This is a genomic window from Streptomyces sp. NPDC015032, from assembly GCF_043080425.1.
Classification (GTDB): Bacteria; Actinomycetota; Actinomycetes; order Streptomycetales; family Streptomycetaceae; genus Streptomyces.
On record NZ_JBIBVN010000006.1, the window covers coordinates 1 to 55,853 of the forward strand.

52 protein-coding genes and 2 pseudogenes are annotated in these 55,853 nt (G+C 70.5%); 28 read left to right on the forward strand and 26 right to left on the reverse strand.

Features of this window, described 5'->3' with window-relative positions; translation table 11 throughout:
• From ACF08M_RS11735 to ACF08M_RS11745, 3 genes are all read right to left on the reverse strand, one after another.
• A partial coding sequence (locus ACF08M_RS11735) for an electron transfer flavoprotein subunit beta/FixA family protein (protein ID WP_392185073.1) occupies nucleotides 1–260 on the reverse strand: 260 nt, incomplete at its 3' end.
• A 201-nt stretch (nucleotides 261–461) separates the two neighbouring features.
• Nucleotides 462–968, reverse strand: a complete 507-nt coding sequence (locus tag ACF08M_RS11740; protein WP_392185074.1) for a flavin reductase family protein — start codon at nucleotides 966–968, stop codon at nucleotides 462–464.
• A gap of 197 nt (nucleotides 969–1,165) precedes the next feature.
• Entirely contained in the window at nucleotides 1,166–1,492 is a 327-nt protein-coding gene (locus ACF08M_RS11745; protein ID WP_392185075.1) for a TlpA family protein disulfide reductase, read from the reverse strand.
• 219 nt (nucleotides 1,493–1,711) lie between these two features.
• Here ACF08M_RS11745 and ACF08M_RS11750 point away from each other — a divergent pair, with 219 nt between their 5' ends.
• Nucleotides 1,712–2,434 carry a lysophospholipid acyltransferase family protein gene (locus tag ACF08M_RS11750; protein ID WP_392185076.1) on the forward strand — a complete coding sequence of 241 codons (723 nt, stop codon included), beginning with the start codon at nucleotides 1,712–1,714 and terminating at the stop codon, nucleotides 2,432–2,434.
• 148 nt (nucleotides 2,435–2,582) lie between these two features.
• Here the strand turns inward: ACF08M_RS11750 and ACF08M_RS11755 are convergent, their stop codons facing one another.
• The 4 genes from ACF08M_RS11755 to ACF08M_RS11770 all read right to left on the reverse strand — a co-directional run bounded on the left by ACF08M_RS11755 (nucleotide 2,583) and on the right by ACF08M_RS11770 (nucleotide 6,520).
• A complete protein-coding gene (locus ACF08M_RS11755; protein WP_392185077.1) occupies nucleotides 2,583–3,185 on the reverse strand; it encodes a transglutaminase domain-containing protein in 603 nt (200 codons plus the stop codon).
• Between the two features lie 85 nt (nucleotides 3,186–3,270).
• Nucleotides 3,271–4,350 (reverse strand): threonine aldolase family protein, encoded by a 1,080-nt coding sequence (locus ACF08M_RS11760; protein WP_392185078.1) that lies wholly within the window; start codon nucleotides 4,348–4,350, stop codon nucleotides 3,271–3,273.
• Nucleotides 4,329–5,096 (reverse strand): SDR family NAD(P)-dependent oxidoreductase, encoded by a 768-nt coding sequence (locus ACF08M_RS11765; RefSeq protein ID WP_392185079.1) that lies wholly within the window; start codon nucleotides 5,094–5,096, stop codon nucleotides 4,329–4,331. Before ACF08M_RS11765 ends, ACF08M_RS11760 begins: the two co-directional genes overlap by 22 nt.
• A 26-nt stretch (nucleotides 5,097–5,122) precedes the next feature.
• On the reverse strand, nucleotides 5,123–6,520 hold the full coding sequence (locus ACF08M_RS11770; protein WP_392185080.1) for a DUF6421 family protein: 1,398 nt from the start codon (nucleotides 6,518–6,520) through the stop codon (nucleotides 5,123–5,125).
• 310 nt (nucleotides 6,521–6,830) lie between these two features.
• Between ACF08M_RS11770 and ACF08M_RS11775 the strand changes: the two genes are divergently transcribed.
• Nucleotides 6,831–7,481: a glycerophosphodiester phosphodiesterase gene (locus ACF08M_RS11775; protein ID WP_392185292.1), complete on the forward strand. Its 651-nt coding sequence runs from the start codon at nucleotides 6,831–6,833 to the stop codon at nucleotides 7,479–7,481.
• A gap of 75 nt (nucleotides 7,482–7,556) precedes the next feature.
• Here ACF08M_RS11775 and ACF08M_RS11780 read toward each other — a convergent pair whose 3' ends face one another.
• Complete coding sequence (locus ACF08M_RS11780; protein ID WP_392185081.1) at nucleotides 7,557–8,108, reverse strand: GNAT family N-acetyltransferase; 552 nt, start codon at nucleotides 8,106–8,108, stop codon at nucleotides 7,557–7,559.
• 78 nt (nucleotides 8,109–8,186) lie between these two features.
• Here ACF08M_RS11780 and ACF08M_RS11785 point away from each other — a divergent pair, with 78 nt between their 5' ends.
• Nucleotides 8,187–8,573 (forward strand): VOC family protein, encoded by a 387-nt coding sequence (locus tag ACF08M_RS11785; RefSeq protein WP_392185082.1) that lies wholly within the window; start codon nucleotides 8,187–8,189, stop codon nucleotides 8,571–8,573.
• 90 nt (nucleotides 8,574–8,663) lie between these two features.
• Here the strand turns inward: ACF08M_RS11785 and ACF08M_RS11790 are convergent, their stop codons facing one another.
• Entirely contained in the window at nucleotides 8,664–10,082 is a 1,419-nt protein-coding gene (locus ACF08M_RS11790) for a PLP-dependent aminotransferase family protein (RefSeq protein ID WP_392185083.1), read from the reverse strand.
• A gap of 105 nt (nucleotides 10,083–10,187) precedes the next feature.
• On the opposite strand from ACF08M_RS11790, the gene ACF08M_RS11795 reads away from it, so the two are divergent.
• The 7 genes from ACF08M_RS11795 (at nucleotide 10,188) to ACF08M_RS11825 (ending at nucleotide 15,899) form a co-directional block, all read left to right on the forward strand.
• Nucleotides 10,188–11,456, forward strand: a complete 1,269-nt coding sequence (locus ACF08M_RS11795) for a Tm-1-like ATP-binding domain-containing protein (protein ID WP_392185084.1) — start codon at nucleotides 10,188–10,190, stop codon at nucleotides 11,454–11,456.
• A 110-nt stretch (nucleotides 11,457–11,566) separates the two neighbouring features.
• Nucleotides 11,567–12,391 (forward strand): phosphoenolpyruvate hydrolase family protein, encoded by an 825-nt coding sequence (locus ACF08M_RS11800; protein ID WP_392185085.1) that lies wholly within the window; start codon nucleotides 11,567–11,569, stop codon nucleotides 12,389–12,391.
• A 168-nt stretch (nucleotides 12,392–12,559) separates the two neighbouring features.
• Complete coding sequence (locus ACF08M_RS11805) at nucleotides 12,560–13,177, forward strand: DUF5134 domain-containing protein (protein WP_392185086.1); 618 nt, start codon at nucleotides 12,560–12,562, stop codon at nucleotides 13,175–13,177.
• Between the two features lie 86 nt (nucleotides 13,178–13,263).
• Nucleotides 13,264–14,199, forward strand: coding sequence for a M56 family metallopeptidase (locus ACF08M_RS11810; protein WP_392185087.1), 936 nt, complete (start codon nucleotides 13,264–13,266; stop codon nucleotides 14,197–14,199).
• Between the two features lie 33 nt (nucleotides 14,200–14,232).
• A complete protein-coding gene (locus ACF08M_RS11815) occupies nucleotides 14,233–14,949 on the forward strand; it encodes a phosphatase PAP2 family protein (protein ID WP_392185088.1) in 717 nt (238 codons plus the stop codon).
• Entirely contained in the window at nucleotides 14,949–15,650 is a 702-nt protein-coding gene (locus ACF08M_RS11820) for an HAD family hydrolase (protein ID WP_392185089.1), read from the forward strand. The genes ACF08M_RS11815 and ACF08M_RS11820 overlap by 1 nt, the downstream gene beginning before the upstream one ends.
• Nucleotides 15,651–15,719: 69 nt before the next feature.
• Complete coding sequence (locus ACF08M_RS11825; RefSeq protein ID WP_392185090.1) at nucleotides 15,720–15,899, forward strand: hypothetical protein; 180 nt, start codon at nucleotides 15,720–15,722, stop codon at nucleotides 15,897–15,899.
• 174 nt (nucleotides 15,900–16,073) lie between these two features.
• Here the strand turns inward: ACF08M_RS11825 and ACF08M_RS11830 are convergent, their stop codons facing one another.
• Nucleotides 16,074–17,573, reverse strand: coding sequence for an LVIVD repeat-containing protein (locus ACF08M_RS11830; RefSeq protein ID WP_392185091.1), 1,500 nt, complete (start codon nucleotides 17,571–17,573; stop codon nucleotides 16,074–16,076).
• 185 nt (nucleotides 17,574–17,758) lie between these two features.
• Here ACF08M_RS11830 and ACF08M_RS11835 point away from each other — a divergent pair, with 185 nt between their 5' ends.
• A complete protein-coding gene (locus ACF08M_RS11835) occupies nucleotides 17,759–18,406 on the forward strand; it encodes a DUF305 domain-containing protein (RefSeq protein WP_392185293.1) in 648 nt (215 codons plus the stop codon).
• Between the two features lie 222 nt (nucleotides 18,407–18,628).
• Here the strand turns inward: ACF08M_RS11835 and ACF08M_RS11840 are convergent, their stop codons facing one another.
• Nucleotides 18,629–19,009, reverse strand: coding sequence for an ArsR/SmtB family transcription factor (locus ACF08M_RS11840; protein ID WP_392185092.1), 381 nt, complete (start codon nucleotides 19,007–19,009; stop codon nucleotides 18,629–18,631).
• A 646-nt stretch (nucleotides 19,010–19,655) separates the two neighbouring features.
• On the opposite strand from ACF08M_RS11840, the gene ACF08M_RS11845 reads away from it, so the two are divergent.
• Nucleotides 19,656–20,087: a peptidase inhibitor family I36 protein gene (locus ACF08M_RS11845; protein WP_392185093.1), complete on the forward strand. Its 432-nt coding sequence runs from the start codon at nucleotides 19,656–19,658 to the stop codon at nucleotides 20,085–20,087.
• Nucleotides 20,088–20,189: 102 nt separating this feature from the next.
• Here the strand turns inward: ACF08M_RS11845 and ACF08M_RS11850 are convergent, their stop codons facing one another.
• Together ACF08M_RS11850 and ACF08M_RS11855 are read right to left on the reverse strand one after the other, a co-directional pair.
• Nucleotides 20,190–21,287 (reverse strand): NADH:flavin oxidoreductase/NADH oxidase, encoded by a 1,098-nt coding sequence (locus ACF08M_RS11850; RefSeq protein WP_392185094.1) that lies wholly within the window; start codon nucleotides 21,285–21,287, stop codon nucleotides 20,190–20,192.
• Between the two features lie 110 nt (nucleotides 21,288–21,397).
• Entirely contained in the window at nucleotides 21,398–21,778 is a 381-nt protein-coding gene (locus ACF08M_RS11855) for a hypothetical protein (RefSeq protein WP_392185095.1), read from the reverse strand.
• A gap of 239 nt (nucleotides 21,779–22,017) precedes the next feature.
• Here ACF08M_RS11855 and ACF08M_RS11860 point away from each other — a divergent pair, with 239 nt between their 5' ends.
• A complete protein-coding gene (locus tag ACF08M_RS11860) occupies nucleotides 22,018–22,560 on the forward strand; it encodes a GNAT family N-acetyltransferase (protein ID WP_392185096.1) in 543 nt (180 codons plus the stop codon).
• Here ACF08M_RS11860 and ACF08M_RS11865 read toward each other — a convergent pair.
• Complete coding sequence (locus tag ACF08M_RS11865) at nucleotides 22,548–23,264, reverse strand: cupin domain-containing protein (protein WP_392185097.1); 717 nt, start codon at nucleotides 23,262–23,264, stop codon at nucleotides 22,548–22,550. The genes ACF08M_RS11860 and ACF08M_RS11865 overlap by 13 nt on opposite strands.
• A 182-nt stretch (nucleotides 23,265–23,446) precedes the next feature.
• Between ACF08M_RS11865 and ACF08M_RS11870 the strand changes: the two genes are divergently transcribed.
• Nucleotides 23,447–24,535, forward strand: a complete 1,089-nt coding sequence (locus ACF08M_RS11870; RefSeq protein WP_392185098.1) for a WD40/YVTN/BNR-like repeat-containing protein — start codon at nucleotides 23,447–23,449, stop codon at nucleotides 24,533–24,535.
• A 215-nt stretch (nucleotides 24,536–24,750) separates the two neighbouring features.
• On the opposite strand, the gene ACF08M_RS11875 is transcribed toward ACF08M_RS11870, so the two are convergent.
• Nucleotides 24,751–25,428 (reverse strand): uracil-DNA glycosylase, encoded by a 678-nt coding sequence (locus ACF08M_RS11875; RefSeq protein ID WP_093894247.1) that lies wholly within the window; start codon nucleotides 25,426–25,428, stop codon nucleotides 24,751–24,753.
• 342 nt (nucleotides 25,429–25,770) lie between these two features.
• Here ACF08M_RS11875 and ACF08M_RS11880 point away from each other — a divergent pair, with 342 nt between their 5' ends.
• Nucleotides 25,771–26,877: an N-acetylglucosamine kinase gene (locus tag ACF08M_RS11880; protein ID WP_392185099.1), complete on the forward strand. Its 1,107-nt coding sequence runs from the start codon at nucleotides 25,771–25,773 to the stop codon at nucleotides 26,875–26,877.
• Between the two features lie 119 nt (nucleotides 26,878–26,996).
• Nucleotides 26,997–27,920 (forward strand): sirohydrochlorin chelatase, encoded by a 924-nt coding sequence (locus tag ACF08M_RS11885; protein ID WP_392185100.1) that lies wholly within the window; start codon nucleotides 26,997–26,999, stop codon nucleotides 27,918–27,920.
• Between the two features lie 135 nt (nucleotides 27,921–28,055).
• Here ACF08M_RS11885 and ACF08M_RS11890 read toward each other — a convergent pair whose 3' ends face one another.
• The 4 genes from ACF08M_RS11890 to ACF08M_RS11905 all read right to left on the reverse strand — a co-directional run bounded on the left by ACF08M_RS11890 (nucleotide 28,056) and on the right by ACF08M_RS11905 (nucleotide 32,782).
• Entirely contained in the window at nucleotides 28,056–29,126 is a 1,071-nt protein-coding gene (locus ACF08M_RS11890) for a lactonase family protein (protein ID WP_392185294.1), read from the reverse strand.
• A 144-nt stretch (nucleotides 29,127–29,270) separates the two neighbouring features.
• Nucleotides 29,271–30,779, reverse strand: coding sequence for an FUSC family protein (locus ACF08M_RS11895; RefSeq protein WP_392185101.1), 1,509 nt, complete (start codon nucleotides 30,777–30,779; stop codon nucleotides 29,271–29,273).
• 373 nt (nucleotides 30,780–31,152) lie between these two features.
• A complete protein-coding gene (locus tag ACF08M_RS11900) occupies nucleotides 31,153–32,316 on the reverse strand; it encodes an acyltransferase (protein ID WP_392185102.1) in 1,164 nt (387 codons plus the stop codon).
• The gene (locus tag ACF08M_RS11905) at nucleotides 32,309–32,782 is read right to left on the reverse strand and encodes a hypothetical protein (RefSeq protein WP_392185103.1); all 474 of its coding nucleotides are present in this window, start codon (nucleotides 32,780–32,782) and stop codon (nucleotides 32,309–32,311) included. The genes ACF08M_RS11900 and ACF08M_RS11905 overlap by 8 nt, the downstream gene beginning before the upstream one ends.
• 231 nt (nucleotides 32,783–33,013) lie before the next feature.
• On the opposite strand from ACF08M_RS11905, the gene ACF08M_RS11910 reads away from it, so the two are divergent.
• The 5 genes from ACF08M_RS11910 (at nucleotide 33,014) to ACF08M_RS11930 (ending at nucleotide 39,759) form a co-directional block, all read left to right on the forward strand.
• On the forward strand, nucleotides 33,014–33,499 hold the full coding sequence (locus ACF08M_RS11910) for an Lrp/AsnC family transcriptional regulator (RefSeq protein ID WP_392185104.1): 486 nt from the start codon (nucleotides 33,014–33,016) through the stop codon (nucleotides 33,497–33,499).
• A gap of 33 nt (nucleotides 33,500–33,532) precedes the next feature.
• The gene (locus ACF08M_RS11915) at nucleotides 33,533–33,871 is read left to right on the forward strand and encodes a hypothetical protein (protein WP_392185105.1); all 339 of its coding nucleotides are present in this window, start codon (nucleotides 33,533–33,535) and stop codon (nucleotides 33,869–33,871) included.
• A gap of 141 nt (nucleotides 33,872–34,012) precedes the next feature.
• Entirely contained in the window at nucleotides 34,013–35,305 is a 1,293-nt protein-coding gene (locus tag ACF08M_RS11920; protein WP_392185295.1) for a serine/threonine-protein kinase, read from the forward strand.
• Between the two features lie 165 nt (nucleotides 35,306–35,470).
• Nucleotides 35,471–36,034: a hypothetical protein gene (locus ACF08M_RS11925; RefSeq protein ID WP_392185106.1), complete on the forward strand. Its 564-nt coding sequence runs from the start codon at nucleotides 35,471–35,473 to the stop codon at nucleotides 36,032–36,034.
• A 242-nt stretch (nucleotides 36,035–36,276) separates the two neighbouring features.
• A complete protein-coding gene (locus tag ACF08M_RS11930; RefSeq protein WP_392185296.1) occupies nucleotides 36,277–39,759 on the forward strand; it encodes a M28 family peptidase in 3,483 nt (1,160 codons plus the stop codon).
• Nucleotides 39,760–39,819: 60 nt separating this feature from the next.
• Here ACF08M_RS11930 and ACF08M_RS11935 read toward each other — a convergent pair whose 3' ends face one another.
• Nucleotides 39,820–41,265 carry a helix-turn-helix domain-containing protein gene (locus tag ACF08M_RS11935; protein WP_392185107.1) on the reverse strand — a complete coding sequence of 482 codons (1,446 nt, stop codon included), beginning with the start codon at nucleotides 41,263–41,265 and terminating at the stop codon, nucleotides 39,820–39,822.
• 684 nt (nucleotides 41,266–41,949) lie between these two features.
• Here ACF08M_RS11935 and ACF08M_RS11940 point away from each other — a divergent pair.
• The 4 genes from ACF08M_RS11940 (at nucleotide 41,950) to ACF08M_RS11955 (ending at nucleotide 46,395) form a co-directional block, all read left to right on the forward strand.
• Nucleotides 41,950–42,648, forward strand: coding sequence for a DedA family protein (locus ACF08M_RS11940; RefSeq protein ID WP_392185108.1), 699 nt, complete (start codon nucleotides 41,950–41,952; stop codon nucleotides 42,646–42,648).
• 174 nt (nucleotides 42,649–42,822) lie between these two features.
• Nucleotides 42,823–43,959: a sensor histidine kinase gene (locus ACF08M_RS11945; RefSeq protein ID WP_392185109.1), complete on the forward strand. Its 1,137-nt coding sequence runs from the start codon at nucleotides 42,823–42,825 to the stop codon at nucleotides 43,957–43,959.
• Complete coding sequence (locus tag ACF08M_RS11950) at nucleotides 43,959–44,594, forward strand: response regulator (protein ID WP_392185297.1); 636 nt, start codon at nucleotides 43,959–43,961, stop codon at nucleotides 44,592–44,594. The genes ACF08M_RS11945 and ACF08M_RS11950 overlap by 1 nt, the downstream gene beginning before the upstream one ends.
• Before the next feature lie 472 nt (nucleotides 44,595–45,066).
• On the forward strand, nucleotides 45,067–46,395 hold the full coding sequence (locus ACF08M_RS11955) for a geranylgeranyl reductase family protein (protein ID WP_392185110.1): 1,329 nt from the start codon (nucleotides 45,067–45,069) through the stop codon (nucleotides 46,393–46,395).
• 205 nt (nucleotides 46,396–46,600) lie between these two features.
• On the opposite strand, the gene ACF08M_RS11960 is transcribed toward ACF08M_RS11955, so the two are convergent.
• Nucleotides 46,601–47,392: a LysR family substrate-binding domain-containing protein gene (locus tag ACF08M_RS11960; protein WP_392185111.1), complete on the reverse strand. Its 792-nt coding sequence runs from the start codon at nucleotides 47,390–47,392 to the stop codon at nucleotides 46,601–46,603.
• A gap of 58 nt (nucleotides 47,393–47,450) precedes the next feature.
• On the opposite strand from ACF08M_RS11960, the gene ACF08M_RS11965 reads away from it, so the two are divergent.
• On the forward strand, nucleotides 47,451–47,873 hold the full coding sequence (locus tag ACF08M_RS11965; RefSeq protein ID WP_392185112.1) for a DUF5997 family protein: 423 nt from the start codon (nucleotides 47,451–47,453) through the stop codon (nucleotides 47,871–47,873).
• A gap of 543 nt (nucleotides 47,874–48,416) precedes the next feature.
• Here ACF08M_RS11965 and ACF08M_RS11970 read toward each other — a convergent pair.
• From ACF08M_RS11970 to ACF08M_RS11990, 5 genes and pseudogenes are all read right to left on the reverse strand, one after another.
• On the reverse strand, nucleotides 48,417–49,571 hold the full coding sequence (locus tag ACF08M_RS11970; RefSeq protein WP_392185113.1) for a glycosyltransferase family 4 protein: 1,155 nt from the start codon (nucleotides 49,569–49,571) through the stop codon (nucleotides 48,417–48,419).
• Nucleotides 49,572–49,587: 16 nt separating this feature from the next.
• The gene (locus ACF08M_RS11975) at nucleotides 49,588–50,397 is read right to left on the reverse strand and encodes an FkbM family methyltransferase (protein WP_392185114.1); all 810 of its coding nucleotides are present in this window, start codon (nucleotides 50,395–50,397) and stop codon (nucleotides 49,588–49,590) included.
• A 252-nt stretch (nucleotides 50,398–50,649) separates the two neighbouring features.
• A pseudogene (locus ACF08M_RS11980) lies at nucleotides 50,650–50,814 on the reverse strand (MbtH family protein); the annotation flags it as partial.
• A 392-nt stretch (nucleotides 50,815–51,206) separates the two neighbouring features.
• Nucleotides 51,207–51,494 carry a hypothetical protein gene (locus ACF08M_RS11985; protein ID WP_392185115.1) on the reverse strand — a complete coding sequence of 96 codons (288 nt, stop codon included), beginning with the start codon at nucleotides 51,492–51,494 and terminating at the stop codon, nucleotides 51,207–51,209.
• Between the two features lie 39 nt (nucleotides 51,495–51,533).
• Nucleotides 51,534–52,496 (reverse strand): alpha/beta hydrolase, encoded by a 963-nt coding sequence (locus ACF08M_RS11990; RefSeq protein WP_392185116.1) that lies wholly within the window; start codon nucleotides 52,494–52,496, stop codon nucleotides 51,534–51,536.
• A 422-nt stretch (nucleotides 52,497–52,918) separates the two neighbouring features.
• On the opposite strand from ACF08M_RS11990, the gene ACF08M_RS11995 reads away from it, so the two are divergent.
• Nucleotides 52,919–54,709, forward strand: a complete 1,791-nt coding sequence (locus tag ACF08M_RS11995; protein ID WP_392185117.1) for a protein kinase — start codon at nucleotides 52,919–52,921, stop codon at nucleotides 54,707–54,709.
• 233 nt (nucleotides 54,710–54,942) lie between these two features.
• Nucleotides 54,943–55,782: pseudogene (locus tag ACF08M_RS12000) on the forward strand (IS5 family transposase).
• The last annotated feature ends 71 nt before the right edge of the window (nucleotides 55,783–55,853 follow it).

Below are 55,853 nucleotides of genomic sequence, written 5' to 3' on the forward strand. Positions count from 1 at the left end.
ACATGAACAGCCTTGTCCGCACCCATCGACAACGCCTTGCGCAACGCGTCCTTCGCGTCCTCCGGACCCACCGTCAGCACAGTGATCTCCGCGTCGTCCGCCCCCTCCGCGATCTGCAGCGCCTGCTCCACCGCATACTCGTCGAGCTCCGACAACAGACCATCGACATCCTCACGGTCCACCGTCAGGTCATCGGCGAAATGCCGGTCACCCGTGGCATCGGGCACATACTTCACACAGACAACGATCCTCAAGCTCACGCCGGCTCTCCTACTGCATCGTCTTTTCTGGGCTGCCTTGTTGCACGCAGCATAGGCGTCTGGTGGGGCGGTTTCCGGTCGGGGCGACCGACGCTCCGAAGGAAATATTACTAGCCAGTACAACCAGTGCTTTACCCATGAGCAAGCGCTTGGAACTGTGATCTGCCCAACGTGCGGCGCCCATGCGCCGCTTGGGAGCCCTCAGTCCCGCAAGGCGGCGAAACGGCCCTGGTGATAGAGCAGCGGGCGACCGCCGCCGGCCGGGTCGCCGACCACGGCCTCCGCGATCACGATGCGATGGTCCCCCGCCGGGACCCGGGCCACCACCCGGCAGACCAGCCAGGCGAGCACACCGTCGAGAACCGGCACACCTTCTGGGCCACTGCGCCAATAGGTGGACGGGCCGAACCGGTCGGCGCCGCTGCGGGCGAACGTGGCCGCCAGTTCCTGCTGGTGCTCGCCGAGTATGTGGACACCGATGTGCTCGGCCTCAGCCATGACCGGCCAGCTGGAGGACGAGGTCCCCACTCCGAAGGAGATCAGCGGCGGCTCGGCGGCGACGGAGTTGAGAGAGGTGGCGGTGAAGCCGACCGGCCGGTCACCCGCGGCAGTGATCACTGCCACACCGGCGGCGTGCTGCCGGAAAACCGAGCGGAGAAGTTCGGGAGATGCCGTGCGGGAGGTACCGAGCTCGGGCGATGCCGTCATGGAAATGTCCTTCTACGGAGATGGGCGTGCGGGGCCGTGGTCGCTCAGGCACCCGGACAGCGCGCACTCGCGTGGCGGGCGAGATCCGCATGGACCCGGCCATGGAGAAGGAGTTCCGGCGGCATAGCGTCAGACTGACGATGCGTGGTGGGTGCGGTCAAGGGCGTTCCGCAATGTGGGAGATGCGTCACGGTCCGTCACATCGCCCGCCCCAGCGCGGCGACCACGTCGACGGTGCGCGGCTGCCCCACCGCCCGGCGGACGATCCGGCCAGTGGCATCGAGGACCAGTACGGTCGGCGTCCGGCTGATCTCCAGCTCGCGCACGAGAGTGAGATGCGCCTCGGCGTCGATCTCCACATGGGCGACGCCGTCCACCATGCGTGCCACCTCGGCAAGGGTGCGCCGGGTGGCCCGACAGGGCTGGCAGAACGCGCTGGAGAACTGCACCAGCGTGGCCCGCTCCCCCAGTTCCGCCCCCAGTTGAGCCGCGTCCAGCGTTCCCCCGCGCGTCCGCCCGTCCACCCTCGGCCTCCCGTTCAGAGCTCTTCGCAAGAGGTCAGCACCACCGGGCACCGAGACATTCCCGATGGTTCCACGTGACGAGAATCTCGCGCCCCGCGCCCTCGGAGACTGGCCACCGCGTCGCGCATGGGGCACGATCGGCCCAATGCCGAAAACCTACGGCTGCGTAACTTCCGCCGGGAGATCCCTCCCCAGGCGCTGAAGAAGGGTCTTCCCCAGATGGCAGAACTCGTCTATCGACCGGTCATCGGCGCCGCTCGTACGCTTTTCAAGGCGCTTGACCTGAAGATCGACACTCAGGGTTCCGAGCACATCCCGAAGACCGGTGGCGCGGTACTGGTGAGCAACCACATCAGTTATCTGGACTTCATCTTCACCGGACTCGCGGCGCTCCCGCAGAAGCGGCTCGTCCGGTTCATGGCGAAGGAATCGGTCTTCCGGCACAAGGTCTCCGGACCGCTGATGCGCGGCATGAAGCACATCCCCGTCGACCGCAAGCAGGGCGAGAACGCGTATGCGCACGCGCTCGACTCGTTGCGCTCCGGCGAGATCGTCGGCGTGTTCCCCGAGGCCACCATCTCGGAGTCGTTCACACTGAAGAGCTTCAAGTCGGGTGCCGCCCGGCTGGCCCAGGAAGCCGGCGTGCCGCTGGTCCCCATGGCGCTGTGGGGGACGCAGCGGCTGTGGACCAAGGGACGGCCGCGCAACTTCAAGCGCAACCACATTCCGGTGACGATCCGGGTGGGAGAGCCGGTGGAAGCCCCCACCGACCAGTACGCGGGCGCGATCACCCGGCGGCTGCGGGAGCGGGTCCAGGAGCTCCTGGAAGCGGCCCAGCGCGCCTATCCCGTACGCCCGAAGGATGCGAGCGACACCTGGTGGGTACCCACACATCTCGGCGGTACGGCTCCGACGGCGGCCGAGGTGCGCGAGAGGAGCTGAAGCGGACCATTCACGGCCTCGGCCGAAACGTCACTCCGGGCTCCGGCACGTGACGCGCTCTCCGGAGATGGCCGCAGCCGGGGATGAGGGCGCGTACGTCGTCGGAGACGGCCGGAGGCATCGGCCGTCTCCACCCAGGGACGGGTTCTCAGAGCTCGGTGGGCAGCGTGCGGCACAACTGCGGGCGGTCCTCGGCGGACTTGAGGGCGTGCAGCACGGCCGGATGCGGTGCCGCATGGAGCACCGGGTAGTCCACTCCATTGAATTCCGGCCGTACCGGCCACGCCAGCCGCTCCTCGTCGAGCGAGAAGTGGGCGTCGACGACGCCCGGCTTGTTGCCACGCGGGTCCTGACGGTCCCAGCGATCACGGCCGGGCAGTCGGACCGCGATCAGCCCGTGAAGGGGAATCGGATCCCCGCTGTCCTCGGCGAGTGCCTGGTAGCAGAAAGCGGTCGGGATACCGGCCGCACGGAGAAGGGCGGCCAGCGCATGGGATTTGGAGTGGCAGATTCCGTTGCGCGTCGCGAGAACGTCGGAGGCGCGCCAGGCGACCCGCATGTCTCCCGAATCGGCGGAGTGCGCCATGGTGTCCCGCACGAAGGTGTAGGCGGCGGCAGCGTATGTATATGCATCAATGACACCGCCACGGAGGCGGGCAACCGTCTCTCGCACCAGTGGATGCTCGTGATCGATGGCCTCGTCGGCAGCGAGATAGACGGACATCTCCGGGACCTGCTGGATCAGCTCCATGGTCGCCGAGCGTAGGTATGCGGCCGACCGGACGTCAATCAGTTTCCGGTCGACCGCATATCTATTCACGCCTGTGCGGGCAGGATCACTTCGCCATCTCGTCCTTCAGCGCGAGAACGAATGCGTCGACATCGTCCTCCGTCGTGTCGAAGGAGCACATCCAACGCACATCACCGGCGGCCTCGTCCCAGAAGTAGAAGCGGAAGCGCCTCTGCAGCCGCTCGCTCACTTCGTGCGGCAGCCGCGCGAAGACGGCGTTGGCCTGGACCGGATGGAGGATCTCCACGCCGTCCACCGCGCGCACGCCCTCCGCGAGCCGCTGAGCCATGGTGTTGGCGTGCCGGGCGTTGCGCAGCCAGAGATCTCCGGCGAGCAGCGCCTCCAACTGCACGGAGACGAAGCGCATCTTGGAGGCGAGCTGCATCGACAGCTTGCGCAGATGCTTCATGGCACGGACGGCGTCCGGGTTCAGGACCACCACGGCCTCGCCGAAGATCGCCCCGTTCTTCGTACCGCCGAAGGAGAGGACGTCGACCCCGACAGTGTTGGTGAACGTACGCATCGGTACGTCCAGCGACGCCGCGGCGTTGGCTATCCGGGCCCCGTCCAGGTGGACCTTCATGCCGTGACCGTGGGCGTGGTCGCAGATGGCGCGGATCTCATCGGGCGTGTAGACCGTGCCCAGCTCGGTGTTCTGGGTGATCGAGACGACCTGCGGCATGGCACGGTGCTCGTCGTCCCAGCCGTATGCCTGCCGGTCGATCAGCTCGGGAGTCAGCTTGCCGTCCGGGGTGGGCACGGTGAGCAGCTTGAGTCCGCCCACCCGCTCCGGGGCGCCGCCCTCGTCGACGTTGATGTGGGCGGACTCGGCGCAGATCACCGCGCCCCAGCGGTCGGTCATCGCCTGGAGGGAGACGACGTTGGCACCGGTTCCGTTGAAGACCGGAAAGGCTTCGGCGGTGGGGCCGAAGTGACTGTGCATGACGCGCTGGAGATGCTCGGTGTAGTCGTCCTCACCGTAGGCGATCTGATGGCCGCCGTTGGCGAGGGCGATGGCCGCGAGAATCTCCGGGTGCGTGCCCGCGTAGTTGTCACTGGCGAAGCCGCGTACCTGCGGGTCGTGGTGGCGTCGCGCGTCGGTCCTTACGGTTGCGGGGTCAGCCACAGGCGCTTTCCGTTCACTTCCGGGGCGGGCCGGTCCCAGACGCCGACGATGGCATCGGCCAGGTCCTTGACGTCGGTGAAACCCGCGAATTTCGCATGGGGGCGCTCGGCGCGCATCGCGTCGTGCACCAGTGCCTTGACGACCAGGATCGCAGCCGCGGTCCGGGGCCCTTCATCGCCCCCCGCCTTGCGGAAGGCGTCCGCGAGGGCGAGGGTCCAGGCCTCGGCCGCGGCCTTCGATGCGGCGTAGGCCGCGTTTCCGGCGGTGGGCTTGCTCGCCCCGGCCGCACTGATCAGCACATAGCGACCGCGGTCGCTGCGCTGCAGCCCCTCGTGGAAGGCCAGCGAAGTGTGCTGGACCGTACGGATCAGCAACTTCTCCAGCAGGTTCCAGTCGGCGAGGTCGGTCTCGCCGAAGGTGGCGCTGCCGCGCCAGCCGCCGACGAGGTGGACCAGACCGTCGATCCGGCCGAACTCCTTCTCCGTCTTGTCGGCCCATTCGCGGGCGGCGGCGAGGTCCAGCAGATCGACGGTGTCACCGGTGACAGTGGCACCGCCGTGGGCGTAGCGCGCGGCGTCCACCGCCTCGGCCAGCCGGGTGGCGTCCGCGTCGGAGGCGACGACGGTCGCGCCGGCCTCGGCGAGCCTCAACAGTGCGGCCCGCCCGGCCGGGCCGGCGGCTCCGGCGACCGCGACCACGGCACCTTCGAGAGCGCCGCTCCCGCTGCCCTTGCCGTTTCCGTTCATGGCCACCGCCTCCTCAAGCCCGGCGCTCACGCGGCTGCCCGCTCGGCATCCGCGGCGGTGATCCCCTTGGTCGAGGCGATCACGTTCTTCAGTTTCTTGGAGAGCGCCTCATAGAACATGCTCAGGGGAAACTCGTCCGGAAGCACCTCGTCGACGAGCTTACGCGGCGGCTGGGACAGGTCCAGCGCGTCCGGGCCCTTGGCCCAGCGGGAGCCCGGGTGCGGTGCGAGATAGGTGGAGACCAGGTCGTACGCGGCGAACCAGTGGACGAGCTTGGGGCGGTCGATGCCGTCGCGGTAGAGCTTCTCGATCTCGGCGCAGAGCTGGTTGGTGACCTGCGGGGCGCGGTCCCAGTCGATCCTCAGCGTGTTGTCCGTCCAGCGGATCACGTCATGCTTGTGGAGGTACGCGAAGAGCAGCTGGCCGCCGAGGCCGTCGTAGTTGCGGACGCGCTCACCGGTGACGGGGAAACGGAACATCCGGTCGAACAGGACGGCGTACTGCACATCGCGGCCCTGCGGGAAGCCGTCGGCCTCCAGCTTGACGGCCTCCTTGAAGGCGGTGAGGTCGCAGCGCAGCTCCTCCAGCCCGTACATCCAGAACGGCTGGCGCTGCTTGATCATGAAGGGGTCGAACGGCAGGTCGCCGTGGCTGTGGGTCCGGTCGTGGACCATGTCCCAGAGCACGAAGGCCTGCTCACAGCGCTGCTGGTCGCCGACCATCTCCCGGATGTCGTCGGGCAGCTCGACGCCGAGCAGCTCGACCGACGCCTCGGTGACCCGGCGGAACCGGGCGGCCTCGCGGTCGCAGAAGATTCCGCCCCAGCTGAAGCGCTCGGGGGCCTCGCGCATGGCGACGGTCTCCGGGAAGAGCACGGCGGAGTTGGTGTCGTAGCCCGAGGTGAAGTCCTCGAAGGTGATGCCGCAGAACAGCGGGTTGTCGTAGCGGGTGGCCTCGAGCTCGGCCAGCCACCCGGGCCAGACCATGCGCAGCGCGACCGCTTCGAGGTTGCGGTCCGGGTTGCCGTTCTGGGTGTACATCGCGAAGACGACCAGGTGCTGAAGCCCGTCGACGCGGTCACTGGCCGGCTGGAAGGCGAGCAGCGAGTCGAGGAAGTCCGGTACTCCGAAGCCCCCCTCGGCCCAGCGCCGCAGGTCCACGGTCAGCGCACGGTGGTAGGCGGCATCGTGCGGGAGCAGCGGGGAGAGCTCCTCGACCGCGGCGATCACACGGTCCAGCGTCGCTCCGGCGGTCTCCCTGGACGGTGCCCCCTCGGCGTCGAAGTCGATGGAACCGTCCTTCGACTGCCAGGGGCGGATCTCCTCCACGGCATTCTTGAGCCTCGGCCAAGCAGGGTGGTCGATCACCCGCTGGCCCGCAGTTATGTCACCTGAGGCAACGTCTTGCACAAGAATTTCCGTCATAACACTTCCTCCACAGGAGAACCTCGCGTCAAGCAACCGTATCCATGTGCGGTTCCTCGGGACAAGTGGGACTCCGGAAATTATCCTGCCGACCCCCCATGGCCACCGCGATTCTTCCTGTGCAGAACCTCCACTGCGACCACTTCCGTCGGCTGGACGCGTTCTGGTGGCCGCAAGCAGGTTTCAGGCCACTAGGCTGCCGAATTGCCGTACTGCCGTGGCGCCTCGTGGGTAGGTACCGCACGCGGGAGGACACCGTCGACGAAAGCGAGTTGCCTTGTCTTTTCTCACCATCGGACATCGCGGAGTGATGGGTGTCGAGCCGGAGAACACCCTGCGGTCGTTCGTCCACGCGGAACGGGCCGGGATGGACGCCATCGAATTGGATCTTCATCTGAGCAAGGACGGCGCGCTGGTCGTCATGCACGACACCGAGGTCGACCGCACGACGGACGGCAGCGGTCCGATCGCCGAGAAGACCCTGTCCGAGCTGCGCGAACTCGATGCCGGGCAGGGCGAGCGGGTGCCGGTCTTCGAGGAGGTGCTCGACGCCGTAGGGTCCCCCGTACAGGCGGAGATCAAGGATGTGGCCGCAGCCCGCGCCCTGGCCGAGGTGATCCTGCGCCGCGGCCTCGTCGACCGGGTCGAGGTGTCGTCGTTCCACGACGAGGCGGTCGCCGAGATCGCCCAGCTGGTGCCCGGGGTACGGACCGTGCTCATCGCGAGCCGTTGGCGGAGCGACGTGGTGGAGCGGGCCAAGTCCGTGGGCGCGGCGACTCTGGCGCTGAACATCCGCCGCCTCACCCTGGAGGTGGTCGAACAGGCGCACGCCGAAGGGCTGAAGGTCATCGGCTGGGTGGTGAACACCCAGGACCATCTGCGGCTGGTGCGCGCTCTGCGGCTGGACGGCGCGACCACCGACTACCCGGACATCCGCCGCGCAGGCCGCTTCACCGCTTGATCGCCGGACCGGCCCGATCGGTCTCCGGCTCCGCCGGATCCGTCACCGCCCCGGTCCGATCGGTCGTCGCCCCGGTCAGGCCAGATTCTTGATGAGGAGCTCGAACGCGAGATCGTCGCGCTGGGGGATGCCGAAGCGCTCATCGCCGTACGGGAACGGGCTGAGCTCTCCCGTACGGCGGTAGCCGCGCCGCTCGTACCAGGCGATCAGCTCTTCGCGCACCGAGATGACGGTCATGTGCATCTCGGCCACCCCCCAGCCCTCCCGGACGGTGCGCTCGGCCTCGGCGATGATCACCTTGCCGAGACCGGCCCCCTGCAACTCGGGACGGACCGCGAACATCCCGAAGTAGGCGGCGTCACCGCGGTGTTCGAGCTGGCAGCAGGCGACGAGCGCACCATCGCGCTCCACCACGAGCATGCGGCTGCCGGGCGCTTCGACGACGTGGCGGACACCGTCCGGGTCGGTGCGCTGTCCCTGCAGGATGTCCGCCTCCGTGGTCCATCCGGCCCGGCTGGAGTCACCGCGGTACGCCGACTCTATGAGCCTCACGAGCACGGGCACATCGGTGGCGGCAGCGTCACGGAAGGTCAGCTGTCCGGGGTCCTGGGCAGAGGCGGTGTCCATGGCAGTGGGTCTCCGTTTCTGTATTGCGGCCGTGCCGGAGCAGCGTAGCCTGCCCGCCCGGGGCCTATGGTCGGGCGCATGGTTCATGTGCTGAGCAGTCGGATCCTGATGCGTCCGGCCGATCCCGAGCGATCGCGGAACTTCTACGGGGAGTCCCTCGGGCTGCCCGTCTACCGGGAGTTCGGCACCGGTCCCGAGCGGGGCACGGTCTACTTCCTCGGCGGCGGCTTCCTGGAGGTCTCGGGGCGCGCTGCCACGCCACCGGTGCCCGGTCTCGAACTGTGGATGCAGGTCGCTGACGTCCGGACGGCGCACGAGGAGGTGTCGGCCCGTGGGGTCGAGGTGCTGAGGCCGCCGGTGCGCGAGCCATGGGGGCTCATCGAGATGTGGATCCGCGATCCGGACGGGCACCGGATCGTCATGGTGGAGGTACCGGCGGACCATCCGCTGCGCTATCGCCCCTAGGGGTTTTCGCAGCGGAGCTGCCGCCGACGGTGCGGAGCGCTGCTCGCCCATGCGCGGCCCGGCTTCTCCCGGTGCGGGGCACGGCTTGCCTCAGTGCGCGGCCCGGCTTCGTTCCGCGCAGTCGACGAGCACGGGCAGGGCCTTTTCCAGGCTGCCGTCGTGGTCCGCGAACGGGAGGCGCAGGTGGTGGCGGAAGCCGTCCACCGCGGAGAAGGCGGGGCCGGGAACGATCAGTACGCCCGCGCGGCGGGCCAGTTGAGCGGTGGCCTCGGCGTCGGCGCCGGGGATCTCCACCCAGAGGGCGGAGCCTCCCGCGGGCCGTTCCCATTTCCAACCGGTCCGCCGGTCGCGCAGGATCCGTTCGGTCTCCGTCAGGCGTTCACGCAGCCGGGAGCGGCGTCGGGCACGGGCCTCGGGCAGTTGTTGGAGCAGCTTCACGGCCAGCATCTGGTCCACCACCGGGCACGACAGGTCGACGGACTTCTTGATGTCGGCCAGCCGGCGGATGACGGTGGTGGAGGCGCGGACCCAGCCCAGCCGGAGGCCGCCCCAGAAGAGCTTGGACAGCGTGCCGACGGTGGCGGTGGCGGCGGGCGGCAGCTGGGCGGCGAGGGAGACCGGCGCGGAGTCGTGGTGCAGGGACAGTTCCGCATAGGCGTTGTCCTCCACCGTGTACAGGCCCTGCTCCGCCAGTACGGCGGCCCAGGCGCGGCGGGTGTGCTCGTCCATGCTGCGCCCGGTGGGGTTGTGGACGGACGGCTGCAGATAGACCAGGCGTGGGCGGATGTGGCCGGCCAGCCGCGCGAGAGCGGCGGCGTTGTCGCCGGGGGCACTGTCCGCCGGCAGCGGGACCAGGCGGGCGCCGCGGGCCCGCAGCGCCTCAAGAGCGCCGCGGTAGGTCGGGTCCTCCACGATCACGGTGTCGCCCGGCTCGACCAGCCCCTGCGTGATCAGCCAGACGGCCTGCTGGGACCCGGCGGTCACCAGGATCTGTTCGGGGGACGTCGGCAGGCCGGCCGAGCGGTGGTACTGGGCTATCCCCTCACGCAGTTCCGGCAGCCCGTACGGCAGGTACCCGTCGCCCGCCAGCGCGGCGCCGAGGTCCCGGGCGGACAGGGCGCCGACCGCCGCCGCGACGGCGGGCAGGCCGTCCAGCGCACCGCTGGACAGATCGATGCACCCGTCCCGTGTCCCGAAACTGGCCAGGCGCCCTTCGGTCGCGGGCTCCCCCACCGCCCCGGAGCCCCGCAGCCGGGAGCCGCTGCCCTGCCTGCTCTCCAACCACCCCTCGGCCTCCAGCAGCCTGTACGCGGCCGTCACCGTGCTCCGGCTGACGCCGAGCGCGGCCGCGAGGGCCCGCTGCGAGGGGAGCACCGTGCCGGGAGCGACGTCTCCCCGTTGCGCCAGCTCGCGCAGCGCCTCCGCCAGCAACTGCGGCATCGCCTCCGCGCCGCCCTTGGACCACCCGGTCAGCAGACGCGACAGGCGGGTGGGAGGAATCCGGTCCATGCACCCATCATCACCCGCCGCAGACCAATTGCCGCCAAGTGGCCTTTGCCGCCCTCCGTCGCCTGACACATGATCGGGAGAACGCCGTTGCAAAGGAGCAGGAACATGGCGACCGTGGTGCTCGTCGGGACACTGGACACCAAGGGGGCGGAGTACGCGTGGCTCTCGGCGCGACTGCGCGAATCGGGCTGCGACGTCGTGCTCGTCGACGCCGGGGTGATGCCGCCGCCCGCGGGCACCCCCGCGGGTGACATCGACGCGGCCGCCGTCGCAGCCCGCGCCGGGCACGATCTGGAGGCGCTGCGCGCCGCCGGGGACCGGGGCGCGGCAGTGGCAGCCATGGCGGAAGGCGTCGAGCTGGTCGTCGGCGACCTGCTCCGGGACGGCCGACTGCACGCGGTGCTGGCGGTGGCCGGCAGCGGTGGGTCGTTCATCGCCGCCCGTGCCATGCAGGCACTGCCCGTCGGCGTTCCGAAGCTGCTGGTGTCCACCATGGCCAGCGGAGATGTGTCGCCGTATGTGGGCAGCAGTGACATCACCATGATGTACAGCGTGGTCGATGTCGCGGGCATCAATTCCGTGTCGTCCCAGATCCTGGGGAACGCGGTGGCGGCGGCAGCCGGAATGGCCGTCCACCGCGAGCGGAGCATGAACGTTCCGCACCCCGGTGGCCGGCCGCTGGTCGCCGCCAGCATGTTCGGCGTCACCACGCCCGCGGTCGATGCCGCCCGGCAACGCCTGGAAGAGCTGGGTTACGAGGTTCTGGTCTTCCACGCCACGGGGGCGGGCGGCGAGGCTCTGGAGAAGCTCGCCGCCGGCGGGTTCCTCGCCGGTGTGCTGGACCTGACCACCACCGAACTCGCGGACGATCTGATCGGTGGTGTGCTCAGCGCCGGGCCGGGCCGGCTCACCGCGGCGGGCCGGGCCGGCCTCGCCCAGGTCGTCGCGCCCGGCGCACTGGACATGGTCAACTTCGGCGCCGCGGAGACCGTCCCGGAGCGCTTCTCCGAACGCCATCTCCTCGTGCACAACCCCACCGTCACCCTGATGCGCACCACGGCCGACGAGATGGCGGAGCTCGGCGCCCTCATGGGACGAAAGCTCGGCTCGGCGCGCGGCCCGGCGGCGGTCTTCTGGCCGCTGGGCGGCGTCTCCGCGGTGGACGCGCCGGGCGGCCCGTTCCGCGACCGGGAAGCCGACGCGGCCGGGCTGGCGGCCCTGCGCACCGCCCTGGAGGGCAGCGCTGTCGAGCTGCGCGAGATCGACGCTCATCTGAACGACCCGTCCTTCGCCGTGGCCGCCGCCGACCACCTTCACCGGCTGATCACCGCTCACGACCATTCTCACGCGACCTCCGAGTCGCGCACCGTCTGAGAGCCTGTCGCCTTCCGGGCCACCCGCCCCGAGCCGCACGGCGTCCGATGCGCACCACCGCCGAGCCGCACGGCGTCCGAGTAACGCACCCACTGAACAGGAGTCCTTCCGTGAACCGCAATCAAGCCCTGGCACGCCTGAACGACCAGATCGGCGCGGGCAAGGCCGTCATCGGCGCAGGCGCAGGCACCGGCCTGTCCGCCAAGTGCGCGGAGGCCGGCGGCGTCGACCTGCTGATCATCTACAACTCCGGCCGCTACCGGATGGCCGGCCGGGGCTCGCTGGCGGGCCTGTTGCCGTACGGCGACGCCAACGCCATCGTGCTGGACATGGCGGGCGAGGTTCTTCCCGTTGTCCGGGACGTTCCCGTACTCGCCGGAGTGTGCGGGACCGATCCTTTCCGGATCATGGGCAACTTCCTCGACCAGTTGAAGGCCGTCGGCTTCACCGGCGTACAGAACTTCCCCACGGTCGGTCTGTACGACGGCAAGTTCCGCGAGAACCTGGAAGAGACCGGCATGGGCTTCGGCCTGGAGATCGACATGATCCGCCAGGCCCACGAACGCGACCTGCTGACCGCGCCCTATGTCTTCGACCCCGAGCAGGCCGCCGAAATGGCGCGGGCCGGCGCGGACGTCCTCGTACCGCATGTCGGGCTGACCACCAAGGGATCCATCGGCGCCTCCACCGCACTCACCCTCGATCAGGCCGCAACGGCCGTGCAGGAGATGCACGACGCCGCCAAGCGCGTCAACCCCGACATCATCGTGCTCTGCCACGGCGGACCGATCGCCGAACCCGAGGACGCCCGCTACGTCCTGGAGCACACCTCGGGAATCGCCGGCTTCTTCGGCGCCTCGTCCATGGAGCGGCTCCCCACCGAACGAGCCATCACCGACCAGGCACGCGCCTTCAAGTCCCTCGCCCTCGGCTGACCGAGCCGGAACGGGCACAGCTGACCGGCGGTTGCCCCGGCGAGGGAGCGCACGGCGGGGAACACCCCCTCCGTGCGCTCCCTCGTACCCCAGTGCGCCGCGTACGGCGGCCCCGCTCCGGGCATCGACTAGGGGGACCGACGTCGTACGTCCAGGGGGAGGTGCGCTGTGCACGGACCGGCGGTGTCCGGCTGGCTGCTGATGGCGTTGTGCGGGGTGACGGGCGCGTACTGCCTGCTGCGCACGCGCAGCGGGACCGGGGAGGAGCGCAGGGCGGCGCGTGCGGAGGCGCTGATGGGCTTCGGCATGGCCGCCATGGCGGTACCGGCCGCCGTCGTGACCCCACCGGAGTGGGGATGGGCGGTGTACGCGGTGCTGTTCGGCCTTGCCTCTCTGCGAGCACTGTGGTTCTCCCGGCACAGCGCGCACCATCTGCACCATCTGGTCGGGTCGTCGGCGATGGTGTACATGGCGGTGACGATGGCACCGGGCGTCAGTGGGGCCGGTGGTGGGCACGGCGGACACGCGGGTCATGGTGCCGCGGAGACGGCCGGGGGCCTCCCCCTGCTGACCGGACTGCTGCTGGCGTACTACGCCGCCTATGTACTGAGGTCGGGGACCCGGTTGATACCGGTGGCCGCCGCGACGGGCGGTGGCGGACCGGTCGGAGGCGGGTCGGCCGGAGAAGGGTCCGCCGGCGGTGGCTGGGGCGCACGGCCGGAGCTGGCTCTCGCCTGCCGGCTGACCATGGGGATCGCCATGTTCGCCATGCTGCTCACCCTGTGAGACAGCGGGCGGGCCAAACCGTGGCGTACATCACTTGCCGAGCAGAGCCATACCCGTGGATACCCCACCGCTCATAGGGTGAAGCCATGTTGGTCTCCCTCGCGCTGCTGCTGCTCGGTGCACTGGCCGCCGTCGTCACCCCGCGTCTGATGGCCCGGGCGCGATGGCCGGAGCGTGAGCCCGTTGTCGCGCTGTGGGTGTGGCAATGCGTGGTGGCCGGGGTGCTGCTCTGTTTCGCGCTCTCCATGACGTTCAGCGCTGCCGCGGCCTGGCAGGCGGTGCGCGGGCACGTGTTCGCACCGGCGCCGCGCGCCGTGGTGGAGGCGTACGCACTGGGCGGGCACGGGCAGTGGTCCGCGGCCATGGCCGTGCTGCTGGCGCTCGGCGGAGTATGGACGGCGGCGATGCTGACCCGGGAGATCCATCGCGCCCGGACCCGCCGCAGGCGGCGCCGGGCCGAATTGCTGGTGCGTTCCCCGCTGATGCCCGGTGAGGAGCCCGGCAGCGGTCGGCTCGTCGTGCTGGAGGGAGACCGTCCGGGCGCCTGGTGGCTGCCGGGTACGGCGCCTCAACTGGTCATCACCACCGCGGCACTTGGCCGACTGAAGGGCCGTCAGCTGGACGCGGTGCTGGCTCATGAGCAGGGCCACGCGAAGGCCCGGCACGACTGGCTGCTGCACTGTTCCGGCGCACTCGCGAACGGGTTTCCGCAGGTTCCGGTGTTCGCGGCCTTCCGCGACGAGATGCACCGACTGGTCGAACTGGCCGCGGACGACATGGCGTCGAGGCGATTCGGCCGGCTGACGATCGCTCTGGCCCTGGTGGAACTCAACGAGGACCGGGGGGTGTTCGGCCCCTGCCCGACGCCGGGCGCCCAGCTGCCGCTGCGGGTGACCCGGCTGCTGACTCCGGTGGAGCGGCTCACCGCGGGCCGCCGTCTCCGGCTGACTGCGGCGGCTGCCCTGGTGCCGGTGATTCCGCTTCTGGTGGCCTTCCTTCCGGGACTCCGAGCGCTGGGATAGCCGCGGGCGCGGAACTTCCGCGAAGATCACCCCATGCCGTCCTCGTCGCCGGTCCCACCGGTCCGCACCCGCTCCCGTCTCACCCCCTTCGGCACGGCCGTGGTCTGTGCCGCCCTCGCCCTGATCCTGCTGATCCTGGTCGCCGCGCGCTGGTCGCCGTTGATGGCCCTGGACCGCACGGTCGCGGACGCCCTGCACCGAAGGGCGGTCACCGAACCCGGCCTCGTCCACGCCAACCGGATCCTGACCGACTGGGCGTGGGATCCGTGGACGATGCGCGCCCTGATCGCGGTGGCCGTGGTGGTGCTGTGGTGGCGCGGGGCTCGGGCGCTCGCGATGTGGGTCGCAGCGACGAGCATGCTGTCGACCCTCCTGCAGCAGGGACTGAAGTCCGCGGTCGGCCGGGAGCGACCCCAATGGCCGAATCCGGTGGATTCCGCGCATTACGCGGCATTCCCCTCCGGTCACGCGATGACGGCGACGGTGAGCTGCGGTCTGCTGCTCTGGCTGCTGCACCGGCACGGTACGGGCCCCCGGGTGTGGCGGACGGCGTTGGTGGTGGCGTGGGTCTCGGTGGTCGGGGTGGGTGCCACCCGGCTCTACCTGGGCGTGCACTGGCTGAGCGACGTCCTGGGGGGCTGGCTGCTGGGGGCAGCCGTGGCCGGGTTCTCCATCGCCGGGTTCGCCCGGTACGAGGGGCGCGGCGGGCGGGCCTTGCCGCGCACTCCTGAACCGGGAAGGATCGCGTGATGCAGATCAAGGGCGTGCTCTTCGACTTTTCCGGGACCCTCTTCCGTATCGAATCGGTCCGGTCCTGGTTGCACGGGGTCCTTGCCGAGCGGGAGGTGACGGTGAGCGAGGCCGAGTTCGAACGGTACGCGCGGGGGCTGGAGGCCGCCGGGGCGTTGCCGGGCGGCTCGCTTCCCCAGCACGTTCCCGACCGGCTCGCCTCCGTGTGGGCCACCCGCGACGAGAGCGCGGAACACCACCGGGAGGCGTTCACCGGACTGGCGCGGCAGGTGGCCCTGCCCGATCCGGGGCTGTACGACGCGTTGTACGAGCGGCACAGATCACCCGCCGCCTGGCGGCCGTACCCGGACGCTGCGGAGGTGCTCGGCGCGCTGCGCGAAAGCGGCGCCCGTATCGGTGTCGTCAGCAACATCGGCTGGGACCTGCGGCCGGTTTTCCGGGCGCACGGCCTGGACGCGTTGATCGACGCCTACGTGCTGTCGTACGAACACGGCGTCCAGAAGCCGGACAGACGGCTCTTCCACACGGCCTGCACACTTCTCGGGCAGGATCCGACGGATGTGGTGATGGTCGGCGACGACCGGCACGCGGACGGCGGGGCGGCGGCCCTGGGATGCGACGTACGCTTTGTGCACCATCTGCCGGTGGAGGAGCGGCCCGATGGACTGCGGACGCTCGGACTGGTGCAGGACGTTGCCTGAGAGACATGTGAGAGATGTCCCTGACGCGCCATGGGTCGGATTGTCACATCGGGGCCTTAGCCTGTAACCATGTCCCGTTCTCCCCGCTCCTCCGATTCCGTGCGAAGCGCCGCCGTGGTGAACGAAGAGATTCGCGACCTGTGGCAGCGCTCGGGCGGCTGCCTGTCCCCGGAGGACGAGGAGCAGTACCAGCGCTTGCTCGTGGAGTGGGCTGCGGCGACCGGGGCAGGCGCCAGGTCCGCCGCCTGACCCCGGTGTCGCGTACCGCATCAGGGGGTCGGGCGCCATCGGCCGCGTGCCGCATTCGGGTGCCCGGCGCAGTGGGCCGTATGCGTCCCGCCCGGCGGAGTGATCGGCCCGGCGGGACGCACGCGGTGCGAGGTGGAGCGGGATGGTGCTGGTCGAGCGGTGGAACAGGCCGGATCAGCGGTCGAAGTAGTCCGGCTGCGTCTGGACATTGAGCTCGTCCATCCGCACCCGTTTCGCCGGGTCGGTCCGCCGGTCGTCGAGCTTCAGGACGTCGAGGCCCTTGGCGATGTCATTGGAGTAGATGTAGCCGTTGTAGTAGTACGCCGACCAGGGGCCGGCCGTGGTGACCTCGTCCGTGCTGACGGGGCCGCGCTCGAAGTAGCCGATCTCCTTCGGCTTCGAGGAATCGGTGAAGTCCCACACCGAGACTCCGCCCTGGTACCAGGCCTGGACCATCACGTCGCGGCCCTTGACCGGGATGAGCGAACCGTTGTGCGCGACGCAGACCTCGGTGTCGGCCTGCGGGCGGTCGATCTTGAAGTAGCTGCGGAAGACCAGTCTGCGGTGGTCCCCCCTGCCGACGATGTCGTAGATGCCGTCGGCGCCGCGCTTCGGGCCGACTTCCTCGTTGCAGGTGGCCGCGCCACCGCCGCCGAGCTCGTCGGTGAAGACGACCTTGTCCGCCCTCTGGTTGAACGTCGCGGAATGCCAGAACGCGAAGTTCACATTGTCCTGCACGCGGTCGATGATCTTCGGGTTCTCCGGGTCCTTGATGGAGAACAGCAGACCGTCGCCCATGCAGGCGCCGGCTGCCAGGTCCTTCGAGGGCAGCACGGTGATGTCGTGGCAGCCGGTGGTCTGGGAGACACCCGGATTGGTCGGCGCGCCCGGGTTGCCGCCGTCCGGGAAGAGCACCGGGAAGTTCACGACCGCGGCCTTCTCGGGTGCGTTGCGCGGCACCTTGATGACGGAGATCCCGTCGTGCGGCGGCCTGCAGTCGGGGAACGCCTCGCTCGGCGCGTACGAGGAGACGTACACGTAGACGTTCTTGCGGTCGGGGACCAGCGTGTGCGTGTGCGATCCGCAGGCGGTCTCGACGGCGGCGACGTACTTCGGGTCGCGTTTGTCACTGATGTCGAAGACCTTCATGCCCTCCCAGGAGGACTTCTCCGTGGCGGGCTGGGTGGTACTCGTGCAGGAGTTGTCGCTGCGGGAGGAGTCGGTGGACAGGAAGAGCAGGTTCCCCGAGACCGAGATGTCGTTCTGCGAGCCGGGGCAGAGGACCTGCGCGACCGTCTTCGGGGACTTCGGATTGCTGATGTCGAAGATCCGGAAGCCGTCGTAGTTTCCGGCGTAGGCATACTTCCCCTGGAAGGCCAGGTCCGTGTTCAGCCCCTTGAGCGCGTCCTTCGGGACGTTGGCCAGGTGGGTGATGTTGCCACTGTGGACCATCTCGTCCACGCCGGGTATCTCGCCGCTCCGGATGGCGGCCGCGGCTTCGGCTTCCTGGGCGGCGGAGACATCGGTACGGGCGACGGCGTCACCCGGATCGGGCGTCGCGGCCGCGGGGCCTGCCGTCAGCAGAGTGGCCAGCAGGCCGACGGCCGCTGCCGTCACACCCAGGCGTCTGCGCCGCACCGGACTCATGTGCAACGAAATCACTGCGTCCTCCATGTATCCGAACGTAGTTGAACGGTTCACGGACCCCGGCAGTATGGTCCTTGGCATGGCTGCCTCAACAGATGGCAACAGAGACGTAATGAAAGTTTCTGATCGCTGCCGTGCGGAAGCGTGTGAGGACGGACGGCAACCGCCCCCTATGCCAAATGGAGGTCCACTTGTTGATTCGCCGTCAGATCATGTGTGTACGCAGATCCGTGCTCGTCGCGGCCCTCGTGTCCGTCGCCCTCACCCTGGCGGCATGCGACGGGGGAAGCCGCGAAAGCCGTACGAAGGCCCGGGCGGACGCGGGTCCTTCGGTGGTGGCGCCGGGAAAGCCGGGCGAGCCCGCGCGGACGCTGTCCGTGGAGGAGGCTGCGAAGGCCGCCGGGGACGACACCCCCAACTCGGCCGACTTCCGCTATGCGCAGATGATGATCCAGCACCACGCCCAGGCGCTGGAGATGACCGGGCTTGCCCCCGCACGCTCCGGCTCCACCGCGGTCAAGCGCCTCGCCGAGCGCATCACCGCGGGCCAGAAGCCGGAGATCGGCGCCATGGAGGGATGGCTCAAGCACAACGGCGGCGAGAAGCGCAAGAACGGCCACGATCATTCGGCGATGCCGGGGATGGCGACCCCGGCACAGCTGGAGCAGTTGCGGACGGCTGAGGGCACGGACTTCGACAAGCTCTTCCTGAAGCTGATGATCACCCACCACCAGGGCGCGATCACGATGGCGACCGAAGTGCTCTCGCAGGGGAACAACGTCCAGGTGGAGGAGATGGCCGGGGACGTCGTCGCCCAGCAGACGGTCGAGATCGACAGAATGCGCGCGCTGTCCCCCTGACCACGCCGCGCCGCTCGCCGCACACCCGTGGGTGCACGCCCCCGGGGCCGCGCGGCGGGCACCGGGGCCCGCGCCCGGTGGGGGCGACGGCCGACTGCGCGTCGAGCGGGAGGCCGCGCGGAGCCGGAGGCCGGTGAAGACCGCGGACCGGTCGGAGCCGCTGAGCGCCGCGCAGGAGGGCGACCGGCGCGGATCGCGAGGCCACCGGTGCGGATCGTGAGGCTATCCGCCCTCTCCGACGCGCTGCGCCTGCCGGTTCGCGGCGTCGAGGATGCTGTCGAGCAGGCCGGGGAACAGGGCTTCCAGATCGTCGCGGCGCAGCCCGTTCATCTTGGCCGTGCCGCGGTAGATCTGCTGCACGATGCCGCTCTCGCGCAGTACTCGGAAGTGATGTGTGGTCGTCGACTTGGACACCGGAAGGTCGAAGCGGGAACAGGTGAGTTCCGCGTCGGCGGCGGCCAGCTCGCGGACCACGCGCAGCCGCATCGGGTCGGAGAGCGCATGGAGCACTCCCTCGATGCGGATCTCGTCCCGCGCGGGGTGGTCGAGCGCGCGGCCGCCGACCGCAGCTGCGCTGGTGACGGGGGCGCCGACTGGGGTCACGATGGCTCCACTTCCTGGTACGGTCCGGTCTCCCATAATACGAGATTCATCGTAGTTCGAGCTTCACCGGGCGCCGGATCCGCCCCCACGCCGACGGGCCGACCCCAGCGGCGAAACGGTCAGCGCGCCGGCGCCGAACAGTCGCCCAGCGGCCGGTCAGCCACTGAGCAGGTCCGGGTTGTCCGAGAGTGAGGCGAGGTGTCCCGCAGGATCCTCGATCAGCTTGCGCGCCTCCAGGTCGAGCATCCCCGCCAGGCCCGTGACCAGGGTCATGGACGTCCCAACACCACGGAGGATTCCGCAAATTCCCCGCTCCCGGGGCCGTCGGCGATCCGGCGACACGTCCGGGGCGGCAGGCTTGAGGCGCCCCCTGCCCTGCTCCCCCGCCCATCATCACCCCAATTCGTCACCCCCTTTCGCCGCTGCTCGAAAGGCTTGGCCATCGAGCCCGGCAGCGCCGACTCTGGCTGAGGCAACACGGGGGATATCGCTCGGACGCCACCCGGTACCCGAGGGGGGAGGGGCGGCGCGCTGCTCAACAAGTGTGTGACTTACCGGTGGGCAGCGCCGTTTCCCATGCTTGGGAGCCGCTCGAGGCCGACTGTTCCCCAACAACCGTGAGAATCGACAGAGATGGGGAGAACTCATGCGATCAACACGTACGGTCCTGGTCACGGGTGCGGTGATTTTCGCCTTCGGCGGTCTCATGGCCGCTGTCCCGGCCACCGCGGCGGACACATCACCCCGGGTCGCGGCGGCCGCCGCGCCGAGCGGCTGCGCCTCCGGGGACGTCTGCTTCTATTCCGAGAAGAACTACAAGGGCAGCAAGTGCTCCTGGGATGCCGCCGACCCCGACACTCTGAGCGGCTCCGTCGTCTGTTCGTGGATGAAGTCGGGGACCAAGGTCAAGTCGGTCTACAACCACGGCACGAGCAGCGACGGATCGACCGGCGTCGTCTTCTTCCGCAAGAAGGACTACGTGGACCGGATCGGCTGCACCAAGAACGGAAGCGGCGGAAACCTGGCGGGCACCTACATTCCGCGTTCCCTGAAGTGGACGAGCGGAGACTGCGGGTGACCTGACGGCGCACCGCCGGTGGCGCATCCGAAGCGGCCTGCTGGGTTCCCCACAGGCCGCTTTCCGCTTCGCGCCCTGGGCATTCCGCTTTCCGCCCCGTGGTCAGACCGCGCGGAGGTACTGGTCCGGTGTGCGGAGCTCGCCGCCCAGTTCGCGGGCCGCGTACTGGGCCCACGACGGGCTCCGCAGCAGCTCGCGGCCGAGGAGGACCGCGTCCGCGCGGCCCTCGGTGATGATCTTCTCGGCCTGCTGCGGCTCGGTGATCAGGCCCACGGCCGCCACGGGCAGCGAGGTCTCCGCCTTGACCCGCGCGGCGAAGGGAACCTGATAGCCCGGCCCGGTCCCGATGCGGGCGCGCGGGGCGTTTCCGCCGCTGGAGACGTCCAGCAGGTCGACGCCGTGGGCCTGGAGCTGCTGGGCGAGGCGCACGGTCTCTTCGACGGTCCAGCCCTCGCGCTCGTCCTCGTCGTTCTCCGTGAGCCAGTCCGTCGCGGAGATCCGGAAGAGGACGGGCAGCTCCTCCGGCCAGACCTCGCGCACCGCGTCGACGACCTGCAGTGCGAAGCGGACGCGGTTCTCGAAGCTGCCGCCGTACTCGTCCGTACGCCGGTTGCTGTGCGGGGAGAGGAACTGTCCGATGAGGTATCCGTGGGCCCCGTGCACCTCGGCGACCTCGAAGCCCGCGTCGAGCGCGCGGCGGGCGGCCTCGCGGAACTGGCCGACGACGCCCTGGATCTCGTCCACCGTCAGCTCGTGCGGCACGGGGTGGCCGTCGTCGAACGGCAGCGGGCTCGGCGCGACGGTCGTCCAGCCGTGCGCGTCCGGGCCGACGGGTCCACCGCCCAGCCAGGGGGCCGCGGTCGATGCCTTGCGCCCCGCATGGCCGAGCTGGATACCCGGAACCGATCCCTGTCCCTTGAGGAAGTCGGTGATCCGCCGGAAGGCCGCCACCTGCGTGTCGTTCCAGATGCCGAGGTCCGCGGGGCTGATGCGGCCCTCGGGGCTGACTGCCGTCGCCTCGGTGAGGATGAGTCCGGTTCCGCCGATGGCGCGTGCCGCGAGGTGGGCGAAGTGCCAGTCGGTCGCGACACCCGCGTTCGGCCCCACCGGTTCGGCGCTGTACTGGCACATGGGCGCCATCCACACCCGGTTGGGAATGACGAGCGACCGCAGGGTGTAGGGCTCGAAGAGGGCACTCACGTCGGACTCCGTTTCGACAGGTACGTAATAATCGCTAGTACGATACCTCTCGTACTACGACGTTCGTCAAATTACGAAGTTCCTCGTACAAGAGTGCCGCCCTACGCGACTCAGCCGCGCCGTCTGAGCGTGAGGGCGGCGTCCGCGTCGTACCCCTGGGTCCAACTGCGTCCGGCGCCCGACTTCCAGGTGACATGGGCGGTCGCGCCGTCGACCCGGACACTCTCCACCGTCATGGCCCGGTCGCCGTCCCGCACATCCCCCCGGCGCAGCTCGCGCGCCTTGACCGTGACGGGCTCCGCCGACTGTGCACTCTCGGCCTCGTCCGCCGCGAGGACGAGAGCCGCGGCCAGTTCCCGGGCGCGGGCAGGACCGCAGATCACGGTGAACTCCCCCGACGACGTCACACCCCTGATCTCCACCCCCGCCCCTACGGGGGTCACCTCCAGGGTCGCACCGCCTCCGTCGCGGTCCTCGATCCCACTCGTCATCGCTCCGCCCTCCTCTCCGTTCCGCCCATCCGGCCGCATCCCCGGCCGAGCCCGCCGGAGCTGCTCCAACAGGCCCGGACAGCCGGGTTCGAGGCCGCCGGTGCCGACCACCGGGTTCTGCGGCACCGTCATCGGGCCGACCCTTCAGAATTTGAGCACATGCACACCGGGCAGGCCGCTCGGGTGCACGGTTCTATTCCGTTGTGCAGCCGCACCCGCCCCGGCTACCGTCCGGCGCCATGACGACACCCACCCTGCACACCGCGCGACTGCTCCTGGAGCCGTACACACCTGCCGACGAGGACGGCTTCGTGGCGCTCTTCCAGGACGTCCGGGTATCCCGGTGGATGGGCGACGGCCCACAGACCGAGGCCGAGGACCGCTCCCTGTTCGAACGCGTCTTCAGCAAGGTGTACGCCGGAGGGCTCTTCGACGTATGGGCCGTGCGGCACGGCGGCCGCCTGGTCGGCCATGCGGAGATCAAGCCGTCCCCGTCCCCCGATGTGGACGGTCACGAGATCGTCTACGCCCTGGCCCCGGCCGTGTGGGGGCGGGGGTTCGGCACCGAGATCGCGTGGGCCCTGACCTCGTACGGCTTCGACACGCTGGGGCTCACCGAGGTACACGCGACGGTGTCCGCCGAGAACATCGCGTCCCTGGGACTCCTGGGCCGGATCGGATTCCGGCACGTCCGGGACACGACGGAGGATGACGGCAGCACAACCCGGGTCCTCACACGCTCCACGGCCGGCGGCCTCGCCGGGGCCGGTCAGCCCCGGTAGACGTCAAGACGCCCGCACATGCCGAACTTCCCGTAAGCGGACGGTTGTTCGGCGTGCACACAGGCGTCGACGAGGTATCCGCCGTCGCCGCGCGCCAGGGCGTCGAGCCGGCCCCCGGTCACCTCGGACGCGGCAGCGGCTCCCTTCCGCCAGCGCCCCCGCCAGTCCTCCGTCCTCGGACGCACGAATGCGGCGGCGGCCCGGTGGAAGGCTCCGAGCGGCCCGGGGTCACCCGCCTCGGTGGCACGGCGCAGCGCGAGGAAGCCCTCGACGGCGAGATCACGGCGGGCACGTGCGGCCCGTTCCTGCTCCTCCTCCGAGCCGTCGGCGGGAAGGGGGACCGCCGCCCGGTAGGCGTCGGGGTCCGCCAGATGGCGGGGCGGCAGGGTGAGCACGGCGTCACCGGCCTCGGGCAGCCCGCTGTTCTCCATGAGAACGACGATCCGCAGCCCGTCCTCGTTGACGAGACGGTGGATCGTGCCGGGGGTGAACCAGACCAGGGCCCCCGGGGTCAGCGGCGTCTGCCGGAACCCCGACGTGGTGAGGGTCTGCACCGAGCCCGTGCCGCCGACCACCACATACCCCTCGGAACAGGTCAGATGCAGATGGGGCGTCCCGCCGCGCAGCCCGTCCGCGGCGGGCCAGTCGTAGACCCGCAGGTGGGAGACGGCGACTGCGCCGGGCAGCCCTTCGAAGGTCGGCACAGGTGCTCCCAGATCTCTCCGCCAAAGCGCTCGGCAAGCGCTTTCCGCACGTGCTGCACCGTACCTTCGCCGACCGTGGACGCAACAGGGTCCGGGTATCCGGGCCGCCCTGCGGGCCTCTGTCAGTGGTGGGGTGCAGACTGGCCCTTATCCGGCACAACGGCGTTTCGGGAGGTTCGGCCATGACCGACGTACTGCTCACCGTGGGCACCCGCAAGGGACTCTTCATCGGCCGCAGGCGCACCGGCACATGGGAGTTCGGCGGCCCGCATTTCAACGCCCAGGCGATCTATTCGATCGCCATCGACACCCGCAGGCACGTACCCAGGCTGCTGGTCGGCGGGGACAGTGCGCACTGGGGCCCCTCGGTCTTCCACTCGGACGACCTGGGTGCCACCTGGGTGGAACCGAAGCAACCGGCCGTGAAGTTCCCGCAGTTCACCGAGGCATCGCTGGAGCGGGTCTGGCAGCTGCACCCGGCAGGTCCCGAGGCGCCCGATGTCGTGTACGCGGGGACGGAACCGGCCGCGCTGTTCCGTTCCCAGGACGGCGGGGAGTCCTTCGAGCTGGTCCGCCCGCTGTGGGAGCATCCGACGCGATCGAAGTGGGTGCCGGGCGGCGGCGGTGAGGGGCTGCACACCATCCTCACGGACCCGAGGGATGCCCGCGCGGTGACGGTCGCGGTCTCCACAGCCGGGGTGTTCCGCAGCAAGGACGGCGGTGCGAGCTGGACTCCGTCGAACAAAGGGGTGTCGGCGGTCTTCCTCCCCGACCCGAACCCGGAGTTCGGCCAGTGCGTCCACAAGGTGGCCCGGGACGCGGTCGATCGCGACCGGCTCTACCTCCAGAACCACTGGGGCGTCTTCCGGAGCGATGACTCCGGGGGCGGCTGGACGGACATCGGCCGCGGCCTGCCCTCCGATTTCGGATTTGCCGTGGCCGCGCACCCGCACCGCGCGGACACGGCGTATGTCTTCCCGATCAACGCCGACGCCGACCGCGTCCCGGCCGAACACCGCTGCCGGGTATTCCGCACCGAGGACGCGGGCCACAGCTGGGATCCGCTGTCGGCGGGCCTGCCCGAGGAGACGCATTACGGCACGGTGCTGCGCGACGCGCTCTGCACGGACGACGCCGATCCGGCCGGCGTCTACTTCGGCAATCGCAACGGCGAGGTGTACGCGAGCGCGGACGACGGGGACAGCTGGCAGCAGCTCGCCGCGCATCTGCCGGATGTCCTCTGCGTCCGGGCGGCTGTCCTCGCTCCCTGACCACCGGTGGCTGGTCCGGGCGGCACACCCGGCCGGGCAGCTGGGCCGGGCGTGCCACGGCGGCGACGTGCTCGCGCGGGTCGGCGGCGTGCCGATGCATGACCTTGTTCCGGCTGGGTCGTGACGTGGAACGGGTCCGGGCGGCAGTCCCGTTCGGACGCGGCCGGTTTCGACATCCTGCCGGTGCCACCCTGGACCGGCGGGACGTCCTGTTTCTACGGCAGTTGCCAGTCCACCGGCTGGGCCCCCTGGCGGAGCAGCAGTTCATTGGTGCGGCTGAACGGGCGCGAGCCGAAGAAACCGCGGTCCGCCGACATGGGCGAGGGGTGCGCGGACTCGATCGCGGGGAAGCCGTCGAGGAACGGCCGCAGATTGCGGGCGTCGCGCCCCCACAGCACGGACACCAGGGGCTTGCCGCGCGCGGCAAGAGCCCGGATCGCCTGCTCGGTCACTTCCTCCCAGCCCTTGCCCCGGTGCGCGCCCGGCTTACGGGGCGCCGTGGTGAGCGCCCTGTTCAGCAGCAGCACGCCCTGGCGCGTCCAGGGCGTCAGATCGCCGTTGGACGGCCGTGGAAGCCCCAGGTCCGTGTGGAGTTCACGGAAGATGTTCTCCAGACTGCCGGGCAGCTGACGCACCTCGGGGGCCACCGAGAAGCTCAGTCCCATCGCCATCCCCGGCGTCGGGTAGGGATCCTGACCGACGATCAGAACTCGTACCTCGTCGAAGGGTTGCTGGAACGCGCGCAGGACATTGGCTCCGGCCGGCAGATAGGTGCGGCCGGCTGCAACCTCCGCTCGCAGGAAATCACCCATCGCGGCGACGCGTCCGGCCACGGGAGCGAGCGCCTCGGCCCATCCGGGCTCTACTACTTCATTCAACGGTCGTGGTGCCACGGAGCATCACTCTACCGGCGTACACGACCCGCACCACCCCGGCGTCGGCCGGTACGGCCGGTCTTCCGCACCCCCGGACCCGGTTCGCGGAACTAAGGGCTGTCCCGTAATCCCTGGTGGATCAGCGCGCGGCGTCAGATGCGGTGCATCGCAAGGCGGAGGGACGTCCGCATACTGGATGTATTCGGACGTTCCGACAACGCGGCGAGGATGGGGCCTCACCTGCTCGAGCGCAGCCGAGAGCTTGGGGAAGTAGCTGTCGTCGTGCGCCCGCCAGGGATTACGGGACAGCCCTGAGGGATAGGCTGTCGCCGTCCTTCCCCTTCTTCCTGGAGCCGGTCCATGAGCTCACGCGGGCATTCGCCGGCCAACAGCGGTGATGGTGTGCGTCCGGGCGCGGGGACGGATACGCCGGGACCGTACGTGCTCGGCGTGGACTCGGGCGGCTCCGGGCTGCGGGTGGCTCTGGGCATGCTCGACGGTTCCGCTCCGGTGGGAACGACGGTCTGCCCCGCGCCGGTACGCACCGGACCCGCGGGTATCGACGCGGGTCATCTGCTGGAACAACTGCTGCCCGCCGCCCGCCTGTTGCTGGAGCGGCACGGCGGCGGTGACGGCAGCGGCAGTTCGGCAGGCTCCGCGATCGCTGCCGTGGCGATCGGCGCCGCCGGCATGGCTACGCTCGGCGGGCAGTTGCGCACCGAGCTGCCCCCGGCCCTGGAACAGGCGCTCGGGGTGCGCCGGCTGGCTCTCGCCGCCGATGCGGTGACCGCGTACGCGGGTGCGGTCGGTCAGCGTCCGGGGGCGGTCGTCGCGGCCGGCACGGGCATGATCGCGCTGGGTACGGATCTGACGAGCTGGCGCCGCGCCGACGGCTGGGGACATCTGCTGGGTGACAGTGGTGGCGGGGCCTGGATCGGGCGGGCCGGTCTCGATGCGGCCATGCGCGCCCATGACGGGCGGCGCGGCGGGTCCGCGGCACTGCTGGCCCGGCTGGAGGCGGTGTTCGGGCCTGCGCCGGAGCTGCCGGGGCTGCTCTATCCGCGTACCGACCGGCCCGCCGTGCTGGCCTCGTTCGCGCCCGAGGTCGCCGCGTGCGCCGGCCATGATCCGGTCGCCGCGGGCATTCTGCGCGAAGCCGCCGGTCATATCGCCGAGGCGGCCGCGGCGGTGTGCCCGAAGACCGGGGCGGACGACGAGCCGTGCGAAGTAGCCCTGACAGGCGGCCTGTTCCGGATGGGCGATCCACTGCTGGTACCGCTGCGCGAGGAGCTGGCCCGGCAGGTTCCGCAAGCACGGGCGGTCCCCGGTTCGGGTGATCCGCTGGCCGGTGCGCTGTCCATCGCCCAGGCCCTGGCCACCGGGGATCTCCGACTACCCCGTCATCCGACACTGCTCCGCGTCCCCGGTGACGAGCCTGCGAAGGAGCCTGGACAGGCACGTGGATAGGTACCGACAGAGCAGGGCAGTCAACCAGTAAGCCCCTCATCGGATAAAAGCGGACAGATAACACCTGACTGCCCCCTCCCCGAACGGAGGGGTACCCAAAACCAGTAGCATGCGGCGCCATGAGCACCCCCACTGGGCCCGCTTCCGGCCTGCCTGTACGAATGCCGCGACCTCGCCAGTCCGGACGGCACCGCCGCCCGGAGCCCGTGGTCGCACCCGAGGGCGCCGCCGCGCTCGTTCTCGCCGTTCCCGGTACCCCCTCTTCGGCCACACGCGGTCTGGCCGAAGAGGTGATCAGCATCGCCCGTTCCGAGCTGCCCGGCCTCAATGCCGTGATCGGCTACCTCGACGGCGACGACGCCGAGTACCCGAGGCTCTCGGCCGTACTCACCCACAGCGCCGCCGAGCGTGTCGCGCGCTACGAGCAGGCGCAGGCCGCCGGCCGTGAGGTCGCCGAGCCCGAAGGCCCGGCGGCCGTCGTGGTGCCGCTTCTCGCGGGGCCGGACAGCGCTCTGATCCGGCGGATACGGCAGGCCGTGATGGACAGCGGCACGCAGGTCGAGCTGACCGATGTACTCGGCCCCCATCCGCTGCTCGCCGAGGCGCTGCACGTACGGCTCTCCGAGGCCGGGCTGGCCCGCGCCGACCGTGCCAGGCTCTTCACCGTGGCAACGGCCGCCGACGGCATCGTGCTGGCCACGGTGGGTGGCGAGGAGGCGGTGCAGGCCGCCGGGATCACCGGCATGCTGCTCGCCGCCCGGCTCGCCGTACCGGTGATGGCCGCCGCACTCGACGTGGAGGGTTCCGTCGCCTCGATCGCCGGGCAGCTGACGGGCTCCGGCTCGGCGCAGCTCGCGCTCGCCCCGTACCTCGTGGGCCCCGAGGTCCCCGAGGGACTGCTGGACGCCGCCGCGAAGGAGGCGGGCTGTGCGACGGCCGAGCCGCTCGGCGCGTATCCGGCGATCGGCAAGCTCGTGCTGTCGATGTACATGACGGCGCTCGGTATCGCGCCGACGACGCCGCAGGGTGCTCAGGCACATTGACCCGGTGCCGGGCTGCCCGGCAGCACATCTGCCCTCGACCGCCGGGCGGGTCCGGTTCTCCGGGCCCGTCCGGCGATCGCGCTGTGTGCGGCGGCACGCGTGGCTCATGGGACGCGACGTCGCTCGGCCGGGACGTCAGGCGAAGATCACGCAGGACGCGGCGGGAGTCTCCAGCGCGCCCTTGTGGTGCGGCACGCCGGTCGCGGGGTCGACGGCGAACCAGCTGACGTTCCCGGACCGCTCATTAGCCGCGTACAGCCACCCGCCGGTGGGGTCGAGCGCGAGGTCGCGGGGCCAGTGCCCGCCACAGTCCACAGTCGTGACCAGAGTCGCCGTCCCACCCGTCGCGTCGAGCGCCAGGACGGAGATGCTGTCGTGCCCCCGGTTCGCGGTCCACAGGAACCGCCCGTCGTGCGAGACGACCACCTCGGACGGGTACGTCGCCGTGTCCGCACCGCCCGCTGGTTCCTCGGGCAGTACGGGCGTCTCACCGACCGGTTCGAGGACCCCCGTGGTGGGGTCCCACCTGCACACGGTGACGGTCGGTTCGAGCTCGTTCAGGACGTAGGCGTGGCCGCCCGCCGGATGGAACGCCAGGTGCCGCGGGCCCGCTCCCGGTCGCAGGGCCGTCTCGCGGTGCGGCCGCAGCGCCCCGGTGGCCGTGTCCAGCGCGCAGATCCGTATGGAGTCGGTGCCGAGGTCCACGCTGAGCACCCAGTTCCCCGAGGGGTCCGGCAGTACCTGGTGGGCGTGCGGGGCCTGCTGGCGGTCGGCATTCGGACCACTGCCCTCGTGCCGGAGCACCGCGGTGACGTCCCCGAGGGAACCGTCGGCCCGCACGGGCAGGGCGGTCACGCTGCCCGAGCCGTAGTTGGCGGTGAGCAGATGGCCGCCCGCGAGCGCGAGATGGGTCGGTGCGCTGCCGTCGACCGGCCGGATCTCGCCGATCGGCCGCGGCACATCGCCGGTGACGTCGAAGGCGGCGGCCGCGCCGTGCTCGGTCTCACTGACGGTGTAGAGCACCCTGCCGCCCGGCCCGGGCCCGTGCCCCAGGACGAGGTACGAGGGATCGGGGACCGTGTCCGTCGCGCCGAGGAAGGTCAGCGCCCCGGTCTCCCGGTCCACGGCGGCGACGGTGATCCCCCGCCCGCCCGCCGAGGTGAACGATCCGATGAATGCCCGCCCCGCGCCGTTGTCGCTGTCCACTGCACTGCTCGTCACCGCATTGCCCCTCTCCGCCGACTGATCACGGCCGTCCTCGCAGTCGTGATCTTCCGGGGCGACGGTAGCAGTCGGTCCCGTGAGGTCTAGACCAGGACGTCGACTGTCGGCAGGCTCCGTGCGGTGAGGTCACACACCGATCAGCGGGGCGCGCGGGTCGCTGCGCAGCGGTATGGCGAGTTCGGCGAGCGCCCGCTCCAGACCGTGCAGATGGGCGAGGGCGGGCTCCGCGACGGCCGGGGACGACGGGGTGCCCTGCGAGCACGCTCTCTGCGGCAGGTCCGGGGCCGTCAGCGCCTCGACGGCTGCCTCGACGCGCCAGCAGGCGGCAGCGAGGCGGGCGTCGTGGGAGGCTTCCGGGTCCGCGGCGACCGAGGCCAGTCCGCGCACCTCCCGTGCGCACGTGTCCAGCAGGGCGAGTACCTGTCGGGCACGGGCCTTGCGGGCGCGCAGCGGGCTCAACGGGTGCACCAGCGGGGCCAGGGACAGCCGTACCCGTCCGAGGAGTGCCTCCAGTTCGGCGATCCGGGGCGCGGGATCGGCGGTCGGTGCCCCGGAGAGCCTCGCCGCCGCTTCCGCCGTACAGGTGTGTACGCAGCGCAGGGCCCGCTGGATCCACACGTCGGTCGTGGCGTGTGTGGTGACCGGCAGCACGAGGAGCACCGCGAGCATCGCACCGAGCGCTCCGGCGGCGGTCTCGGTGAGCCGCAGCACGAGCAGGGCCGGGTCCAGCACACCGAGGAGTCCGTAGAGCGCTCCGGCCATGACCGTCACCGAGAACACCATCCAGGTGTAGGAGACCGCGGCGGTGTAGAAGATGCCGAAGACGCCGATCGCAACAAGGATCGCGCTGGGTACGGCAGCCCCGTGCAGCGGAACGACGACGGCCAGACCGATGGGGATGCCGATCAGTGTGCCCAGGATCCTGCGGAAGCCACGTACCAGTGTCTCGCCGCGCGAGGCGGTGTTCACGAAGACCCACCAGGTGGCGCCCACGGCCCAGTACCAGCGCTGCTCGGACAGGAGCAGTCCCGCAGCCAGTGCCAGGGCTCCCCCGGCGGTCGCCTGAATCGCTTGGCGTGTGGTCGCGCGGGCCAGTCCCTCACCGGTCGCCGGGGCGGGCACGGCGGCGGCGGGGGGCAGTCGGCGCTCGTAGCACCACAGCCCGAAGCGCACGGTCGACGAGGCGAGCAGGGAGAGGGCGACCGCGGAGTACAGCTCGGGCAGCTGCGCGGGCAGCGTGTGGAGGAACTGCGTGGTGAAGAAGGCCATGAACGCGAAGACGCCCAGTGAGTGACCGCGCGGCCCCCATCGCCTGGCGTACACGCCCAGGCCCATGACCGCGAGAAAGGCCACGTCCCGCGCCCGCGGGTAGTCGTGCAGCCCTGCCGCGAGGGCGAGCACGGGGAAGCCCACGGCCGGCAGCAGCGCGGTGGTGACCGCCTGGGCGCGCACCGTGGTGTCCAGCACCGTGAACAAGGCCAGCAGCGCGGCGAGACCGCCGGTGATCGCCGCGACGAGGGAGTGACCGGCCAGTCCGCACACCACGACGGCCAGCCCGATGCCGAGGACGGCCCGGACACCGCTGCGCAGCCGCAGTCGGCCCGGGTCCGGGGAAACGAACATCCTCTTCAGCACGGCATGCTCCTGCTTCTGCACACACCGGCCCTGCGCACCGGCATGAAAAAGGCGCCGCGGGGATCCGCAGCGCCATCGACGGGTACATCACAACACCCATACGGCCCATGGCTCAACCCGAAGAAGATTCACTGAACCATTGGCTCAATGAATGAGCGAATGAGTGCACCATAGGTGGGCCAACGGACCGAAATGGGGCCGGGGCCTGACTCGGTTCTCACGCCCCGGCGCGGGTACCGCGGCTCGGGGCCGCCCGGCACATACGAGGTCGGCGGGCCGCCTGCGCGACGGGTAGAGCCGGTTCAGGCACCGGGCCAGGACATGCGGATGTCCGTCGAAGGACACCGCCTCGTCCCGCCTCACCTGCCTCGCGTCAAGCACGTCGCGCCGCAGCCGACTTCGATGGACGCCCCTTGCGGATGACCACGCTCCGCCTCGGCGAGCGCCCCTGTTCGTAGCCGCGGAACGCCAGCCAGCAGATCAGCAGTGCCGTGACGAACACGGGCAGCCAGGCCACCCGGGCAAGCACCCAGCCGGGGGCGTCGGGAACGGTGTGCAGGCCCGGCAGGGTCCCGCCCACCAGCAGGCCGGTGGTGGTCACCGCGATCATCGCGGTCTGATGCCACAGGTAGATCGTCATCGCGGAGAGGTTGACCGTCGCCACGGCCGCCCAGACTGCCGGACGCCGGAGCACCCGGCGCAGCGGACCGAGCAGCAGCAGCGCCGCTCCGCACTGGGCGAGACCGAAGGTGACCACGGCGAGCGTCGGCGGGTCGAGGTTGGAGATCTCCAGGCCGGGCACTCCGACCATGGCCGCGGGATAACCTGCCCGGAGTACGAGTGCAGCAGTGGTGGCGGCTCCGCCGATCAGCAGCACCCAGCCGGACCTTCGACTGCACAGATCGCCCCGGGACCAGGCCGCGCCCAGGCAGTACGGAACCAGCCAGCCGGCCACCACGTTGACGGAGGCGAACCCGCCGGGGGCGTCCAGGCCGAACCGGCAGAGGTCGGTGATCAGCACGACGGCGAACGGCCACAACGGATGCAGCCTCGCCACGAGCGGGGTCGCCGCGGTCAGCACCGCGAAGACCACCAGGAACCAGAGCGGGGACCACACGAGCTTGCACAGTGCGCGCACGGTGTCCTGGTCCGCCTCCGCGGCGAGCATCGTGCACGCCGCCACGGTCCATACGAACAGCACGACGACCACCGGCCGCAGCAGCCGGGACATCCTCGCCCTCAGCCACCGGCCGTAGCTCTCGCCGCGTGCGCGGGCGGAGGCGTAACTCCTCGCACCGACCTGTCCGCCGACCAGGAAGAAGACGGCAAGGGTCTGGAACACCCAGGAGACCGGGGTGAACCGGGGCAGGTACTGGAGCGGGCTCGAACCGTGCAGGGTGCCGCTGTCGACGACGAGCGCGGTCACCATCCAGTGGCCGAGAACGACGCCGAGGATGGCGACGGCACGCAGGGCGTCGATGGCGCGGTCGCGGTCGGCGGGAGTGGCAGATTCGATCCGCCGGACCAAGTCACGCATGGCGCTCTCCCGAGAGCTCTGCGGGCGTGGCCGTTCCGGCCACGCTCCGGGCGATGTTCTTCAGCGGTACGGAACCGGGCTTCAGGTGGTCGCGGTGGCCGCCGCCCGTCGCAAAGGCACCGGCGCCGGACCCGGGCGAAACGGCGTCCATGCCGAACCCGGTGTCCACCAGGGCGGGTTGGAGCCTCGTGCGCGCTACGCCGACGGCCCGGTCACCGTCGCGGCCCGCCCGGCCGGTGACCGGGGTGTGAGCGACAGCGGCGCCGCCGGGGCTTGCGGACCGGACGGTGTCCGCGACCCGCGGCCCGTCGATGGACCGGGCACGGATGCGGGAGGTCCGGGCCACACGGTGCGGATCGCGCAACTCCCCCATGAGCCCACGCATTTCGGGTGCCGCCCCGTCGGCATGCCCCGGAGCGGCCGACAGCTCGGCGAGCAGGTGGCTTCTGCGGGTTCGGGACGGCATGACGCGGGGCTCCTTCCGTGCCGGATGGCTTCCGGTGATTCGGATACAGAAGCTATGGATGGAGCCTCGTAGTCCGCGTCCCGCCGAGGTCTGAACCTGTTCTGTAGTTCTATAGGACTACAGGTATGGGAGGGGGCCGGAGCTGATTCCGGATCAGCACGAACAGGCCGCTGCCGGGCCATTGGTACAGTCGCAAGCCGGATCGGCCTACCAGGAAGTGACCAACGGACCATGGCGGTGGACGCCCTCGACACCCGTATCCTGCGGTTGCTCATCGAGCAGCCGCGTACCAGCGTCCGCGAGTACGCACGCATCCTCTCCGTCGCCCGGGGCACCCTCCAGGCCCGTATCGACCGGCTGGAGCGGGACGGTGTGATCACCGGCACGGGACCTGTCCTGTCTCCCGCCGCGCTGGGACACCCGGTGCTGGCCTTCGTTCATCTGGAGGTCACCCAGGGGCATCTGGACGAGGTCGGTGAGGCGCTCGCCGCGGTGCCGGAGATCGTCGAGGCCTTCTCGACCACGGGCGGCGGCGATCTGCTGGCCCGGGTGGTGGCCCGCGACAACGGACATCTGGAGGATGTGATCCAGCGGCTGATCCGGCTGCCCGGTGTGGTCAGGACGCGTACCGAGGTGGCGCTGCGCGAGCGGGTGCCGCACCGGCTGCTGCCGCTGGTCGAGTCGGTGGGCCGCACGGCCCCCGGCAACCCGAGGTGATCAGCGCATGGGCACGCCCGGTGCCATGAACTCATGGCGCGGTCCTGCTCCTTCGCTCCTCTCGGCCTCGACGGCTCCCTGGCTGACGGCGAGCCCGACGCGGACGAGCCGGCGCGTCGGCTGCTCGGACGCCATGGCGTTGCCGACTCCACCTGGCGGCAGAGCGCCCGGTTCCTCGGCATCGGCAACCGCGAGGCGCTGACGGTCCTGCGCGCCGAGTACCCCAGTGCCCGGTATCCGTGTACGGGCCGGCCGCCGCCACCGTCCGGGGGCGGGGTGAGGAATCCGCGGCGCGGCCGCCCCGGGGAGTCCGTGCGGACACCGGGAGAACCGTTCGGCGTGTCGCCGAGGTCCGGCGGCCCGATATCCTGATCACGCCGCGCGCCCCCCACCTCGCCCCGATCCGTGTCGGGTCGCCGCCGTGGCAGTCGAAGCGGCCCACAATTCGAGATTGGTGCAATGGTGCTGGTAGCTGGTCGGTACCGCTTGACGTCCCCCATCGGCCGCGGCGGCATGGGTGAGGTGTGGCGCGCCTCCGACGAAGTGCTCGGCCGGGCAGTGGCCGTGAAGCTGCTGCTGGGTGACCACGCGGACGACTCGGCGACCGCCCGGTTCCGTCTGGAGGCGCAGACCGCGGCCCGCCTGAGTCACCCTCATCTGGTGGCCGTGTTCGACTTCGGGTCCTGGGAGAATCGCTTCTTCCTCGTGATGGAGCTTGTCGAGGGCAGGAGCCTGGGCGATCTGCTCGCGGCCGAGGAGCGGCTCGGAGCCGAGCAGGTCGCCCGGATCGCCGGCCAGGCGGCCGCGGGGCTCGCCGCCGCGCACCGGCAGGGCATCGTGCACCGCGACATCAAGCCCGGGAACCTGATGCTGGACGCCGAGGGGTCCGTCAAGATCGGTGACTTCGGTATCGCCCAGTTCGTCGACGACCCCTCCGCCGCGCTGACCACCACCGGCCAGATCGTCGGCACCAGTCTGTATCTCGCGCCGGAGCGCGCCCTGGGCCGTACGGCCGGTGCGGCGTCCGACATGTACTCCCTCGGCTGTGTGATCTACCAACTCCTGCTGGGTGAGCCACCGTTCCGCTCCGACACGGCCACCGCGACGCTCTATCAACATGTCGACACAGCCCCCGTGCCGCTCGGACAGCGCGGCGTCGACCTGTCCCCGGCCTTCGACTCCTATCTCCTCGGGCTGCTCGCGAAGCAGCCCGAGGACCGGCCCAGCGCCCAGCAGGTCGCCGACTGGTTCCAGAGCGATGCGTGGCGAGGACAGCCTGAGCCCCTGCCGCTGTACGCCCCCACCCGTCCTCCGGCCGGCCCGAGAGCCGCTCGTCCCCCGGCCTCCGCTGCCGCGTTCGACCCGACCTCGATGTCTTCCCCCGCGCAGCAGGCCGAGGGGACGTCGACGTACCGCCTGCCGCAGGCAGGTGGGCGCAGGCGGCGCCCGCCGGAGCGGTCCGCCCCCGTCCGGCGGCGCACCGGTGCCCGCGAGGCGATCAGGCGTCGGCCCCGGGTGGCGAGCGCCATCGCCGGTACGGTTGCCTTCCTCGCGGCCGTGTATCTGGGGATGAGCCTGTTCTCGCCGGATTCCAGCTCGGCCGGCACGCCGGACACCGGCTCCACCGCGACCACCGGACCCGAATCACCGGCGCCGGGCCGGCCGGCGCAGACCGGCGGAAACGACGCGGACAGTGCGGGCAGCACGGGCAGCACGGACAGTGCGGGCAGCGGAGACAGCGGAGACAGCGGAGACAGCCGAAACGACGGAGACGGCGGGGACGGCGGGGACGACGAGCAGGACTGAGCCGCTCTCCCCTGCCCGACCCTGCCCCGCCCGGCGGCGGTGCCGCCCCGGTCGCGGCGCAGCCCGCCGGGCAGCCGTCAAGCTGTCGTCAGGACCGGCCGTCCGGGCGTCAGCGGTTCGTCAACGGACGCCGCCGGACCAGCGGTCTTCCATAACGTCACCGCCATGGGAAGACGCGACATCCGAGCCGTGCCCGGTCCCCACTCCGGCCGGGCCCACCCTCCGCCCGACACGAGCGCCTACGACCACGGCTGGGCCGGGGACCTGCGGTTCGCGGTCCGCTGCGCCCTGACGCTCCTCGGGCTGCTCCTGGCCGTCGACATGACGGCCAGTCACCTCACGACGGTGCACGCCCTGTTATGGACGGGTCTGGCCGTGCTGCTGTTCATGGTGCTGGTGCCGCCCCGGGTCCGCGCGGGTGCGGGGTGGCTCTCCTGCCGGGGTCTGGTGCGTGAACGGATCGTGCGCACCGACCGGTTGGTGTCGGTGCGCTGGTCGGACGGTGTCTCCCAGCGTCTGGTGCTCCGTGACGCGGAGGGCGGCCGGGTCGAGGTCGACCCTCAGGTGTTCGTCGCGAATCCCGCGCTGTGGCACCGACTGGACGACGACGCCCGTGCCTGCGTGAAACGCGGCACGCTGCGGTGCGGGGTGACAGCGCTGCGGCAGCTGTCCGACCGCATCGACCGCCGGACGGCGCGTGCGGTGTTCACGGCCTCCGGCCTGGAGTAGCCGGTCCGCACCCCGGGATCGTTGTGCGATCCCACCACCACGGCTTGACCAAACTTGCCAAGTCCCCCGGCGACTCCCGCAGTTCGTTGACGAGGCCATGACGACATGTGAGTGTTCGGTCGCTCGATCACGGACGACGGCTATGCGGGCGGCCGACGGCGGCCGAAGCAGGTACGTCACCGTACGCCATCACCCGTGATCGAGGCCCCCCGACTCAAGGAGCCTCGATGAAACGCAGACCGATGACGGCCGGGACAACCCTGGCCGTCCTCGCCGGAATGCTGGTCGCCGTCAGCGGTGGGCCGGCAGCTGCCGAACCGTCCCCGCCCGCGCCGACCGCACTCTCCGCCGCGGTGTCGGCCGCCGACCGGGCCGCAGCCAGTGGCCTCGACGCCCTGGCGAAGGGGCTCGACGAGCGGTACGAGCGGCAGATGGTGACCCCTTGGGTCAAGGGCATGTACTCCGTCGCGTACCAGCGCACCTACCGCGGGCTCCCCGTCGTCGGCGGGGACGCCGTCGTGGTGGCCGACTCCCGGGGCCGGGTCCGCGGCACCCAGTCGGCGGTGTCCCGGCGGATCAATGTGCCGACGACCCCGACCGTTTCCGCCGGGGCAGCCGAAACCACCGCCCGCAAGAAGCTCACCACCGTGAAGGGGGTGGAATCGCACCGCCTGGTGGTGCGAGCCACGGGCAGGACCTCCCGGCTGGCCTGGGAGACGGTGCTCACCGGACGCAGCGCCAAGGCGCCCAGCCGGCTGCACGTCTTCGTCGACGCGGGCACCGGCAAGGTGCTCGACAGCTACGACGACGTCAAGGCGGGCACCGGCAACAGCCAGTGGAACGGTCCCTCCCCACTCACCATCGACACCACCGCCTCGGGGAGCAGCTACTCGCTGCGCGACCCGAACCGTACCGGTCTGAGCTGCGCCGATTACAGCACGGGCAGTGTCTTCACCAAGTCGAGCGACTCCTGGGGCACCGGCAACGCCTCCAGCAAGGAGACCGGCTGCGTCGACGTCATGTGGGCCGCGCAGCACGAGTGGAACATGCTGCGGGACTGGCTGGGCCGCAACGGACACAACGGCAACGGCGGCAGCTGGCCGGTCAAGGTCGGGCTGAACGACGTCAACGCCTACTGGGACGGCTCCTCGGTCTCCATCGGCCACAACAACGCCAATCAGTGGATCGGCGCGATGGACGTGGTGGGCCATGAGTTCGGCCACGGCATCGACCAGTACACGCCCGGCGGCGCCAACAACGAGTCCGGGCTCGGCGAGGCCACCGGCGACATCATGGGCGCCCTCACCGAGGCGTACACCAATGAGCCCTCCCCGTACGACGACCCGGACTACACCGTCGGCGAGAAGATCAACCTGGTCGGCAACGGGCCGATCCGCATCATGTACAACCCGGGGCAGATCGGCGACCCCAACTGCTACAGCACCTCGATACCCAATACCGAGGAGCACGCGGCGGCCGGCCCGCTGAACCACTGGTTCTACCTACTGGCCGAGGGCTCGAACCCCGACGGTGGCAAGCCGTCCAGCCCGACGTGCAACAGCTCCTCGGTCACCGGTGTCGGCATCCAGAGCGCCGGAAAGGTCTTCTACGGCGGGATGCTGCTCAAGACGAGCGGGATGACCTACAAGCGCTACCGCACGGCCACCCTCACCGCCGCAAAGAACCTCGACACCGGCTGTGTGCTCTTCGACCGGACCAAGGCCGCCTGGGACGCGATCAGTGTCCCCGCCCAGAGCGGCGATCCGACCTGCACACCCAGCGGCAACAACGACTTCACGATGTCGCCGGACCCGGCGTCCGGCTCCGTGAAGCCGGGCAGCTCGGTGACGGCGACGGTGCGGACCGCGGCCAGCTCCGGGAGCGCGCAGGCCGTGAACCTCACGGCGAGCGGTCTGCCGAACGGTGTCACCGCGTCCTTCAGCCCGTCGTCGGTGCAGTCCGGGGCGTCCTCGACGATGACCGTGTCCGCGTCGTCGAGCGCCGCGCCCGGCGCGTACACCTTCACGGTGAAGGGTGACGGCACCCGGAGCCACACCGCGCAGTACACCCTGACCGTCGACAACGGGGGCGGCAATCCGGGCGGCAAGGCTCCGGACATCAGCGTCGCCAACGTGCAGGCGCACCTCGCGCAGCTGAACACCATCGCCACGCAGAACGGCGGCAACCGCCGGGCCGGCAGCGCCGGTTACACGGCCTCCGTCGCCTATGTGAAGGGCAAGCTGCAGGCAGCCGGCTACACCGTCAGCGAGCAGACCTGTACCAGCTGCACGTACCGCGGGAACAACCTGATCGCCGACTGGCCGGGCGGTCCGTCCGACCAGACTGTCATGTTCGGCGCCCACCTGGACGGCGTCGCGGCCGGCCCCGGGATCAATGACAACGGCTCCGGCTCCGCCACCCTGCTGGAGAACGCGCTCACCCTGGCGCAGCAGAACCCGACCATGGCCAAGCACGTCCGCTTCGCCTGGTGGAACGGCGAGGAGCAGGGGCTGCAGGGTTCCGAGTACTACGTCGGCCGGCTCAGCGCGGCCCAGCGCAGTGCGATCAAGGCGTACTACAACTTCGACATGGTCGCCTCGACCAACGCCGGCTACTTCATCAACAACGTGAACTCGGCCGCCTCGGCACCGATGAAGGAATACTGGGACTCGCTGAACCTCGCGCCGGAGGAGAACGTCGAGGGCCAGGGGCGGTCCGACGACTACTCCTTCCAGCAGGGCGGCATTCCCACCTCCGGGTACGCGACGGGCGCCGGCGACACCAAGTCGTCCGCGCAGGCGGCCAAGTGGGGCGGTACGGCGGGCCGGTCCTACGACACCTGCTACCACCAGTCCTGCGACACCACGGCCAACATCAACGCGACCGCGCTCGACCGCAGCGCCGACGGGGTCGCCTACACGGTGTGGAAGACCTCCGTCGGCACCACCGCTCCGGCCGACGACTTCTCCGTCTCGGTGAAGCCGGTCTCCGGCAACGTCCAGCCTGGCGGCTCGGTGACCGCGAGTGTGTCGACGGCGACCACCAGCGGCTCCGCCCAGACCGTGAAGCTGACGGCCTCCGGGGCGCCGAGCGGCGTCACGGTCTCGTTCGCCCCGGCCTCCGTGCAGTCGGGTTCGTCGTCGTCCATGACCGTCTCCGCCGGGGCCCAGGCCGCGCCGGGTACGTACACGCTCACGGTGACCGGGACGGGTACGGCCACCCACACCACCACGTACTCGCTCGTCGTCGGTGGCGGCGGGACCTGCCAGGCGCGGCAGGCGGTCGTCAACGGCGGCTTCGAGGACGGTGTCGCGCCGTGGACCCAGACGGACGGCGTGATCAACAACCGGACGTCGGAGAAGCCCGCGCACGGCGGCGCGTACACGGCGTGGCTCGGCGGCTGGGGTTCCACGCACTCCGACGCCATCGCGCAGTCGCTGACCGTTCCGTCGGGCTGCTCGACGTACCAGCTGTCGTTCCATCTGCGCGCCGACACGGATGAGTCGGCGGGCGACCCGACCGCGTACGACACGTTCACCGTCAAGATGGGTACCAAGACCCTCGCGACGTACTCGAACGCGGACGCCACGGGCTCCTACGTCCAAAAGACGTTCGACGTCGCCGAGTTCGCCGGTCAGACGGTCACCCTCGGGTTCACCAGCAGTGAGGACGCCTATCTGCAGACCAGCTTCATCCTCGACGACGTGACGCTGAACGTCGGCTGACCGTCTCTCAGGAATCCATCGGGCGGGGCGTGCACGCACATGCGCCCCGCCTCCGGTGGGTCAGCGTACGGCGGCCGCCAGCCGGTGGGTGAAGTCGTCGATCTCCGGCCTGCCGCCGTGCCCCGCTGCCAACCTGTGGTGCAGGCCGCGCAGTTCCTGTCCCAACAGCGTCGAGGCGGTCACCTCGGTGGTGTCCAGTACGGGTCCGGCGATGGCGATCGCCGCCTGGGGATCGTGGGCACAGGCATGGGCATCGGCCATCCGCACCAGGAACAGCATCCGTGTCGAGTGCATCCCGGGCGGAAGCAGATCCAGTGCGGTGCGGGTCGCCATGACCGCGCGCAGTGCCAGCCGGCGGTCCCCGGTCGCGGCGGCGAGATCCCGCAGCGCCCCCGCGGCCCCGGACTCGACCCGCAGGCGCACAGAGGCGACGGACAGCCAGGGCGCCTCCGTCTCGTCCTGCTCACCGACCCGGTCCATCTGCGACCAGGCACGGTCGATATGGCCCAGGGTCTGCCGGGCGTCGCCGCGTACCGCGTGCCCGCGCGCCTGGTACAGATCGCTCAGGGCGCCCGCCCAGTACCGGCCTGTGGCCGCCTGCCGGATCGCCCCACCGTAGGCCAGCGCGGAGGGGCCGTCGCCCTCCAGCCGCGCCAGTGTGCTCATGTCGCTGAGCGCGGCCACCTCGGTTCCGACATGACCGGCCAGGCCCGCCCAGCCCAGCGACCGGTCCAGCCAGGCCATCGCCGTCGCGTTACGGCCCCACAGCAGCCGAAGACAGCCGGCCGACTGCGCGTACTCGGCGGCCAGCGGGGCGAGTTGGCGCTGGTACGGCGCCGCGGGCAGGGCCATCCAGCGGAGCATCGCGTGCAGGGTGCGCTCGACCACTACGGTCGCCCCCGGCCAGGCCCGCTCCTCGTCGGCGCGCAGGCAGACGGCGAGCAGCGCCGTCAGGGCGTGCACCGTGTCGATGTCCAGCGGCGGGCGCGAGACCGTGGCCGGGCCCAGGGCGCAGAATCCGAAGTGCAGGGCGATGACATCGGCCAGCGCCGGGACGGTGCAGCCGTCCCGGCCGTGCGCCGGGCACATCAGCCCGTAGGCGGGCAGGCTCGTGGGCAGGACGGTGTCCGGCGGCAGCATCGAGAGCAGGGCGCCGCCCGCGGGCTCCCCGGGCAGGGGTCCCGTCCGTGCGGCGCTCGCCGTGGGACGTGCGTCCGCGCTCTCCTCGCCCGTACCGCCCAGCCCTTCGGCCTCCGCCGCCTCGCAGGCGTCGAGGAGGTCGCCGCCCGCGGCCAGCAGGTCGTCCAGCCTGCGGGCGAGCGGCAGCGGCGTCTTCCGGGTACCGTGCTCCAGTTTGCTGATGGCGGTGTGGTCGTATCCGACGCGGGCACCCACCTGAGCCTGGGTGAGCCCGGCACGCCTGCGCCACCGACGCAGCCGGGTTCCGAAGGCTGTCCACACCTCTGTGGTACGGGCATCCGGCAGAGGGCCCATGCCCTCGGTCACCCGGAACTCCGCGGAGCCCCACCGGATCCCCCACCCGTGCCGCGCTCATGGCTCATAGCCGGGAGAATAGCGAGCACGTGTGCGCGCTGTCCCCGGTGCGGCGGCAAGTTGGCGCCTTCCCGCGCCCTGCCGAACTTGCCACGTCCCGCAAGCACCATCACCCAACCCCCCGTCCCGACCCACTGGTTGAGCCCAACGCACGTGCATGGACGGGCGGCCCGCCGGGCATATGACGGGTAATCGCCAGGAGGTGGTGGCCGTGGGCCGCATCAAGATCGTCCGACGTCCCCAGCTGCCGTCGCGACCGCCGCCCCTCGACCTGCGGACCCCGTCCGGCCGCCCGCTGCCGTACTGAGGGCGCCCTTCCGTGAACACGCACACCGTGCCGCGCTTCGCCTCCGGGCCACCGGGGGCGGGCGTCTCACCCGGCGCACCCGCGCGGTGCGGACCGGGACACGGCCGCGCATACACAACACGGGTACGCGGTGCGGTGTTTGGTCGCCCGGGAGGCCATGAAGGCCTGGGGCTCCGGGTCATTACGGGAATCCGCAGGGTAGCGGGTGCGGTGAACATCATCCGGTTCGAAGGACATCCTCGTACCGGCTCCGGTGGGCTCTTTCTAGCGTTGCCGGTGAGGCGCGACGGACTTCTCGCGTCTCTCCGCCACCGGCCAGGAGCCAGTTCATGGATTTCGTCACTCTGGGCCTCCCCCAGGAACCCGCGGGCGGTGTCGCGGGCTGGGCAGCCGCCCTCGTCGACACCATGGGAGGTCCGGGCGCCGGCCTCGCCATCGCCCTGGAGAATCTCTTCCCTCCGCTGCCCAGCGAGGTCATTCTCCCGCTGAGCGGGTTCGCGGCGGGTCGGGGCGTCATCAGCCTGGCCTCCGCGCTCCTGTGGACCACGCTCGGTTCAGTGGCGGGGGCGGTGGCTCTGTACTGGATCGGGATGCTCTTCGGCCGTGACCGGGTGCATGCGATCTGGGCGAAGCTGCCACTGGTCAAGACCTCCGATCTGGAGCGCACGGAGCAGTGGTTCGCCAAGCACGGCACCAAGGCCGTCCTCCTCGGCCGCATGGTGCCGATCTTCCGGAGTCTCATCTCCGTGCCGGCCGGTGTGGAGCGCATGCCGCTGCCGCTCTTCCTGGCCCTGACCGCACTGGGCAGTCTGCTGTGGAACTCGGTGCTGGTGATGGCCGGATACTGGCTCGGCGACCGGTGGGACCTGGTGGAGACGTATGTCGGGGTCTTCTCCAAAGCCGTTCTGGCCGTGGTCCTGGCGGCAGTCGCCGTGTATATGACCCTTCGCTTCCGTTCCCGTTCCCTGAAGCGGCCCCGGGCCCGCTCTCGTTCCCGCGGCCGGGCGCAGCACCGCCGTACGTCATGAATCCCTCGCCGCCCCGTACCCCGCCGGTCTCACCCGCGCGAGGCGGGACGATCTTGCCGAGACCATGGAACGCGGCTAGCCTCGACACCCGTGCAGGCGGACTCCACAGACAGCGCGGCCGACCGTCCTCCGGAGCCGCCGACCGGCCCGGGGCACGATGCGGGAGGCACCCCCGTGGCGCATCCGTCCCCGCGTTCCCGCAGGGTGACGGGCGCCCTGCTCAGCTGTTGCACCGGTCTGTTGGGACTGCTGTATTTCGCCGTGCCGGGCACGTTGTCGGGCCCGTTCGTCCTGTGGCCCCGTACCCGGCGGCGTGCCCTGGCCGTGCTGAGCGCCGGAGCCCGTCGGATCACGGAGCTGGAGCGGTTCCGTCGGAGTTTCTTCTTCGGTGATGTGTTCCCCGCGCACGACACTTCGGACCGGGAAGTCATTCGCTACCTGGCCGTCCGCGCCTACGCCGGGACGCTGTTCGGTTTCGTGGTGGCGCTGCTGGGGGTCGGGGTGGTCCTGGCCGGGCTCCTGATGGTGGGGGTGACCCGTGCCACCACGAGCTGGCAGGAGCTGCTGACCCAAGGGGTGCTCGGCGGTGTCCTCCTCTTCCTCGACCTCCAGGGAATCCTCTCGCTGGGCGCCCTCGACGCACGGTCGGCGCGCGAGCACTTCGGCCCGTCCGAGCGGGAGCTGCTGGAGCGGCGCATCGCGGAACTGGCCGCGAGCCGTGCCGGAGTGCTCCGGGCGGTGGACGTGGAGCGCAGGCGCATCGAGCGGGATCTGCACGACGGCGTGCAGCAGCGGCTCGTCGCGCTGGCCATGCTGCTGGGCCGGGCTCGCCGCAACCGGACGCCCGAGCAGGTCGATCTGCTGCTCCGGCAGGCGCACCAGGAGTCCCAGGAGGTCCTCACCGAGCTGCGGGAAGTGGCCTGGCGCGTCTATCCGTCGGCGCTCGACGACCTGGGGCTGGAGGAGGCGCTCGGCGGCGTGGCCCAGCGTTGCGGCATCCCCCTGCGGGTCGAGTTCGATCTACCGGTGCGGTTGTCGCGGCCCGTGGAGACGGCCGCCTACTTCGTCGTGTCGGAGGCCGTGACCAACGCGGCCAAGCACTCCGGTGCCACCCACATATCCGTCAGCATCAAGGGCGACGCGCGAGGGGTTTCCCTGTGTGTCCGGGACAACGGCACCGGTGGCGCGGATCCCACGGGCAGCGGGCTCGCCGGGCTGCGGGGCCGGGTGGACGCGCTCGACGGCCGGCTCCACATCGACAGCCCTTCCGGGGGCCCCACCACCATCATCGCGGAGCTGCTGTGCGCGTAATGCTCGCCGAGGACTCGACCCTGCTCAGGGAGGGACTGGTACGCCTGCTCGCCGAGGAGGGGCACGAGGTCCTCGCCGCGGTGGGTGACGGGACGGCACTCCTCCGGGCGGTCGAGACAGACCCGCCGGACCTCGTCGTCGTCGACATCCGGATGCCGCCCACCCACACCGACGAGGGGCTGCGGGCCGCACTGGAGATCCGCGAGCGCTGGCCACTGGTCGGTGTGCTGGTCCTCTCCCAGCACATAGAGCGCAACTACGCGGTCCGGTTGCTGTCCGCCAACGCCGAGCGGGTCGGATATCTGCTCAAGGACCGGGTGGCCCAGGTCGACGAGTTCCTGGACTCGCTGGAGCGGATCCACGCGGGCGGCGCGTCCATCGACGCCGAAGTCGTACGGCAGTTGGTGATCCGGACCACGCACGTCGACCCCTTGGCCGGGCTGACCCCTCGGGAGCGCGCCGTCCTGCAGGAACTGGCCCAGGGCCGCACCAACGCTGCCATCGCGCAGCAGCTGCACATCTCACTGAGTTCGGTCGAGAAGCATCTCAACTCCGTCTTCGAGAAGCTCGATCTGGCACGGGACACGGGCTACAGCAGACGGGTGCTGGCGGTCCTGCGCTACCTGGAGTCCTGAGCGCCTCGACCTCTCCCCTCGACTCCCCGGCTCCTCGCCTTCGGAGCGCCGCCACATGCTGCCGGACGACGCTCCATCAGAGTGTTCCCCTCACCCGAGTGGCGGTCAGCAAAGGTGAACTGTCACGTTTTCAACGCTTTCACATCCTGAGTCCTGCACGCCACGCATGCCACGCGCCGGGCATCCAGGAGTCCGCGACCGGCCGGGACGTGACCGGCGCGCGGCCCGGCCGGGTCGCGACGCGGCCGTCCGTCGACGAACCGTCCGTCCGGGTGAGCCGTCGTCGGGCCGAGGCGTGCGCCCTGCGCCCTCACTGCAGGAGTCGTTTGCCCGCACCGTGATTGACGCAATGTCAGGCAGACGCCGGACATCCGGGGCGGGTTCCGTACCGGCCCTCCTTGATCGATGATGATGCACAGGGCCGCCGTCCTCGGTACGGCGCCGGCTGTCCCAGGAACAGGAAGGGGTTCCCATGCGGGAAACAACGCCAGACCGGTCTCCGTCGGACGATCGGACCGCCCACGGCCCGGACGAGGAGGCCCAGGTGATCGTGGTGGGGGCGGGTCCGGCGGGCTCGGCCGCGGCCTTCCACCTCGCCAGGGCGGGCGTCGATGTCCTGCTCCTGGAGAAGTCCCGTTTCCCCCGGGAGAAGGTGTGCGGGGACGGCCTGACTCCACGGGCCGTGCACCAGCTCATCAGGATGGGCGTCGATATCAAGGCTCCGGGGTGGACGCGCTCGCGCGGGATGCGATGGGTGGCCGGGGACCACCAGGTGCACATCGACTGGCCCGCGCTCGGGCGCTTCCCGGATTTCGGCCTTTCACGCAGCCGGCACGACTTCGACGACATCCTGGCCCGGCACGCCGTCGCCGCGGGAGCCCGGCTGCGCAGCGGTGTGAAGGTGACCGGGCCCGTGACCGACCGCGCCGGCCGCATCACCGGTGTCACCGCCACGACCGGGACGAAGGAGCCGTTGGCCTTCCACGCACCGATCGTCGTCGCCGCAGACGGCGCCTCCGCCCGGCTCGCACTCGCGATGGGCCTGCAGCGGGACACGAGCAGACAGATCGCGACGGCCGCCCGCCGTTACTACCGCAGCCCGGAGCGTTCACGGGAGGAGTATCTGGAACTGTGGGCCGATCTCCGCTTCCCGGGCAGTGATCACTACCTGCCCGGATACGGCTGGATCTTCCCCATGGGCGACGGCCGCGTCAACGTCGGTCTGGGTGCGCTGCCCCATCGGCGGCACGGAAAGGCTGATCTGCGCGCCACGCTGGACGAATGGCTGGCCCGCACCCCGCACGCGTGGGGGCTGCGTGAGGAGAACGCGGAGGGCCCCGTCCGCAGTGCGGCTCTTCCGCTGGGCTTCAACCGCCATCCCCTCTACACCCGAGGGCTCCTTCTCGTCGGCGACTCCGGCGGCATGATCAGCCCCTGGAACGGCGAGGGGATCGCCCAGGCCATGGAGGCGGGCGAGGTCGCTGCCGAGACCGCCACGCTCGCGCTCGCTCTTCCCCGGGGCCCCAGGCGGGAACAGGTGCTGCACCGCTATCCGGTCGAGATGAACCGCCGCTGGGGGCGCCACTACCGTCTCGGCAACGCCGCAGCCGACCTCGTCTTCAGCCGTTCGGGATTCCAGCCGGTCCTCAACCGCTACGTCATGGGGTCGCCGTTCCTGCTCAACACCCTGGCCCGGCTGCTCACCGATCTCACGGACAAGCCCTCGCGCGACCTGGTCGACCACCTGCTCAACGGTGCCGTCCGACTCGTTCCCGCACCGAAGGCGCGACGCAGAGGCTGAGCCCCGGGGCCGGATCGCCCGGATCGAGCGGCGACGCCCCCGGCGCGGCGAGTGCCGACCCCCGTCGCGCCCCTGTCACGCCGGGTCCGCGACGCTGGCCGGAAAGACATCGGCCAGAAAAAGGACATCTCGCCCCCGTGCGAGGAGGGCGGTGCGCTCTTCCCGTACCGGAGCCGCTCGGCGCCGCGGGTGACGCGGAGCCCGGTTACGACCGGCGGCGCGGCTTTCCGCGCTTGCCACCCTTGGTTCCGCCGGAACCGCTCCGCGCGGTGCGGCCGCCGGAGCCGCTTCGCGCGCTCTTCCCGGCCGCCTTCTTGGCGGCCGTGGGCTTGCGTCCCGCGCCACCCGTCCCGGAGCGCTTGCTCTCCGGCTGCACCGGGGCCTTCGGACGCCCCCGTGAGCTGTTCACGGTCCGCCCCCGGACGATCCCGATGAAGTCCTCCACCAGGTCCGTGGTCTCGTCCTCCGGCCACGACAGCGCGACGCGCGACTCGGGGGCGTCCAAAACCGGCCGGTACGTGAGGTCCTTGCGGTGGTGCAGGCGGGCGAGTGACTGCGGCACGACGAGGAGGCCCACGCCTGCCGCCACCAACTCGATGGCGTCGGCCGTCGTGGCGGGACGCTCGATCGCGGGCCGTCCCGGCCTGTGCTCCCATTCGAGGGTGTCGTCGAGCGGATGCAGCACGATGTCATCGGCGAGATCCCCGGCGGAGATCTCGCCGACCGCCGCGATGACATGGTCCTTCGGAATCACGACGACCGTGGTCTCGGTGTACAGCGGAATCGCGCTGAGGCCCGTCCGGTCGATGGGCAGCCTTACCAGTCCGGCGTCGGCGCCGCGGTCCCGCAACACGTCGGACGCCTCGGCGGCCGACACCCCGACGAGGGTCAGCGGAACCTCGGGCAGCCGCTCGTTCCAGATCCGCACCCACTTGGTGGGCGTCACCCCTGGGACATAGGCGAGCCGGAACGAAGGAGATGCTTCCGAGCTTGTCACTCCGCCAGGTTACCGGCCCTGGTCAGAGGTAGCGCACATGCTCGATACCCTTGACCCCATGACGTCGCACAAGACCGCCCAGACGATGAAGCCCGCGACCGCGGCAAAGAAGCTGGGTGTGTACCTAGAGGCCACCCCCGCCGAGTTCCAGGAGGGTGTCGTCTCGCGCACCGAGCTGAACGCGCTTCAGTCCGATCCGCCCGAGTGGCTGCGGGAACTGCGACGCAACGGCCCGCACCCCCGGCCGGTGGTCGCGGCGAAGCTGGGCGTCTCCATCTCGGGTCTCGCCCGGGGCGGAATCACGGACGCGCTCACCACGGAACAGATCGAAGCGCTGAAGAAGGAAAGCCCCGACTGGCTGCAGCAGGAACGCACCACCCAGGCCGAGGTCCGGAAGGAAGCGGTGCGCATCAAGGAGAAGAAGGAGCGGAAGGAGAAGGACGCAGCCCACGGCGACCAGATCCGCGGACCACGTTCCTGACCTCCGTCCCCGGCACCTGGGGAATCCGGCCACCGCCACGTCGGCCGGTCTCCCCATGGCCCGCGGACCGATGACGCCGACCGGGACGGCACGGCGTACCGGCACGGCGCCGGCGCGGTGAAGATCCTTCCGGCGGCGAATACCTCTCCCGCCGTCCGGGCGTCGCACACGTCCACATCACCGGCAGCCTCGCCACCCACGACATCGTCGCCTTCGGTCCGGGCGAGGAGGACCGCGCTGACGGCGCTGGTCAGCTTCGACCGGGTCTTCGAGGTCGTGGCCGACTCCTCACCACCGGCGGCCTCTACGCCGACCTCCACCGCCCCCAATTCGCCCCACAGGCCACGATGGAGACGGGCACGCACACGGACGCTCTCAGCCTCGAACCCCGCTGACACGCCTCCACGGCCCGCGCCGTGCACCGGAGGGCAACCCATCGGACGGGGAAGGGCGGGCCCGCGCCTCCCCGTCCGATGGGTTGTCGGCGCCCCGCAGCGGGACCCCGCTCCATGTCCCGCGGCCCCGCTGCCGTTCGCCGGGGGCCTACTCCTGACCCGGCGCGACCACCGGGACGTTCTCGGGGTTCAGCAGCTGTGTCAGATGGCGGGCCGACGCGTCCCAGGACCAGGATTCCCGTGCCCATACGCGGCCCGCGGCACCCATCTCCGCGGCCAGGTCGGCGTCGAGGAGTATCCGGGTCAGCGCACCGGCGATCGCCGTGGTGTCCGTGCCGTCGACGACCCGGCCGGTCCGGCCGTCGAGCACCGTGTCCGGAGCGCCGCCCGAGTCTCCGACGACCACCGGCAGACCGCTCGCCGCCGCCTCCAGGAACACGATCCCCAGCCCCTCCGCCTCCAGGCCCGCCTTCCGGGTACGGCACGGCATCGCGAAGACGTCCGCCGCCGCGTAGTACGCCGGCGTCTCGGTGTGCGACTTCCCGCCCACGAAGCGGACCGCTCCTTCGCCAAGGCGCAGCGCCAGCTTGCGCAGCCGGGCCTCGTCCGGCCCCCGTCCGACCACGACGAGCACCGCGTCGGGCACCTCCCGGCGGATCTGCGGCATCGCCCGGATCAGCATGTCCTGGCCCTTGCGCGGGACCAGCCGGGCCATGCACAGGATCACCCGCTTGTCGCGCAGGCCGAGCTCGGTCCGCAGGGCGAGTCCGGCGTCCGCGTCGGGCCGGTACACCTCCGCGTCGACCCCCGGCACCAGACGGCTCATCCGCGCACGCGGGCCGAGGGACGGCTCGATCCGGGCACGCGTGTACTGGCCGAGATACGTGACGACGTCCACGCCCTCACCGATACGGCGCATCATCCGGCGCGCACCGGGGGTCCTGGCCCACCAGATCTCATGACCGTGGGTGGTCGCCACCATGCGCCGTATGCCGGTGCGGCGCAGCGTCGGCGCCATCATGGCGAGCGGCGCGGCGGCCCCGAACCAGACCCGGTCACAACCGTGGGCCCTGGCTATCTCGACCGCCCTGCGGGTGACCCGTCCGGTCGGCAGCAGCATGCCGCTGGTGTCACGCACGACAGGGAACGGGAGCTCCGCGTCATAGGCGGCGTCACCCGGCTCGCGCGACGTGTAGACCACCACGTCGTCGTCCGGTATCCGCGTCGCCATCGCGTGCACGAAGGTCTCGATGCCTCCCTGGCGCGGCGGGAAGTCGTTGGTGATGACAAGGGTGGAGCCCATGAATGTGTCGGATCCTTCAGCTGGGTGGGGTCGAGCGAGCCGTGAAGAGGTAGTTGCGGCAGTCGTCGGTCACGTCGGCCACACGTGTCCAACCCCGGTTCTGCCAGCGGTACATGTCGTAGCCGAGCCCGGTGAGCCGGGCCACGATGTGCTCCGCCGCCAGGTCGTACTTTTCGAGGTGGCGGTTCTCGATCTCCAGCAGCAGGGCGGGCCGGTGGCGGAGCAGTGTGCGCCGGGCACCGGACAGCACGGCCGCCTCCGCCCCTTCGACATCGGCCTTGATGAAGTCGATCCGGTCCAGCCCCATGTGGTGGCAGAGCCCGTCCACCGTCCGCACCGGCGTGGTCACGGAGCGGGCGGTGGCGAATTCGACGTTGGGGCCGGGTCCCGAGGCGCCGTCCGTGAGGTAGGCGCGCCCGTGGACGGGCAGCAGACGGCGCCGGGGCAGACTCATCGTTCCTTCGTGCGCCCGCTCGCCGAGCGCCATGCGGTGCACGGTGACGTTGTCGCAGCCGAGAGCGGCGGCTGCGGTCCTGAGCCATTGCGCGGGGCCGTGCAGCGGTTCGACGCTGTGCACCTTCCCGGACGGCCCGGCCAGTGCGGACAGGCTCCAGGTGTACAGGCCGTACTCGGCCCCGATGTCGAGACAGACGGCCCCCGGTCGCACCAACGACCGTAGTCCCGCCACCTCTTCTTCCACGAAGTCCCACCGGGAGGATGCCCAGCGCAGCCCGAGCGCGACCGACAGCACGCGCAGCCCCGGCTGCGAGCGGCCGCGGTACCGAGGGCCCGAGGGATCCTGCCGACGGGTCAATCTGCCGCTCATCAAACGCCTTTCAGCCTGCACGGGCGCACGGACTCTGTTGCCGGAGCGACGCCACACGCGGTCGGCGTTCCATCCCATCATCGGATGTGGTGTGATCCCATCCTTCTTCAGAAGCAGATTGGCCGGCACGTCAGACCTGAGTTGTACATCTCAGGTCTGTACTCACAGGTACGAAACCATCATGAAAGAACGCAGAACATGGCTTCGCGCCCCGCCCGGGACGGCGGGGTGCGAAATCACGCCGGGTGGCCGCTACTTCCGCGCCATGGCGTCGATCAGGCTCTTGGGCCGCATATCGGTCCAGTTCTCCTCGATGCAGTCGAGGCATTCCTGGCGCCCCGCCTCCCCGAAGACCGACTTCCAGCCGTCGGGCACATCGACGAAGACCGGCCGGAGGGGGTGCTGGTACCCCTCGTCGACAGCGCGGTCGCCGTGCTCAGCAGCGTCTGAACCGGGCGGGCCCTTGCCCGGGGTTGAGAGGCCTCAGCACCCTCCCGGGCGGACCGAGCCGGGCGGATGCTCGCCAGGTTCTCCCTCAGCTCCGCGGACGATTTCTCCACCGGGTGCGGGGCCGCCTGTGCCTGGATGGAGATGACAGACATGTGGTGGGCGACGACGAGAAACAGGCTCGTCACCAGACTGATCACAAGCGCCTCGACTGCGGTGCGGAGGCGGGAACGCAGCGCGAACATGAAGAGCACCCAGGCCTGAAGGGTGATTTCGGAACTGTTCCGGAGGGGCCTTCCACCGCTGCAACCGGGTGCCTCGAACATGGCGATCCCGACGGACACCTGCGCCGCGGTCGCCGCTCACCAGGCCTGGACCGGACGGTAAGGCACCGCGACGAGCGCCGCCGTCCGGATCCCCGCGAGGAGAAGGCCGATTGCGCCGATCTGGCTCCCGGCCCCGCGCTTGATGGCGTTGAAGGCGTTGAGTATCGCCGCCGACAGCACCAGCCCGGAAACGGCGGCGGCCCGGAACCAGCGGGGCCCCATCGTGCGGGGCCCCCGTCGGCGGCTCCCGTCCAGAGATCCTCGCGCAGGTTTCGCGGCACCGCGCAGGCCCGCCGGCCGTTCCGCCATGCCCGACTTCTTCATGGGCGCCACCCTGGACACACCGTGACGCCCCCGGGCGGATCAGGCACGAGGGGCATCGGGGATCCGCCCGTCCACGATACGGGCGAGGTTCTTCAGGGATACGGAACCGGGTTTCAGGTAGTCGCTGTGTCCGCCGGGGCCCGCGTCGAAGACACGGGCCCCGAAACCTTCGGAGACCGGGTCCTCACCGAAACCGACGTCCGTGTCGGGGAGTTGCAGAGATACGTGCGGCACGTCGGCGATCCAGTCGTCACCGCCCCGGCCCGCCCAGACGGCGGCCGAGCTGTGCAGACCGGCCACGTCCTCGGCCCCGACGCCGGGGCTGCCGTACAGCACGATGTCCGCGACCCGAAGTCCGGCCGCGGCTCGTGCGCAGACCACGGAACCGTAGGAGTGGCAGAGCAGGGAGGTCCGGGCGGTGGGCTTGACCCTTCTCAACTCGTCCAGGAATTTCCCGAGTTCGGGAGCCGCGCCGTCGGCGCGCCGTGAGGTCGCGACAGCCAGGCTCACCGCGGCCGGGGTCTCGTAGCCGAGCCAGACGACGACGGCGGCCCGGTCGCCCAGCTCCCTCCACAGTGCCTGGGCGCCGCCCTTCAGCCGCCAGTAGTTGTCGATGCTCATGCCCGCGCCCGGGACCAGCACGGCGATCCGGTCGGCCCGGGACAGGCTGCCGACCACCTCGACGGTGCGGCCTCCGTGGCGCCCGTCGAAGGAGAGGAGGTGGCGCGCGGGGTCCGCCATGACACGCAGCGCTCCGGCCCTCTTGCCGTCGCCGTGGGCGTCGGCCATCCGCGCGGCCGCCGCGATGTCCGCGCGGGTCGCGGCGTACCGCTCGGCGAGGGCGGTCGGGGTGGCGGCGGGCAGTGCGTCCGGGATGGTCGGCGCGGGCGCCGGTACGCCGGCGGGCCTGACCGCACCCGACACCGGCATGGCCACCGAGGCGACGACAAGTGCGGTGAGCAGGGCTCGGCGCAGGCGGCTTCTGCTTGGGCGGAACGCCATGGCAGATGGTTCCTTCCGTACCGGATGTCTTCCGTTCTTCCGGTACCGAAGTTATGGATCACACCTCATAGTCGGCGTCCCACCGGGGAGTGAACCCTCCACATAGTCCTGAAGTATGAGGGGTGTGGGGCGAGTTCAGCACCGCCGGTTCGCCCGCCCGTCCGGTCGATCGGGCGTTCGGCCACGGCCCGCCCCTTCGTGCGGCGCTGTCGGCCGTCCATGGTCCCGGCCGACCGGACCGGCCCATGTCAGCGTCGCCCCCGGCCTGCCGGTTCCCCTGAAAAAGGCTCTCCAGAATCGGGGTTGGCGGCTGCACCGAGTGCGAGAAGCATCCGGCCGACGAGGACGCCGCCGCGCACGGTGGGCGGTTGTGCATCGGTTGCGTCCACCGGCCCGATTGAGCCGGCGCATATGGCACAGTCTTGCCGGTGGATGTGCTGCGACCTCAGGACCCCGCGCGAATAGGCGCGTACACGATTCTCGCCCGGCTCGGCGCGGGCGGCATGGGACAGGTGTACCTCGGCCGGTCGCCGGGCGGACGACTGGTGGCCGTGAAGGTGATCCTCGACGAGATCAGCGATCACCCCGAGGCGCTGGCCAGGTTCCGCCGGGAGGCCGGGACCGTGGAGACCGTACGCAACGCCTACACCGCCCAGTTGATCGAGGCGTCGCTCGAAGCGTCCCCGTACTGGCTGGCCACCGAGTACGTACCGGGGCCCACACTGCGCAGTGCCGTGCGTACGAGTGGCCCGTTCCCGCCCGACAGTGCCCTGCGGCTGTTCGCGGCGCTCGCCGAGGGGCTGGCCGCGGTCCATGTCCACGGGGTCACACACCGGGACGTGAAGCCGCAGAACGTCATCCTCGCGCCGCAGGGACCGCAGCTGATCGACTTCGGCATCGCGCGGGGGCTCGAACAGACGATCCTCACCCGGGACGGGATGGCACTGGGGACGCCCGGGTACGCGGCTCCCGAGGTCGTCCTTCGCAACGAGGCAGGCCCGGCCGCGGACGTCTTCGCCCTGGGGGCGACCATCGCCTACACCGCGACCGGCCGGCCCCCGTTCGGCACGGGTGACGCGACGGCGGTGAGCTACCGGGCCGTGCACGAGGACATCGACGTGGCGGGGGTGCGGCCCGACCTGGCCGCGCTCATCCGGCGATGTGTCGCCAAGGATCCGTCGCAGCGGCCCGGGCCGGCCGCCGTGATCGCCGGCTGCGCGGTGGACTCGGCGCTGGCCACGGACGCCCACTACCGATCGCTGACCCGCGAAGTCGAGCCCCTGCCCGTGCCGGGTCCCGGGCACCCGAGCACGCCTCCTCCGTCGTCCGACGGGCTCGCGCCGCGGCAGCCGGAACCGGACCCGCGGACCGAGGCCGTGACGCGGCCGGTGGACGGCGGGCGGGTGGACCGACGGTCGGCGGAACAGGCACCGGAACGGGCGGCCGCGGCCGGACCCCGGGTCCCGCCGGACACCACCCCGTACGACGGGCCGGAGCCTCAGCGGCGCCCCGCGCGCACCACACGTCGCAGAAACTGGCTCGCGGCATGCGCGGTGGCACTCGTCGTCGCGGTCACGATCTGGCTGCTCCCCGAACAGAAGGACAAGGCCCCCCGAACCGCCGCGCCCTCGACCGATGTCACCGCGTCCCGGCCGGCCACCGACTCCAGTGGTCCGGCCGGACGGGCGCCGGACCACATCGTCAACGACCGTGTCTCGCAGGATCGTTGGACCCTGTCGGACGATCCCGGGCAGGCCTCCCAGGGCATCGGCGCCTGCGACCTGGCCAGTTACGCCGGGGCCTCACCGCCGATGGACCTCCAGTCCTCCGTCTCGCACACCACCGGCTCGGACACCGCGTCGGTGGAGCTGCGCCCCAAGAGCGCCGGAGAGGGGAAGCGCCCCGCGCCGTACTACGTCTCCGTGGGAGTACGGCCCCCGCACGAGACCGACCGTTCCAGCGGCCGGCCCCTTCGGTCCGTCTCGAAGGGCATCGGCTTCACCAGCAGGCCCGTCGATCTCTACTCCCGGTGGTCATCGGGCGGAACCATCAAACTCAAATACCCCGACGACTTCCGCGCCCACTTCGGCGAACGGACCGTCGACGCGCTCCCGGTCGGGGACGACAGGGGCGACTGGACCGTGATGCTATATCACGTCGAGGGCGGCCCCACGGCGTACACATCCGTCGTGTGCAACGGCTTCCACGCCTAAGCTCCTCTAAGTGGACGTTTAGAGATGACCTGTACCGTTGAGTGAACTTCGGGGGCGCCAGTTTTAAGGCGTCTACCCCATACTCGCACCTTCGTATCCGCCAAGGTCGCCGACTTGGCCACCCGCTTACTCCGCTTCTCATGGGCGAAGTCCGTCTGGTTTGAAAATGAGGCAGAAACGCCCAGCAGCCAGCGGAATAACGTCGTCCGCCGCATCCGTGATCACGCTACGACGTGAGCCAGCGGAAGCCGTACCCCAGCGACCTGTCCGACGCCCGGTGGGCCTTGATCGAGCCGACGTTGACGGCCTGGAGAAAGGCCCGGCTCGACCGCAGACCCACCGGGCAGCCGGCCAAGGTCGACCTGCGCGACGTGTTCAACGCACTCCTCTACGTCAACCGCACGGAAATCCCCTGGAAATACCTCCCGCACGACTTCCCGAACCACGGCACCGTCTATGCCTACTACGCAGCCTGGCGCAACGAGCGAATCCTCGCCCAGCTCAACTACGACCTCACGGGACTGGCCCGCGTCAAAGAGGGACGCAAGCCCGAGCCGACCGCCTCCGTTCTCGACACCCAGAGCGTGAAGACCTCCAGCAACGTGTCCCTGGCCAGCCAGGGAACGGATGCCGCGAAGAAGATCGTCGGCCGCAAGCGGAGCATCCTCACCGACACGATCGGGCTCATCCTCGCCGTGACCGTCACCGCCGCGAGCCTGTCCGAGAACGCCGTCGGAATTCAACTTCTCAACCAGGCCAAGAAGACCTACCCGACCATCTCCAAAAGCTGAGTCGACACCGGCTTCAAGAACGCCGTCATCGAGCACGGAGCCAACCTCGGAATCGACGTCGAAGTCGTCAACAGAAACCCCGGAGTTCGCGGATTTCACGTTGCCAAAAGGCGCTGGGTCGTCGAACGAAGCCTGGGTTGGATCACGATGCACCGGCGTCTCACCCGCAACTACGAGACCCTGCCCGACAGCTCGGCAGCCGTGATCCACATCGCCTCGATCGACAACCTCACCAAGCGCATAACGGACGAGACCACTCCAACCTGGCGAAGAACCTACTAGGTCACACAGGGCAATATGCCTAGATCAAATGCCCTCTGGCAGCTGGTGTGTGGGCTCCGGCGACCTCCGCC

Bases quoted from the DNA above. Each gene is read 5' to 3' on its own strand.
- ACF08M_RS11740 (WP_392185074.1), bottom strand. From the start codon at position 968: ATGACGGCATCGCCCGAGCTCGGTACCTCCCGCACGGCATCTCCCGAA.
- ACF08M_RS11750 (WP_392185076.1), top strand. From the start codon at position 1,712: ATGGCAGAACTCGTCTATCGACCGGTCATCGGCGCCGCTCGTACGCTT.
- ACF08M_RS11755 (WP_392185077.1), bottom strand. From the start codon at position 3,185: ATGGAGCTGATCCAGCAGGTCCCGGAGATGTCCGTCTATCTCGCTGCC.
- ACF08M_RS11765 (WP_392185079.1), bottom strand. From the start codon at position 5,096: ATGAACGGAAACGGCAAGGGCAGCGGGAGCGGCGCTCTCGAAGGTGCC.
- ACF08M_RS11770 (WP_392185080.1), bottom strand. From the start codon at position 6,520: ATGACGGAAATTCTTGTGCAAGACGTTGCCTCAGGTGACATAACTGCG.
- ACF08M_RS11775 (WP_392185292.1), top strand. From the start codon at position 6,831: ATGGGTGTCGAGCCGGAGAACACCCTGCGGTCGTTCGTCCACGCGGAA.
- ACF08M_RS11780 (WP_392185081.1), bottom strand. From the start codon at position 8,108: ATGGACACCGCCTCTGCCCAGGACCCCGGACAGCTGACCTTCCGTGAC.
- ACF08M_RS11785 (WP_392185082.1), top strand. From the start codon at position 8,187: ATGGTTCATGTGCTGAGCAGTCGGATCCTGATGCGTCCGGCCGATCCC.
- ACF08M_RS11790 (WP_392185083.1), bottom strand. From the start codon at position 10,082: ATGGACCGGATTCCTCCCACCCGCCTGTCGCGTCTGCTGACCGGGTGG.
- ACF08M_RS11795 (WP_392185084.1), top strand. From the start codon at position 10,188: ATGGCGACCGTGGTGCTCGTCGGGACACTGGACACCAAGGGGGCGGAG.
- ACF08M_RS11810 (WP_392185087.1), top strand. From the start codon at position 13,264: ATGTTGGTCTCCCTCGCGCTGCTGCTGCTCGGTGCACTGGCCGCCGTC.
- ACF08M_RS11815 (WP_392185088.1), top strand. From the start codon at position 14,233: ATGCCGTCCTCGTCGCCGGTCCCACCGGTCCGCACCCGCTCCCGTCTC.
- ACF08M_RS11820 (WP_392185089.1), top strand. From the start codon at position 14,949: ATGCAGATCAAGGGCGTGCTCTTCGACTTTTCCGGGACCCTCTTCCGT.
- ACF08M_RS11825 (WP_392185090.1), top strand. From the start codon at position 15,720: ATGTCCCGTTCTCCCCGCTCCTCCGATTCCGTGCGAAGCGCCGCCGTG.
- ACF08M_RS11830 (WP_392185091.1), bottom strand. From the start codon at position 17,573: ATGGAGGACGCAGTGATTTCGTTGCACATGAGTCCGGTGCGGCGCAGA.
- ACF08M_RS11835 (WP_392185293.1), top strand. From the start codon at position 17,759: ATGTGTGTACGCAGATCCGTGCTCGTCGCGGCCCTCGTGTCCGTCGCC.
- ACF08M_RS11845 (WP_392185093.1), top strand. From the start codon at position 19,656: ATGCGATCAACACGTACGGTCCTGGTCACGGGTGCGGTGATTTTCGCC.
- ACF08M_RS11855 (WP_392185095.1), bottom strand. From the start codon at position 21,778: ATGACGAGTGGGATCGAGGACCGCGACGGAGGCGGTGCGACCCTGGAG.
- ACF08M_RS11860 (WP_392185096.1), top strand. From the start codon at position 22,018: ATGACGACACCCACCCTGCACACCGCGCGACTGCTCCTGGAGCCGTAC.
- ACF08M_RS11870 (WP_392185098.1), top strand. From the start codon at position 23,447: ATGACCGACGTACTGCTCACCGTGGGCACCCGCAAGGGACTCTTCATC.
- ACF08M_RS11880 (WP_392185099.1), top strand. From the start codon at position 25,771: ATGAGCTCACGCGGGCATTCGCCGGCCAACAGCGGTGATGGTGTGCGT.
- ACF08M_RS11885 (WP_392185100.1), top strand. From the start codon at position 26,997: ATGAGCACCCCCACTGGGCCCGCTTCCGGCCTGCCTGTACGAATGCCG.
- ACF08M_RS11900 (WP_392185102.1), bottom strand. From the start codon at position 32,316: ATGCGTGACTTGGTCCGGCGGATCGAATCTGCCACTCCCGCCGACCGC.
- ACF08M_RS11905 (WP_392185103.1), bottom strand. From the start codon at position 32,782: ATGCCGTCCCGAACCCGCAGAAGCCACCTGCTCGCCGAGCTGTCGGCC.
- ACF08M_RS11910 (WP_392185104.1), top strand. From the start codon at position 33,014: ATGGCGGTGGACGCCCTCGACACCCGTATCCTGCGGTTGCTCATCGAG.
- ACF08M_RS11915 (WP_392185105.1), top strand. From the start codon at position 33,533: ATGGCGCGGTCCTGCTCCTTCGCTCCTCTCGGCCTCGACGGCTCCCTG.
- ACF08M_RS11920 (WP_392185295.1), top strand. From the start codon at position 34,013: ATGGGTGAGGTGTGGCGCGCCTCCGACGAAGTGCTCGGCCGGGCAGTG.
- ACF08M_RS11925 (WP_392185106.1), top strand. From the start codon at position 35,471: ATGGGAAGACGCGACATCCGAGCCGTGCCCGGTCCCCACTCCGGCCGG.
- ACF08M_RS11930 (WP_392185296.1), top strand. From the start codon at position 36,277: ATGACGGCCGGGACAACCCTGGCCGTCCTCGCCGGAATGCTGGTCGCC.
- ACF08M_RS11940 (WP_392185108.1), top strand. From the start codon at position 41,950: ATGGATTTCGTCACTCTGGGCCTCCCCCAGGAACCCGCGGGCGGTGTC.
- ACF08M_RS11950 (WP_392185297.1), top strand. From the start codon at position 43,959: ATGCTCGCCGAGGACTCGACCCTGCTCAGGGAGGGACTGGTACGCCTG.
- ACF08M_RS11955 (WP_392185110.1), top strand. From the start codon at position 45,067: ATGCGGGAAACAACGCCAGACCGGTCTCCGTCGGACGATCGGACCGCC.
- ACF08M_RS11965 (WP_392185112.1), top strand. From the start codon at position 47,451: ATGACGTCGCACAAGACCGCCCAGACGATGAAGCCCGCGACCGCGGCA.
- ACF08M_RS11970 (WP_392185113.1), bottom strand. From the start codon at position 49,571: ATGGGCTCCACCCTTGTCATCACCAACGACTTCCCGCCGCGCCAGGGA.
- ACF08M_RS11975 (WP_392185114.1), bottom strand. From the start codon at position 50,397: ATGAGCGGCAGATTGACCCGTCGGCAGGATCCCTCGGGCCCTCGGTAC.
- ACF08M_RS11985 (WP_392185115.1), bottom strand. From the start codon at position 51,494: ATGAAGAAGTCGGGCATGGCGGAACGGCCGGCGGGCCTGCGCGGTGCC.
- ACF08M_RS11990 (WP_392185116.1), bottom strand. From the start codon at position 52,496: ATGGCGTTCCGCCCAAGCAGAAGCCGCCTGCGCCGAGCCCTGCTCACC.